Genomic DNA, 57,449 nt, shown 5'->3' on the forward strand with positions numbered 1-57,449 from the left:
AGGCGGCTGGGCCTCGCTTGCCATTGCCGCAGTGATCGTGATGACCATGTGGACTTGGATAAGAGGCAGCAGGTATCTATTTGACAAGACGCGCAGGAACGAGATTCCGCTCGATTTCCTTGCAGGCAATCTGTTGAAGAGGAAACCGCAGCTGATGTCCGGTACGGCCGTGTTCCTGACCAGCGATCCCGCCAGCGCGCCGACGGCGCTGATGCACAGCCTGAAGCACTACAAGGTGCTGCACGAACAGAATGTCATCCTCTCGGTGGTGACGGCGCAACAACCCGTCGTGCCCGACAGTGAGCGCGTCAAGATGGAGACCGTAAACGAGCTGTTCATGCGGGTGACGCTGACCTTCGGCTATATGGAGCAGCCCAATATCCCGCGCGCGCTGGCGATCTGCCGCAAGCAGGGCTGGAAGTTCGACATCATGACGACCTCTTTCTTCCTGTCGCGGCGTTCGCTCAAGGCCTCGCCCAATTCCGGCATGCCGGTCTGGCAGGACAAGCTGTTCATCGGGCTGGCGCGCACGGCGGCCGACGCAACGGAATATTTCCAGATCCCGACCGGACGCGTCGTCGAGATCGGGACACAGGTGGCGATTTAGTGCATGCCGCAGTTCAGCAGCAGAGAAGCCACTTGAGCGTGTCCATAGAAAGCGCCTCACTGAATACCAAACATCCCCATCCTCTGTTTGGTACGTTTCCAACTCTTGACTTCGGTGAGCAGAACTCTAGCAGCCCTTTCCCAGACTCTCCGCATGAATCGGAGTAGCCTGCTTCCATCGGCGATTTACATCATGGGCATCGCCGTTGAGCGACGGCCACGCTTCCGCCCTAATGGGAGGAACAGCTATGGTCAGTAACACCAGCTCAATGAGTGGCATTGCCTATCCCAGCGACCTGGCTTTGTTGAAGCAGGTCTTTGATCGTGTCTGCGCCGAGCAGGTATCTCCGTTAGTAGCATGCAGGCGGAGCGCCTGAGCGTGAGCGTAATGGCACTGTTCTCGGACGGCGAGTTCGATGAGGCCGTTCTTTTAAGCTTGATGCCCGCTCCCTGCCCAGAACGGGCAGCGTATGACCTCCGATCATCAGGAAGTCCTCACGAGCCTTGTAGCTCGTTATGAAACCGTAGTGTCGATACAGGACCGGATCGTTGAGCACGACCGGCGTTTCGGCCTAGCATCCGAATTGGATGAAGGCCTACTGGAGCGGCTGCTCGTCTCGTTACGGAACGCCCGCGTCGCCCTGGAGCGCGAGATTGGGCCTACTTTTTAGTCCCGCTGTAACTATCGTTGGAGGTCCGCCACCGAGAGGAATTGGCGACGGACCTCGACAGCGGCTGCACCAAGACGGATCGACCGCTGCAAGTCTTTAACCGACGTGGACCTGCATTTGTTCCCCTAATGCAACCATTCCCTGATCTGCGGGCTACGCAAAAGGCGGGGAACCTCGGCCGACATGATAAAGCGCGACATAGCTGGGTATAAGTCCCTTGCAGACGCCGTTCGGGAGTTGATCGGAAGACAATCGTCGTCTTGTAAAGAAGCTGTTTGGGCCAGTCGACACAGAGCTAAGCCCAACCCTAGCTTCATTACTTGAGGCGATTGGTAAGGCCAGAGACGACGAAGCTCTATAGCCGCCCTACATTCCCCTAATGGTTACCTATTGGTTCTCCCCTCCGGTGTACGTCAAGACCGGCCGGCCGGGGACGACCTACGGAGTAAACCACCTAGAGGGTGCAGCCGAGGAACTCATGAAGTGGTCCAAGCGTGGACCTGTGGAGGAAGGCGGTCCAGGCCTGCGTTGACGCGTTTGGGAACCGGGCGACCCCGATGGATGTCCGTCAGGCCTTCGAGGCTGCTGCCAAGGAGGAGGGGGTGCTACGGTCCCGTGAGTAGCGCTCCGGGTTTGTTTCCGACTGCCGGCCCAATCACTGGATGGGCGTCAGGAGCATGTCAGACCGGCATCTAAGGACATCAAAAAACGCGTAGCTGCGTATTTCGCAAAAGCCGGACAGGGGTTCCGCTAATTCCCGGACAGCGATTTCGCTAATGTCGGGACAGTTTGGCGGCGAAGGTCCTCGGGTGCCTTGTTGCGTTCATGGATGATTGATTTCGCCGTTTTCGGTGCCGGTCAAGAGGGGCGCTGCCTTTTGCTTTCGCATGCTGTCGCCCTGGAGCACGATGCGGTGGGCGTTGTGCACGATCCGATCGAGAATGGCGTCGGCGACGGTGGGGTCTGCGACCAGGTCATGCCATCTGGCCCCACCGGGACCTGGGCGGTGATCAGGGTGGATTTGCGGCGATAGTGTTCCTCGACGATTTCGAACAGATTGAAGCGCTGTTGGTCGGTGAGGGAGTGGGTTCCGAAGTCATCCAGGATGAGCAGTTGCGCGCGGGTGAGCTTGTCAATGAGGCGTGGGAAGCGGCCGTCGAGACGGGCGAGCGCCAAATCCTCGAACAGGCGCGGCACGCGCACATAGAGCACGGAATGATCGAGCCGTGCCGCTTGCCGGCCGAAGGCGCAGGCCAGCCACGACTTGCCGGTTCCGGTCTGGCCGGTGACGATCAGGTTCTCATGCGCCTTCAGCCATTCGCCCTGGGCGAGCGCCATGGTGCTGCGCCGGTCGAGCCCGCGCGGCGCGGCAAAGTCGATGTCCTCGATGCAGGCTTCGGGCAAGCGCCCCTTCGAGCTTTTCAAGCTTGGCGCGCAGCTGCTTGTGCTCGTCGTCGAGCCCCTGCGGCAGTGGGATCTCGTCGGCTTCGGCAAGCGATTTCAGTTTCTGGTTTGCCGCTGAGTGATCGTCGACCATGCGGCTGGCAAAATTCCTTGATGGCGGAATGGCCGGATTTTTTCGCAAGATTACCGAAATCGGCTGCGTTCGACCTCGCCTATATCAGCGGCCAGATCACCGATCACCAGAGGACCGCGCAGCTGCTCGAATGGGAGATTGGTTCGGGCCAGGATACCGACCTCCAGCACCCCACCAGACCAATTACCAGGACCGGCTGTTCGCGCAACTCGCCACGGCCGGCGGCACGGCAGAAGTCGGCATGGGCTGACCCGGCGAGGCCATCAACATATCCGGAGCATTGCCGGCCGGGTTTCCGATCTGCGCAAAGAGAGGCGATGCGCAGAGTGCCGTAAGGCCCAAGGTCATTGCAAGAACACGCATGAAAACCTCAACCGAAGATGTGCCGACCGGTCGGCCTGCCGCGTGTCAAAGTGCGAGCATATAGGCGACGAGATCATCCTTCTCGTCCTGGGTGAGCTTGACGCCGAGCACCAGGTTGAAGAACTCCACCGTATCGGCCAGCGTCATCAGACGGCCGTCATGCAGATAGGGTGGCGTGTCCTTGATGCCGCGCAGCGTAAACGTCTTGATCGGCCCGTCGGGCAGTTCCACCATGTCGTTGACGGTCCGCCGGGGTTTGTAGAAGCGCTCCAGTTTCAAATCGTGCATGTTGTTGTCCATGAACGATGTTTGCGGGTCATGGCATGCCGAGCAGCGGCCCTTTCCCATGAACACCCGCTCGCCCGCCAGCTCCTTTCGCTGGCCATGGCGGGATCGAGCTTTCCGAACGCATCGAGCTTCGGCGCCGGCGGAAAGTCGATGATGTTCTGCATCTGCGCCATCATCGCCACCTGATTGGTGCGGTCTGGTAGGTTGACGCCTTTCCTGGTAGCGCTGACATGGTCGCCGTTGAAATAGGCGGTGCGTTGCTCCAATTCGGTGAAATCCTCGACTGAACGCAGCGACCGTTTCGACCCGTGGATCTGTTGGTTGAACAGGCCGCGCAGGCTGGTCGAATCGAGGCGGAAGCGCGCTGCCTGCGGCCTGATATCGGGCGTTAGATGAAAGGCGGCACGCCGGGATTGTAATGCAGTTGATCTTCGCATTGCATTGCACTGTAACCACTCTTTCCAGCAATGTCGTTCCAAAGCCTCGTTGACTCGGCGGCTGCACAATGGGGCCGTCCCGCTCCTGCCAATGAAGATGCAGGACCTGCTCACCGGCGGAATCCGGTATCCCCCATTGCACTTCAAGGCGGCCTTGCGGGCGCGACAGGGCGCCGAATTTTGCTGAGTTGGAGGCAAGTTCATGAAACGCCATGCTGACAGGTATCGCAATATCGGCGACGAGGGCCACATTCGGACCATGCAGTGAAATTCGCGGCTCGCCAGGGATCTCGTAGTGGCTCAGTTCCGCCTCAAGCAACTTCTGTAAAGAGGCCGTCTGCCAATAGTCGTCTGTAAGCATTGAGTGCGTGTCGGCAAGCGACACGATTCTTGCGTATATATTGTGCTCGCCACGGAGGTGCTTGACGCGCAGCTTGACCTCCCCCGGCTGCACCCACTGGGTCGCGGGTCGCTTCACGCCGCAGCGTTCGTCGTGTTGACGGCCATCGGCTCGGTTGGCCAGAGCGCAGGGCAAGACTGATAATTTTTCTCGCCCTTACCGGCGCCGGGATCGAGATCCTGCAGGGCACGCAAATAATAAGTCGCGACATGGACATATTCGACTGGTTTGCCGATTGTGTCGGCATCGCGTGCGGGCTCGCGATTGCAAGCTGGACAAAGAAGTTAGTTAGCGGATTCTCCTAGGTCACGACCTGTCAAGCTGGGGCTAATTGGCCGCGTGAAGCACTTGCCTGCTAGCAAAATCGCCGCGCCGGTCGGCCGCGTGTTCGAAGTCCTTGAAGCCTTGGAGACCCGCAAAGTGGCATACTCGCCTAAATGTCGTGGTCGCGGGTCAGTCGCTCGACCGTTTCGATGATCGCCTTGGCCAGCGCCTCGCCCTCGTTCACGGGTAACGGGCCATAGAGCACGTTCACCGCCTCTTCGCTCGGCAGCACCCCGGCCGGACAGGTGAGCTCGATCGCGATGCGCACGAGTTGCAGGCCGGTTCTTTCCCCATAGATGTAATTTCTCATCCATGGCCAGCATACTGGCGCTGGGCTGGCGATCGTCAAGGCATGCGGAGTTTGCGCGGATATAGAACGGCGGACGAACGACGCTATTTGGAATCACGGAGCCAACCGACGATCTTGCGTGCTTCTCCCTCAGCCATGTCGAGCCGCGCAAAATATCCAGATGGGATATGGTTGGTGGGTCCCCATTCGGGGTCCGGGTGACCGAGGATTCCTTTGAAAATAATCAATCAGAAATCAATCACGGCGCGTGGTGGCAATAGTGCCCATTCAACGCCGCGAGTCTGGCGTGGCTCCCTCCGCCATACAATCGATTTTATCCGACGTGTCACATCCGCGTGATCTAGCGGTGCCCAATGAAACCGACTAAGGGGGATCGCGGGTTTGGGGGAAAATTCTCGTGAATAGCCAAAAAGACGCAGAGCGTATCCGTGCCGAAATGTCGATCGCACAGGCGATTTATGACGCCATTTGCGAGATGAACGGATCTTCGTACAGGCAAGACAAAGAACCTTTGCGGTGGGACACTTCGTCGGGCACACCGTTGAGCCTGATGAGTATTGACGGCTTTTTCGAATTGCGGGAACTCGCCCGGCGCATAGCGTCGAAAATCGACACGCCTGCGCTGATCAGTCTGAAAAGCCACACCGCGCAACCGCCAAAAAAGATTGACTTCCACTAGGATAGATTTGCCATCGTGGGCCAGATGAACGTAGCCTCGTCGGCCAGGATCATTATCCCGCGTCTTCGTGCGCTCTTTCGAGCCCCGCCTGAACGATTCACAGCGTCCTCGAAACATCGACGCTGGTATAGAGTTCGGATTCGCCAGCTAACGGCGACGCCAAAGCCGGCCGTGTTGCTTGTTGTCGTGCAGAAATGCTCAATGGGGTACGCCTTCCCGGCGACAGCGGTTCCCCATCCAACCGAGTCAGTTTGGGCGTGAGGGCTGGTGTCCGCCACGGAACGCGAGCCCGGATGAGACGACCACTCGGGTTTTGACGTGTGCTTCCCGCCGGAACAGAAACTCGGGTGGTCGCTGATGTCTTGGCCCGATCTCGCGAAGGAAGCCAACGGCTGGTAGGCGTCGGAGAATCATGGCAAGGTGGAGCAATAGGCGTTAGGAGCCCCTAGATGTTCGGCCCTCTGGGTGCTCTGGTTCTGGCCGATAAACTAGGCCCAGAATGGTTTGGCGGACCGAGCCCGTCTTTCGATCTCACGGCTATGTAGCTGAAATTGTTAGGCTTTTCGAGCTCATTGTTACGCAGTTGGTTACACCGCTGAACAATGACCTCTAAGCTTCGCTTCTGAGTGCGCCCGCCCGATCCAACCGACTTCGTGAAACCAGCCCCGTAGGTACTCCGCACGTGTACGTTGAGGCTTGGGTCAGACGGTGACCCGATCCGCGAAACATCCGCCGAGGATGGCCGCTGTGCGCCCCAAACTCGGTCATTGCGGCAGCTTCCGGTTCGTCTGAAAAGCAGACGTTCCTGACAATCCTGTGGGGGCGTGGCAGCGCCGACACCCGACAGCGGCGCCAGGTGGTCTGCTGGCAGCCGACCCACCAATCAGGATCCGGCATGGGCCGCGACTCGAAACCGATCTGCCTGGGCCACCATCCGGCGCAGGTTGTCATTTAGCTGTTTTTGCGTGGCTTTTTCATCCAGACCCCACAGCCTTGCCAGTGCGGCCACCGACAAGGACAATGCCTTTGTCGGGTAGCTTTCTCCCGAAGTCGAAGCGAACGGAGCGTCGGTTTCGGTCAGGACACGATCGCGCGGCAGTATTCCGATCATTGCCGACGCGCGGCGGCTTCTCAGCATCGGAAGACCCACGGAGAACCATGCGCCCATGTCCGCAGCTTTCTGGGCATGGGCTACAGGACCAGAGAACCAGTGGAACACGGGCAATCCCGCATCGGGCTGGCGCTGAATTGCCTCGATGACTTCGCCACTTGCGTGCCTGCTGTGGATCGACATTACGCGACCACCGGCATCCGCGCACGCCCTGAGCAGCCTTCGGAAAACGTCCTTCTGGGTATCGAGATGGCGGACCGAATCTTCGCCGCCATCGATGCCGATCTCGCCGACATACCCTGTCTCGCCAAGAAGACGTACGAACATGCCGACTTCGCCATGCCGCTCGTGGACCAGTTGGGGATGAAGGCCGAGCGCCGTCCTGATACGCCTCCTGCCCTTGGCGAATTGCGCGGTGTTGGGAAACGCCTTCGGCGTGTTGGTAACGGAGAGAACGTAGGTTCCGGCATGGTCAATCTCGGCTGCCGCGGCAGCGGGCGAAGGGAAGAGATCGAGATGGCAGTGGAAGTCGATCAAGTACCGAGTCCTTGGCTCCTGAGATAGGCACCAACCTCCTCGAGACCGCGCTCGTGGACGCCGAACCATCCTTTTCGTTCTACAGCATCGAAGGGAAGGGCACCACCGGCGATCGCCCGCTGGCGGGCGCCGCGATGGTCTCGCCCGACCGCGACCAGCATCGCCATGATGTCATCGCGGATGTCAGGTCGGTCCCATACGTGCCCAAGATCAGTGTATTGATACGGCGTGGTGTCGGCTATCCCTGCCTTCGCGAAGGCAGCCCGTCTGATGAGGCATGGCACGCAATGGCCGCATTGCTGGCTCTTCCGCTTCCACTTGCCGCAAGAAACCGTCGCTACGGTCGTCCCTTTGAGTTCCTCGCCGGGAGCCAGGTCGACGAGCATCTCGCCCTTCGTCTTGTGCCTGTACGGGTTCTCGATATGGACCGGCAAGTTCATCGTGTCGAAGAGCGACTGCATCTGCCCGAGAAATCTGGGATGGGTGGTCCTAGTGCTGTGGGAGCCGATCCTTCGCCTCGTAAGCGGCGCGTTCAACGCGATGAAGCCGTTCTCAGGGACGAAGAGTGCGATAGGGCTCGCCGAGCGTTTTTTCGCCCTGAGCGCGCTCGCCGCGACGACCCCGTAAGCGAGAAAGCCCAAGCTTCGGGTGCGCATACTGGTATCGTTGATGTTCGGTCCGGAGAACACCGGATTGGCGTTGGCGGCAAACCGTGGGAGCTTCTTCCCCAGGCGTGGAACGAGGTGCCTCTGATAGCTTTGGTCCCCACGATAGGAGTGGCTGACAAGCAGCGGAGTCCTTCCCTGATCTACCAGTTGGTGCGCGCCGATGAGACTGTCGAGACCACCAGAGAACAGGCAGACGCAGTCCGCAGACCCAATTCCGATGTGTGACCTATGATGTCGCAGGATGGTCTCTTTCGACGGAGGTTCCTTACCCCCGGCGGTGAAGTGCAGTTTCCACTGGTCACCACTCAGGAAACTCAACGCCTGCTCCAGCTCTCCTGTTACCGCTTGCCACCGAGCCGGCCGGGCAAGTGGAATCTGTAGCTCCACCTCGCGGGACCAGCCGTTTCCGGAATGGCTGGATCGATCCACGAACGTGTCGGCGGCGATTACGCCCAACGCGATCGAGAGGAAGTCGAAGGCCTCCGGGTCAACCCCGACACCCAGCCGTCGGACGGCGAGGTCCAGGGTGCGCCCGATTGAGGCGGTTCCGGCCCGCTTCGGTCGGGATCCGTAGAGATAGACGTGAATGGAACCGTCCGCGTCGTCGTCGGGAATATCGTCTTCGTCGGTGTGGAACTCGAGCCTATTCATCGTTCGCCTCCCACTCCCGCCAGACCTCGGTGACCGCTTCCCGCATGAAGCGTTCGACTGCGGCCTTGTTGACCCCAGTGCTGCCGGACATCCGCGCTCCGAGCTTCTTATCCACGACGACCCGGATGAGCTCGAGAAGTTCAGCTTCCGCTTCCGGGGTTCTCTTCTCGTCCGGTGCATTCGCCCAGGAGCCTCCAACCTCCTCGACAATATCTTGGAAGATGGACTGCGAGAGATACTCGGAGATGATCCGATGGACGGTTTCCTCGTCCAGGCGATCCGGATCGAATTCGCCCTCGCCAAGGACCTCGACCATCGCCTCGTCGATGGCGGCCCGGATCCTGTCCTTGTCGGCGTTGTCGGGCGCCAGGGTTTCGGCCAGGCGTTGGCAGACCACGTCCAAAGGCTGGCCGTTCAACGAATCCTTCGACAGGCCCCTTTCGGCTGCTTCTCTGCCATCCCCGCCGAGCGAGTTGAGCACTTCGTAGAGGTCGCCGCCCGACGAGTAGACTGCCCCGTAGCGTCTCGGACCCACCGAGCTGCCACCCGTGGACGTCCGCGCGTAGTGCCCGAGCGATCTCTTGAGGTCGGTCCCGTCACCACCCTTGAGGAACTTTCCGAAAGCGGTCCGAAAAGCCTTGAATCGCTGCGGCTGTGAGGTCGGCACGGGCTTTCCGGGCTGGTCGTCGGTCCCCGGAGGGACCAGAGGCTGCTTGCCGCCCGAACCCTTCGATGACGATGACGTGCCCATCAGCTGTTACCTCCGACAGAACTCTCTTCATCGTCCTTCATCAAGGCCGTCATCCAGCGCGGCGGCGTCTCTATTGTCTTGGCAAAACGGACGAGCTTTCCGTGAGCGGTGGCGTCAGCCTTAGCCAGCATGGCAGCACCCCGGAAGTCAGGCCTGGCCTTCGACCAATCGAGATTGCGGCTCATGGCTGAGATCATCTCCTCCATCACGTCACCGACTTCCGCGGCAGGGATGGCCGCGATCGCGTCCTTGGAGGCCCTGGAAATGGTGCTGACGGTCTTCAGGAGGGTGCCCAAGCTCTGTCTCGCCACAGGACTCAAACGGGTAGATGCGACCCTCAGCGGCAAGGTTTCGCGAGCGAGATACACGGCTGGACGCAGGTCGACGCCGGCGAGCATCGGATCCAGCTTCAGCCAGTCAAGGACGAACGGCGCCTGCTTCTGCCAGTGGATCGGCAACGTCTCCGCAGGTATCTCGCCGACCCACGTCTCGAACTCGGAGAAAAGGGTCGGCTTCCCGTTCGGAGCAGCATTCACCAATGTGCCGAGCTGCTGGATCGCCTCCTCTCCTACTATGCGTTCGAACAGCGCGAGCTTCGCGATAAAGGATTCGCTCAGAGGCATGCCGCGCCTCTTCGCGGTCTTCGAACGCATCCGTATGACGTTCAGCAGCCGCTTCACGATCCGCGGGTTGCCGTTCACTCGAACCGAATGCGCCAGCAAAGGTGCAAGCCGATCCATCGATTCGAGAGTGGCGGCCAGTTCGCTGCCTTCTGAGATGCCGAGGGTGGAGACGACGTCCTTGACCTCGAACGGTGGCTCTTCGGACCAACTCTTGCGGAGCTTGGAGATCAGCGCCGCCCTTACCGCCTCGACCTTGCCCGCATCCACGGACTTCGCGCTTGCGATCGCCAGCATGGCCAGATACGCGCGTACCTCCTGCAGGCCTAGCTTCGGCACCCGGATCGGCACCTGGATCAGCTTGTCGAGATAGTCGGTGATGTGGCGATCGCCAGGATCCGAGAAATGCTTTGCCACCGCAAGCCGGATCATCTCCTCGTCTGCCGCCACGATGAAGGCGGTGTTCGGGAGGAAAAGGAACAGGCGCATGGCCTCGAGCGTGGAAATCGCGTTGGCTGGCAGACAGCGATCGAGATTGTCGACGAACACCACCAGCCGCCGCCCCGTCTCGTTGAGCAGGTCCTCGAATTCTTTCCGAAACGCCGCGATTTCTTCGGGCGCGTTCCGCTTCTCATTGGGCTTCAGAAGCCCTTTCGCTCGTTGGCCTGCATCGTTGGCGGCATCCTTCACCACCTTCACGTCGGCTTCGTCTCCGGTCCCTTCCCAGATGTCCTCTAAAGACTCGGCCGCCTTGCCGAACATTCCGAAGGTCGGAATCCCGGCAGCCAGCGCGCCGGCATCGGCCGCGATTCCGAGCAATTTCAGCTTGTTCACGCGCCGATAAAGGCCGGCCGCCCTTTCCTTCAGTCCTTTGGAACTCTGGTCGTAGAGCGTCTTGGCGATGACCGTCATGAGCGCGGACTTCGCCTCGTCGAAATCCTGGTAGAGCCACGCGTCGAAGGTAATGATGAGGTTCTGGCTGTCGGCCTCGAGTTCTTTCTGAACCAGCTTGAGGATGCTCGACTTGCCGACACCCCACGTGCCGTACACGCCGAGTGAGATTGGCAGCATGGCATCGTCCGCGATCATCTCGCAGATCATCTCCGAGACTTCGGAATAGTTTAGGTAATCGACGTTGCTTTCACTGTCCGCCCACATAATTCCTCCCAAGCCCCAAATAAGTTGACGGAGTTACGCGCGGCGGTCAATCGCGAGCGAGGCAATCATCTGGTGATCGCGTCGCTTATCAACAGCTGGCCCGAGAGCACCTGAAGGCGGTCTTCAAAGACATGGGCAGTCCAAAGAGCATGTCGAAGTCGATGAATTCCAACTTGGAGGGACTTATGCGCCCAAGTGCCCATTAGTAATGGGGCATTGATTGACCTGGAACAACTGGTACCACCGGGCTATGCGATGGGGAGTTGGCCGGATTTATCGTCCAAGCTGCAGGACCCAAGTCCCGCAATCGGTTCAGCGGCGATCGATCAAAGGTGTTCGCCATCTTGCGCGCGGCCTCGATGGGCGTCCATTGTCAAGATGGCGTGGTATTACCACGCCGTCTTTGCGAACAGCGCGAAGTGCTTCAGTGCTTCAGATCATGCTAAAATGAGCAGGCTAGACTTGGGAGGCGGCGGATGGGCCAGCTGGTCATTGAAACGCATTGGGAGAGATTGGTTCGTCGCTCCAATCACCAGTTTATCCAAGCAGAAGATTGGCTGGTCAACGCAACTTCCGCAGGCGATGCCTGTGTGGCTCAGGACGCAGCATATGAGGCCCTTCGAACAGGCATGTCTGCTGCGATCTTTCTTTATCATTTCGCGGAGGTTGCGTTTGAGCGGAACGCGGTGAACCCACACCCTGCGAGTATCGCTGCGATGCGAGCCCTCATTCAGGCCAATTCTCATTCAGTCACGGGAGATGCTCGTCCTGACGACCATCGCATCCTAGGTGGTCTCGCAAACGCAGTGAAGCATGCGGAGCTAAAGGACCCGAACATCATTGAGGTACCGCATACCGGAGTCGTAGTGCGGATTTCCCACGGCAAGCCGGTTGCTTTCGACGAAGGCCGTGCAAACGGCACGCCACAGGTTGTGGTAGTTGCGACCGGTCGCGATCGACCTCTAGGAGCTATCATCGAGAACGTCAGCCGTGGCTGGAATGCGATCCTCGGGCTGCCGGTTTAGCAGCGCTTGTTCTTGGGTCGAGCTGATCAAAAAGGGACCTCGGTCTGATTTTCCCCGATGGGCGGCATGAAGATCACCCCTTGGCGGCTGGTACATGCGCCCGGCCGGCGCCGATCCCGGCCCCGCCGGCGCCATCTTTGGCGCCTGGGGCAGTTTTCCGTGCAGCCGCCCGTCGCCAACTCCGACCGGCTCGAAAAGATCGTCGCCCAGCTGGGCCTGCACTGGGACGGTGCTGCGCTAGCCGCGCTTTGCGTGGAGATCGATACTTTGGCAGGGTCGCAGCGGCCGGCGCCGTTCGCCGCCGCGGCGATCGCCGCTCGTGTCGTCGCGACGCGACCGGATTGCGAACTTCTTGCCTGGTGGCTGGCCGACCTGGTGCTGGCGCAAAGCCTGCGCTGGCCGCGGCCGCTGCCGCTGCCGCTGGCTCAGGCCTTTGGTCCGGCTTTTCGCGATGAGGCCGGCGGCAAGCGCATCCGACCCGCGGACAAGAGTTTTGAGCGGGCGGTTTGCCTGGCGCTGGTTAAAGCCGCGGCGGAGGTCTGCCGGCTGGCCGCCGAGTTGTCGCGCGGAGCGGCTCATCGCCGTCGCACCAAAGCTGCGCGCCAAGGGCGCCGGCGACGTGATTTTTTTGCTGCTCAACGACGACGCCGTCTCCGGATCGCTGGCGACCAAAAACCTGTCCCGCTTTGCGGCGCGGCGCTTGTTCGACCGGCTGCAACAATTGGATGCCGTGCGCGAGCTCTCCGGCCGCACCACCTTTCGGCTGTTTGGGTTGTAGGGATGGGCGAAGCGTCTGCCCGCCGCAAGCCAAACATTCAGCCGGCTTTGCTGGATACCGAGCTGAACCACCTGCCGCCGGAGCTGCGCTGGCGTGAGGGGATAGGCCGCGTCGAAGCGGTGATCTTTGCCGCCAGCGAACCCGGTGACACGTAGTGTCCTCGCGCGGGTGGTGGGAAGAAATTGTAATATCGAGCTGGATAATCGAAGACTTCTGCGCCGAACTCGCCGGCCGACCCTATGAGCTGGTCGCGGTCGCCGGCGGCTGGCAGCACCGGACCAGGAAAATTTTTGGCGACGCCATCCGCGCCGCCTTCGGCACGGCAGCGGGCGAGGGGGCAAAAGAACTGTCGCAGGCGGGGCGCTGGTTTTGATGTGCATTGCCTATTTCCAGCCGATCACGCTGGGCGAGCTGTCGAGCTTTTTCGGCAAGGAGGTGTCACGCGACCTGATCGCCGTGCTGCGCGTGCAGGAGCTGATCGCCTCGGGGCCGCGCAGTCCGCAGCCGGGCGCGCCCTATACCCGGCCTGCCTATGCAGACGCCATCCGTGCTGCTGTAGGTGGAAGTGGGAAGACGGCCGACCTTACGCAGTCGGAGGTTTTGGTGCTGATGTGCATCGGCTACTTCCAGCCGATCACCCGCGCCGAACTGTCGTCTTTCTTCGGCAAGGAGATCAGTCGCGATTTTATTGGTCATCTGCGCGGTGCCGGCCTGATCGCTTCCGGTCCGCGCAGCCCAACGCCGGGCGCGCCCTACACCTATGTGACGACAAAAGAATTCCTGCTGGAGTTCGGGCTCGACACGCTGCGCGACCTGCCGGATTTCGAAGCCCTCGAGGACGCTGGACTGCTCTCGAAGGAGAAGCTACTCGCAGGTGATATCATGCCAGGACTATACAACGACGAGGAAGAGCATGCTTAGCGTCGGCACTGATGAATAATACGCTGCCTGGCCGGTGGCCGCAGTCGCGGCGTCCTCAACAGGATCTACGACCGGGGTTCGCGAGATGACGTGAGGAGACGCTGTCGGGCGTGGGGCGTTGCCTAGAAAATGGTGGGGGGAAATATGCCTGTAGCTCGTATTGAACGTGTCATTGGCGGTTTGGTAACCGCGTGGGCCGAGCCCGGTTCTGATGGCTACTTTGCCTGCCATCACTTTGGATCTAACGTGCATCCAGCCCACCTCTCCAGTTTGGATGAGGTGGCGGATTTCCTACGTTCGCATTTCGGCAGCGGTGTTCGCATGAACCCCGGCTGGGTCAAGATTGTACGGAACATCCACATCGATGGGGTTTTGCTCCGCTGATCGGCGCGAGCCGTTCTGGAGAGCCAAAAACGCCGGTGGCGGTGAATGATGGGTCACTCGCAGGCGCGCTGCGCTGGTGTGAAGTTGTATCCATCGAGAGTGCTATCTAAGCCGCCGGACGGACCCTGGATAAGCAAATCATCCCAAGAAAAATCCTAGACAAATCATGAGACGGCGCTTCTAATTGCTGAGCCGACCGAAATAGCGGGTTGCGCATGTCTCTCAGTGCTTTGGGGGGTTATTGCGAGAGACAGATTGCAATTCTGAACTCTGTTATAACGGCAAGGATACCCAGGGTTTGGGGGAGGGGATTTCGTGATTATCGCGGATAATGAAACCGCCATCGACTACCTGTATTACGAGACGGTCGCTAAAACGGTCGTCAAGCTGATCAGGCAGAAGTCGAAGGAACCGTTGACGATCGGGTTGCACGGCGACTGGGGAGCGGGCAAATCCAGCACGCTGCTGATGATTGAGTCGGCATTCAAGGGACAGACAGACACCCTGTGTGTCCGGTTCAACGGCTGGCTGTTTGAGGGATACGACGACGCGAAGTCGGTGCTGATCGAGACGATCGTCGCAGCCCTCCTCAAGGAGAGGTCCGGGATCGCCAAGGTGGCGGACAAGGCCTGGGACGTCTTGAAGGCCGTCAACTGGATGAAGGCCGCCCGCACCGCAGGCAGCCTGGCGTTCACCATGGCGACCGGGATCCCCGGTCCGGACCTGATCCAGGGGATTGGTTCGATCGCGAGCAAGGTGATTAGCGATCCCAAGGCCTACCTGACCGGCGACGTGTTCAACAAGGTCATGGACGGTGCGGCGGAGCATTTTAAGGAGGCCGCACCTTCCGAGACGACGCCGCAACGGATGCACGCCTTTCGCGAAGACTTCGAGGAGCTGCTGGAGCGCGCCAAGGTCGACCGGCTGATCGTCTTGATCGACGACCTCGATCGATGCCTCCCGCAGACGGCGATCGCCACGCTGGAGGCTATCCGCCTGTTCTTGTTCGTGCCGAACGCGGCGTTCGTCATCGCCGCTGACGAGGGCATGATTGAATATGCCGTGCGCAACCACTTTCCCGATCTCCCGGCGGCGACGGGGCCTACAAGCTACGCGCGCAACTACTTGGAAAAACTGATCCAGGTTCCGTTCCGCATGCCGTCACTTGGCGCGTCGGAGACCTTGGTCTATCTCACCTTGCTGCTCTATCTGGCCTCCGGCGTCAGCGACAGTTCGGTGGAGTTCAAGAGCCTGCTCGAGGTGGCGCGCAAGGCCTTGCAGCGGCCCTGGCTGGGCACCGGCTTCGACCGAGACAAAATCAAGGCGAGGCTGGGGTCCATACCCTCCGATCTGGATGCCGCCCTGCAGCTTGCGGCGGAGATTACGCCGATCCTGACCGAGGGCGCCCACGGCAATCCCCGGCAGATCAAACGCTTCGTCAACACCATGGCCCTGCGCGTCGAGATCGCCAGCGAGCGCGGCTTCCAGGACGATATCAAGCAATCCGTCTTGGCCAAGCTGATGTTGGCGGAGCGATTCGCCCCGGAACTGTTCAACGCGATCGCCCGCGACGCGTCCGCTGACGGCTCCAAGACCATCTCGATCCTCGAGCGGAAGGTGACCTCGAAGGGTGGCAAGGACGCCGATGATGATCCCATGGCCGACTGGCCCAACATCGAGTGGGTCAAGCGCTGGGCGGCGATCACCCCGCCGCTGAACGGCATCGACCTGCGGCCCTACGTGTTTGTCAGCCGCGACCGCAGGACGTCCGCCGGCATCGGTGTCGCCGGCGGCCCCGTGGAAGCCATGATCGAGCGGCTGGCGACGTCGACTCTCGGCATCACGCAGGTGACGAAGGCCGAGGCGGCTGCGCTCACGCCCGAAGATGCCAACCGGGTGTTCCAGGGTCTCGTGACGAAGATTGATCAGACCGAAGATCTCGGCAAACGGCCGCCGGCGGCCGAGGGTCTGGCGCGCCTCTGCGGAGACCGGCCGGAACTGCGCGAACCGCTGGTTGCATTCCTCGGACGACTGCCGGTGAGCAAGATCGGCGGGTGGGTGGTTAGCGGCTGGGGTGTGGCGGTTGAGGGTCCGCAGGCGCAAGAGTTCGCCGAGCTCGTGGGAGAGTGGGCAACGCAGACCTCGAACAAGCCACTGAGCGTCGTCGCGTCGCTGCAGCTGAACCCGAAGTCGAAGAGAAAGTAACATGGGAACCTCCGGCACCAAGCCCAGTTCCCCCCGGGCGCTGCTCCCAACCTGGGTGGACGACGTCGCCGCGTCGACCCCGTCGGCCCCGCCCCTTCCGACACCGCTTCCCGTGCCCGCCCCGCCGGGGCAGCCCGGAGCAACTCCGGTTCCTGCCCCGTCGGGCACACCACCGAACCCGGTTCCCGTGCCACAGCCGCTGCCCCCGCTGGCGTCACCGGCGGCGGGCAAGCCACTCGGCTCCGCTCGCTCGGATTTCTCCCGTGCGGCCCGCTCGCGCGGGGGTGGCGGCAGGGACCTGAGGCGCGCCGCCGGCAAGTACGTCAGAGCCATGGGCGGTGCACGCAACGCTGCCCGTGCCATGGCGCCGTCCCGCAGGGTGATGACTGGCCTGGGACAGCTGTTGGGTCAGGTGGCGCAGAACGGCCCGGCTGCGGCTCTGCGGGTCTTCAACCTGCAGAGCCTCGTCGGCGCCCCGATAGCCGACGTCTTCCTCGCCCTCACGGACCTCCTGTGCCCTGACGGCGGGACGATTGATGAGGCCATTGCGAGGAACGCGATGCTCGAGACCGTGGGCGAGCTCGGCGCGGCGGGAGATCTGCCTTTCGATGGCGCCACGCCCGACGTGCTGGACGCCGTGTTCACCGGTGCGCTCGCACGCTCGATCGAGACCAAGCTGTTCAACGAGATCGGGGGCAGGTCCATACGGCTCCCGACCGACGTTGCCGCGGTCGAGATCATTCAGAGGACGCTGCACGACTTCATCCAGGGCACCGTCCGCGATCGCTTCGCGGCTGCGGGCGGCACGCTGGCGTCAGTTCCCTACGCGGGCGTCGAGGCCTTCGTCCAGGCCATCTACGAGCAGTCCTTCGAACTGATCCGCATCCTGGGGGATAGCGCATGAGACGTTTCGTGTTTGTCGGCCGCCTGGGTGCGGCGGATAACGGGGCCGTGCCGGTCGTCCAGCCGGACGCGACGCCGGTGACGGTCCAGTTCGTGGCCGCGAACAAGCGGCTCGATTACGGCATCGGCAACGCGCTGCAGACGTTGGCCGACCTCGGCCTCCGGCCGACGGAAACCGCGATCGACCTCGTCATCCTCGCCGCCATGGTCAACGCGGCCGACACCCGCGTCTCGCGCTCCGCGAATGCACAGGACGGCTGGACCCGGGAGCTGGACCTAGTGGTGCCGGTGCGTGAGCCTGACTTGTGGGCGGCGCAGGGAGCGTTGCTCGCCCGCACTCTCAGGTTCTTGACGGGCGACCATTGGCGTATCGTGTTCAGGGCACGGCCCGCACCCTTTGCGACGATCGCAACGGCGCGGCCGTCGCTGGGCCTCGCCGAGCCGGACGAAGTGTGTCTGTTCTCCGGCGGTCTGGACAGTCTCGTCGGGGCGTTGGATTTCCTGGCCGGGGGCGGGAAGCCGCTTCTGGTGAGCCATTACTGGGATTCGGAGACGAGCAAGGCGCAGACGTTGCTGCTGGACTTGCTGCGCAAGAATTACAAAACAAACGAGCCGTTGTCCCTGCGGGCGCGCCTCGGCTTCGACCGCAACCATGTCGACACCGGCGAGGTGGAAAACAGCCAGAGGGGGAGATCCTTCCTGTTTTTCGCGTTGGCCATTTTGGCGGCTTCGGGGCTGACGTCTGACGCCCCGGTCCGCGTGCCCGAGAACGGCCTGATCGGCCTCAACGTACCCCTCGACCCGCTCCGCCTCGGTTCGCTCAGCACCCGCACCACTCACCCATTCTACATGGCGCGCTTCAACGAGTTGATGCGGGGGCTTGGCATCGCCCGGCGTCTGGAAAACCCCTATCGCCACGTGACCAAGGGTCAGATGGTCAGGGATTGCGAGGATCCGGCGCTGTTGCGACGGGCCATTCCCTCCTCGATGTCGTGTTCCTCGCCGGCGAAAGCCCGCTACAGAGGCCTGCCACCGCAGCACTGCGGAACCTGCGTCCCCTGTCTGATCCGCAGAGCATCCCTGGCAGCCGGCCTGGACGCAAACGAGTCGGATACGACACCCTATGTGGTGAAGGATTTGGCGGCGCGTCGTCTCGATACGCTCGAGGCCGAGGGCGAACATGTGAGGTCGTTTCAGCTGATGGCGGAGCGGTTACGGCGGAATCCGCGGGCCGCAAAGGCCCTCGCGCGCATCCCCGGTCCGCTGACCGACGAGCCGTCCGAGATTGACGACTATGTTGACGTCTTCGTGCGAGGAATGCAGGAAGTGGCCCATTTCCTCGAACCCGTCAGGGCGAAGCCTAGCTGAGCATGTCTGCACCACGCCTCGTCGATTTCCACTGTCACCTGGACCTGTATCCAGATCCGGCCGCGGCTATAAGAGCCTGCGAAGAGGCTAAGGTGGCGACGCTCGCGGTGACGACGACGCCGAAGGCGTTCAGGCAGAACATGAACCTTGCAAAGGGCGCCGAGTTTGTGCGCATTGGGCTCGGCATTCACCCGCATCTTGCCGAGCAGCGCTGGACCGAACTGCCCCTGTTCGAGGCGCTGTTGCCCGAGACGAGGTATGTCGGCGAAGTCGGTCTCGATGCGAGCCCCGCACACTACCGCTCGATCGATCGTCAAGTCGACGTCTTCAGGCGTATTCTAACCTCCTGCCAGAGGGCGGGGGACAAGATCCTCTCCGTGCATAGCGTCCGCACGGCGTCGAAGGTTCTCGACCACATCGAGGAGCTGCTTCCCAAGGGCAGTGGCAAGGTGGTGCTGCACTGGTTCAGCGGATCGGTCGCAGACGCGCGGCGGGCTGCGGCTCTCGGGTGCTATTTTTCCGTCAACCAGGCCATGTTCAGGTCCGAGCGGTCAGTGGCTCTCCTCGGGACCTTGCCGCTCGACCGGCTGCTCACGGAGACGGATGGTCCCTTCGTGGAGGTAGATGGTTCCCCCGTCACGCCGGGCGGCGTGGACGAGGCCGTTCGCATGCTTGGCGACGTTGTGGGCCTGGGCGCCGAGGAGATGCGGCGCGCCATTTTGAATAATCTAAAGGCAGTTTTGGAACGGTCCGCAAACTGACGATTCCACGCCGACCCGAGCTTATCGTGGCCAGCGACTCTGCACCATTCGCTACCGGAGCTTGAGGAGCTCGATGAGCTCGTCGGCGTTGAGCAACTGGCCGGCACGCCTGTATGCCGGCGAACCGCGGCGGGCCTCGATCTCGGCATATTTCTGCAGCATCTCGCGATAAGTCGACACCGTGTTGGCGTGAGCGTTCAGGGATCTGTCCCTGAACTCCTCAAAGCGCCCGAGCTTTTCGACCATGAATTTGGCCATCGACATGTAGCGTCCCTCTTCGTTCCCGTCGAAGCCGTCAAACTTGGGGTTTTTCCCCCAGTACTTCACCTGGTCCTCGACGCGCTGCCTGTCTTCGGGACTGAGCTTCTCATATCCCCATTCAATGGCTCGCCACATCGCCATCGTGTCGACCACGAAGTCGAGCGCCTCGGGGTCGTCGACCTCATCGTGAAAGATGCCCGACATTTCCCATTCCAGGCCCCAGAAATGGCCTCCGTAGATGGCGCTCTGAATCAACTCGACTGACTTCATGTCCTCGTAGCCTTTATGCTGGCGCAGGACTTCGGCTAGCATCCACATGATCAGTTTTTCAGAGCTGGTCGGCCGGAAGGCCTTGCGCCGACCAGCCTCAAGCCCAGTATACACCAAGGTGCGGATGGCCTCTGCCCGCGAAGGGAGGTCACGCTGCTCTCCCCGCCAAGCATCGATCCGGTCAATCGTGCTTTCATCGAGCCTGAGCTCGAATCGCTCGGTTTTCACCATTTCTACCTCCAATCAAGTCCGTACCGAATCCATATCGTACGGACATTGTACGTAAAACACGGTGAAAGGCAAGCATCGCCATCTCGCATGTCGTTACTTGGGTCAGGACGGGGGCGCGTCACACCCCTCCCACGGCTGGCATGCCGGCCGGTGCCTGCACCTCCGGCATGTGGCTAGGCGCTCGTCGGGACCCTCAGGGAACAGGCGAGTCGATCAGAGTGCAGGTGTCAGGATCCGGGCCGTAGTACTGCGCGAACTGTCGCTTCGCCAAGGCGATCAGTGCAGCATTTTCGGATTTCCCGGTAAGCCATTTGAAATCGTAGCGGAAAGGTCCCGGCTCGAGGACCCATTGCAGGGCGAGATCGAACACGAGCATTCCGCCAAAGAAGGTGTTGACCAGTTTCTTGATGTTTTCGGGGCTCCGGCCGCGCACGGCGCGAGGAAAGATCTTCTCGGTGTCACCTCTGTCCTGGAAGAGGGACAGATGGGTGACGAACAGCGATCCGGCCTCAGGGTTGAAGTTGTCTCCCGCCATCCAGATGCCCGGCCAACAGAAAAATTCGGGACTGCGCTGCTTGTCTCGGCAAAAAGCGATGAAGTGCGAGACCAGGACCCGGACAGGCATGTTCACACCGGCATAGTTGAACGTACGATGCTCCTCCATCAGGGCATCGACAGGGCCCTTGTCGCCGAGCAGCCCGACCACGGCAGCAAGTCCCGTCCGCGGATCATCGTATCCGCATCGCTCGCTCAGTCGCGCCGCGACGTGCTCATACTCCTGAGCGGAGAAATTTTGCACCGCCTGGGCGAGCTCGGGCGTTTCGGCTGCGGCCAGGCAAAGTCTTGTGAAGCGCGCGCCAGGATCAACGTCGCGGATAAAGTCCTCGAAGAACTCGATGTCGAGCGGAAACCCCCTCGTCGGGTTGATTGCAAGGTCGCAGATCAGCAGAAACAGGCCGACGATCGGGCTGTCATACCGTTCGGGCCATTCTGTCCCGGTAAGCACCAGGAACAGTTCAAACGAGTCGACATAGACGGGCGCAAAGTAGCCTTGCTCGCGATACGTCTGAAGCAGCTCGGGACCGCCTGACGATGCCAAATACTGAATTTGGCAAAAGCGGGCCTGGCCTTCGAATATCTGATGGATGCCGATGTCGGCGTAAGGTGGGCGCGCACCGCGAAGGAAGCCTTCAATCCGGCTGAGTTGAAGTTTGAGGAATTGTGCATCCCAGCGACCGGGGTCGGGAAATTGCCCTTCCGCGAAGTCACAGGACCCGTTGATCGCGTGGACGATCTCACCATAGGTTTTGAGGTAGCTGTGCCCGACGCTCTGAAAATAGGGCGTTTGCTCCAGCGAGAGGATCGACTTCGGCGACCAGGCAAGTTGCTTGTAGAACTTGATGTCGAGCGCGTTGTTGACGGCAATATTGGCGGCGGCGAGCACCGGATCAGAGTGCGTCCGACCGTCGAGCATCGCCCTGTGCGCCCAAGCCTTTACAGGTTTGGCGACGCCGGCGCCCCGCGCAAAGGTCTGAAGAGACGTCATGCTGCCATAGATTTGCGCCGGGTACGCCAGGCTGAGGATGAGTCCCGCAGTGGACCCCATGTGCTGCCACCAATGCACGGTTTCGTGCAGATAGGTCGAGTAGGCTTGGTACAGTTCGGCTACGTCATGACCCTCGGTGTCGCGCTGGGTGAGCGCGTCGACAAGCTCATGGGCGCGGGGACTGAGGCGCAAGACGAAATGTTCCGTCGTGTAGCTCCCGTGGCCTGCCAGCGTGGCGTCGAACACCAGTGGATCGTTGGCTGGGTTGAGCAGATACGGATCGAGATGGGAGAACAGGGACATGGGAGAACTGTAGCAGAGATTGCCTACGGAAGCGGACAAACGCCGGGCTACCAGGCGATCGGCCTGACGGCACGCCACGGCGGTGCAGTTCGGCCTGGAATTCGTCAGTCCGGAGGCGCCAATCGGCGTATTCCCTTGCGCCGTACTCCTTCGCATGGACCGACCGGGCGTCTTCGTGGGCGAGACACCGAAAAAAAGCGGGGCCTGACGAAGAATAGTTCGCTGGGGCGGCGCGCTTAAGGGTGTGGGTTGCCGAGCGGATCCATGCCGAGCGCCAGCCTGACACTCTCTCGGATGCTTTCAGTCCTCGCCAGCAGAACTTCCGGTCGGATGTCTCCGGGCTTTTCAACCACCATATAGCGCACACGCACATAATCGTTCTTGTCGGCCAGAGTTTTGGCTTGGCTGACAGTTCTGGCAGGCAGGACCAGGCCTGAACCTTGAGCGGCCACAGCCATCTCGTGCAGATTGTGCCCCAAGGCCCGCAAAGCCTCAATGTCTCGGCCCGCGCTGCGGAGGTAGCATTTCAGGAAGAGTTCGCACGCATGGTAGCAAAGCAACCTGGTCGGTCCCGACGTCAGACCGCGGCGACCGGCATCAACGGCCTTCGCGGCCTGCAAAAAGGAGTCGGCGAGCAGGAAAATACCGAACGGGGTGGCGCCTTCCGATTCTGGGATCATCATGCAGTCCAGTTGATGTTGGTGTTCTGGAGTCTCAAGTCGAAGTGCCCCGACCGATATGACGCCGTTCGATTGAGATTCTCCGTGCATGGGACGACTCCCGGTGGGCCTTGGACGTGACGGCAGGACTTGAACCTGCGACCTCCTCGCCCCTAGATAGCGGTGTCACGCACCACCCAGGTCGAAAGCGAGGCGCTCTATCCTCTGAGCTACGCCACGATCTGCCTATGCATCGTTGTCCACGACCAGCTGCGGCTTCTTACGCTTCAACCGGTTCGATCTCTCCTCGGCCGCCTTCTTGATCTCGGCGGCCTTTTCCAGCGCAAACGGCCTGGCGGCCTCGATCAGGCCATCGAAATGATAGCGGTTCGTCATGCTGCCATTGGGCGTGTTGCGCCGTTCCTCCCGGCCAAGAAGTTTAAGGGCCTCGAGGGCGGCAATGCGTTTCTGAATGGTGCGGGGCGTCACCCCGATCGCCTTGGCGATGGTTTCGACCGAGGGGTGGGGAAGGTTGTCGGGCAGCCACCAGTACTGGACCAGGTGGATGATGATGTTCATGTCGAGCGCATCGAGGCCGAGAGCCTGCTGCTTCTCGATGATGATGTTGGGGAAAGCGCTCCAGCCCGTGGCCATGAGTGCCTTGGTCCACTTCTTCTCGTTGGTGCGTAGCTTGTCGACGTCTGCCTTGGCGGTTTCTGGCTGGGCCATCTGAGGCTCCCTGTGATGAACTGCGCCTAGATATGGTGGTTTCCCGTGATGACGCAAGGGCATCGGGGACGGTTCTGCATTCAGGGGGAGGGTGTTTCAAGGTTCGCCCGGCCTATGTCCCTGGATTCAGGAGCCGGGGAACCGCGCTGCACCCAAAGAAGAGGACTTGATAATATGAAGTGTCGATCAGACGAACCGTGCTATATGCAAGCGATAAGATAGGGACCCCCCGACCAGAGGTTCACCCGGGGTGTTGACAAAGAGAGCGTCAATACCCATACTTTGGGCGTGAGCATCGCTCCGGGGTTGGCGCCAGGCGCCAGCCGAACTTTTCAAAACGAAGGCCCGGCTAGTCCGGGTCTTTGTTTTTTATCCTTCAAAGCAGCTGTATTTGATGCCGCAGGATGCCAGGTCCTCGGGCTGCAGGTGCGCGTCGATGAGACGCTTGTGGTCCATCAGGGCCCTGTAGGGCCGGTAGGACGGGTCATAGCCGCCCTTGGCCATCGGATAGAGGTAGAGATCGGCGATCTGCAACATCGGCGTGGCTTTGGTTCTGCCGCGGGGCTCCCCGCGCACGATGTCCCTGAACTCCTCGGCAGTTAACGACCCGTAGCTGGCGGAGTTGGCGCCGTCGAACGGCATCCCCTGCGTCTTCAGGATCCGCGTGTAGGCCACCAGGTCGCGGTCCTCGGCTTTGCCGGCGCGCTCGAAGAACACGCGCAGCTTGCGGTCCTGGCTGCGGGCATATTTGGCGGCGCGCTCGATCAGGATGCAGTAGGCGGTCTTGCACATGAACCAGAGCTGGTCCCGGTACCGGTCGCGGTAGCGGGCAACATAGCCCGGTCGGTCGATGACCGCGGCGATGCCGATCACGGGCAGCCCAAGCAGCATTCCCTGCAAGTCTCCCAGGAATTCAAAAGCGGACTCCGGCTTCTTCAGCCAGCCGAAGTCGCCACGGCCGCCCCGGATCGCCCAGGAGTGGAGCGGGTAGGTGATGCCGTGCTTCTGGCAGAAGGCCTTGTGGCGGGCATAGAGCTCATCGACGTCTTCCTCGTTGATGAGGATGCCGCCGAGGGCGAAATAATCCATTTCGTCCCGGCGCTTCTCTCTGGGCTCTCGGTCTGGCTCACGGCTGCCGCTGTCATCGAGGTAAAGGTGGATTTCGCGGTCGATCACGGGCAGGCTTTCAATTTCCGCACCAGCTTGGCTCAAAAAACCTGAACCTGTACACCTTGGCGACACTCGTGCGCGCCACAGGGAACGTTGCAGCTCAGGCCGATTTCATCTGCACCATCAGCGTCTCGCAGCTGAGGGTGAGTTGGCGGGCATATGCCTTCGAGGCGTCAAGCGTGGCTCGCTTGGTGACGCCGAAGATCAGGTAGCCCGCATGCACGGCGGCGAGGATGCCGAGGGCCGCAAGCTTTCCATGGGTTAGCTCGGCGAAATCGGGCTTGTAGTAGATGATTGCGGCCGCGGCGGCGATGGTCAGCAGATTGAGCACGATGCCATAGGGCTTCAGCGCCAGGAGATTGCGGTAATAGCCGTAGGCGATGTTCTCGTTGAAAAGAATCCGAAATTTCTCGGTGTCGCGGGTGTTCTCGCGCAGCCAGTTGTAGCACTGCACATAGAACGCAGCCGCTTCGTCGGGGTCCTCGACTTCCATGTCGCGCGTCGGCGCCGGCTGCTCGAGCTGCTTGGCGAGGAATTTGCGGTAGCGGTCCTTGGTCCGCTCGTCGAGTGTCTTATCCAGGTGGTTCAGTTCGCGATTTTCCGGTCTCCCGCCGGTCGTCGCGAACAGCTGTCTCTCCTTCCTCTTGCCCAGGCGGCGGGCCACATTCGAGGCAGCGAAGAACAGGACCATGACGGCGAGACCGATGATGGCCTCGGGGAGGCTCGGCTGAACCCAGTTGAAGGCCAGCACAATCAGGACAATGACCGGGGCAATTGCCAGAGCTGCCGGCGCGAGGCGCGCCTTGATGGAGTAGGCGTCGAGGTAATCGTTCATGGCGCGTCCTGATGCATGATGGCATGGTACGTGGCTGGAGTGGCAATGAGAAGGATGGCCGGCGGCGCTCGCTCCACGGCGACCTGCTTGGCCGTCTTGCGGTCGGTGGGCGAGGGACCTTGTTCGGCGAGGTGGCTGTGCCAGGTACCCACATCAAGCAGCGAGCGGCCGCTTTCCTCGAAACGGGCATCGATCCGATTCTTCATGCCCTTCGTTCCAAGCACGAACAGCGTCGGCGTCCTCACGCTGTCTTCTGGCGCCTCGATCAGGTCGACCACCGTGACAGTCTTCATGAGAGAACTGCAGGAGCCGATCAGAAGGCCTCCCGTCTCGACATTGGGAAACCGCGCGGTCTCTTCGCGGATCATGCCGGCGACGTGCGACGACAGACGCAAAGTCCATTCGCCGCCCTCGACCGGGATTTCCAGGAATTTTGACACGGAGAGGCGGCGCCAACTTGTCGATGGGCTATCGGGCTCTGCCACCCCCACGACCAGTTCTCCGCCATCGGCATTGGCGCCGGCGAGGCGCATGAGTTCCTCGGTGGCCATGGCGGTCATCGCCGAAAGGCGCGCGTCGGTCATCGGCATAGTCATGGAGCCGCAGCCTTCCCCGATCTGAATTTGCGTCAGCCCGAACTCGGGATCGAACAACAATGTCCGTTCATAAGGCGTCACGGTCGCGGACAGCACCGCCTGCAGGTCGGCGAGGCTCGGATTGCGGTTGCTTCCCTCATGAAATACGAAACCGCCACGGCCGCGCCCGAAAAGGGCGATCTCCGCCATGCGTGCCGGCAGCTCGGCAGGGCTCACCATTGACAGGGCATCGCGCACCAGGCTCGATGCGGTCGTGTTGAGCAGCGTGCCGGTCCCGGGCGGCGAAATCAGCAGGCGATTGTCCGCACGCTTCAGGCCCCTAACCACGTCAATCAGATGGGCTTCCGGTTTCTGCCCGAGCAGGGCCAGCTCGTCAGACAGTTCAAACGCCTTCGGCCACGGCAGGGGTGGCCGCACGAGGGCGTGCCGGGCCATGTTGTGGGGCCGCAGCTCGTTGCTGTCGGAGACGGCCAAGATCTGGGCGCCGGCACGGGCCAGATGCAGAGCGGTTTTCGATCCGACGCTGCCGCAGCCAACCAGGCTGAATGGCGGATAAGAGGGAGCTGCCGACACGGCGCGGAGAAGCGCGGGCGTCGTGCGATCCAGTTGCTCCATGGCAACGGCGGCTCTCGCGTTGGGCCCTTCGAACAGCGAGGCCCGCTTCTGCGGAGCCGTGATTTCAATCAAGTAAGGAAGCAACTCGATCGTCGACGCCCGCCCGATCAGCCGAAAAGGTCGCCGCACGCCAAACAAAACGGCGATCGGGAAGGTCGCGTCATCGGTTTTGCCCGCCCAGCGCCGCTGGAGCCTGTCGAGGAATTTCGCAAACTCAACGCCGCAGCCGAAGGCCTCAGCGCGTTGTGCCAAGTCGTCAAGGTTCGCTACCGTCTCAGGCAGCACCGCACTTGTGATGGCGCCATTTGGCGGCCAGATCAGCACCGTCGCGGTGATGCCGCTGTAGCGTCCTTCGCTTTCGGCCTCAAAGGGGAAAGCAGACATGTTGCCGACGGCAGCGGCAAATTCATTGTGCGCCGAGAGGGTGTAGGACCTTTTGCCAGCGAGATCCTTGCCCTTCATGAATTTGGTAGCAAGCCATACCGAGCCGGACTTGTCGGTGATCTGGCTTCGGGCGAAGTCCGCATCGATAATAAGCCGGTTCGGCAGGCCTTGGCGCATCACGGGTTCCCAGCCATGATCCGGATCCATCAAGGTGCCAATTGCTGCGCGACCGAGCCAAACGCCCATCTGGTTGACGATGGCCCCGATGCCGAGTTCGATCAGGCCGTGCTGATTGAAATATTCGTCCTGGTTGCCGTCCACAAGACAGGGGGTTGGACACACGTTTTCCGAGCCGGGCGTCAAGTGGTGCAGGTTGCGCGGAAAGCCCTTGCGCAGGGTGAAGGTGGGGCACCGCCACGGGTAGTCAGCGCCAAGCAGGACCTCAACGCGTTCGACCGGCAGGACGCCGTTAGGGGCGGTGCCCTTGGCGTGCCAGTGCGTTGGCATCTCCACGGCCAGATCAAGGAACAGGGTCGCCACGTCGTCACCGACGGCGATCAGGCCACAGCGCTGGCATTGCGGAATCTCTGTTGCGACACGCAGAAAGTGTTCCGCGTGCCGCTTCATGTCTGCCGAGGCCATGGCTCAGCCGTGGGATCTGGGCGTCGTCGTCACTCCGGTCACGCCGGCGATCGAGGCGGCCTTTTTCGGGGTCAGCGCCAGCTGCTTGGATGTGCCGACGCCGGTGATGTTGAACTCGACCGGCCCGTCGTGCTCATCGGCATACTCGGTCGTGCAGATGAAGCGTTCGGCCGAGGTGATCGAGACATATTCCCGCTTGGCCCGCTCATGAGGCGGGTTGTCGTCGTCCTTTTTGATGGGCTTGCAGGAGGCGACGATGATGGCGCCGTCACGGGTCTGGGAGAGTGCGTTCCTGGCGTCCTCGGACACCTTGACCTTCTCGCCCATCTCGGACCAGCGGTCGTGGCTCAGGGTGCGCCAGGAGCAGTGGTGCGGCGTCTCCATGACATCGTAGCTGAGCCAGTCCTTGTTACTGTCCTTGTGGCGCTGCCACAGCTGGTCCCAGATGGAGACGTCCGCGTCGCCACCGGTCAGGAAGCGGCAGCGGTCGGCCACGCCGTCGCCGGCGATGGAGAACCGCACGATCGCCGAGGAGTTGTTCTTCTCGAGGACTTCGATCAGCTCCTTGTCGTCTTCGTCGACGTACATCGGCGCCAGCAGGCGGCCTTCGAACTGGCCCGTGTTCACGCGGTCAGCTGCGGTCAGCAGGCCGTCCTGCTTGACCAGGATGTCCGTGAGATCATCGGTCTTGCCGTCTTTATCCTCACCGAGGATCAGGATGCGGTCGCCTGAACCGGTGCCGGTCAGGCCCTTCTCTTTGAACAGCGCGACCCGGCGCCGCGCTTCGGTGGCCCACGCCTTGGCCTCGTCGCAGAGCTTGTGCTGCTTGCTGGCGCGCCGGAACACGATCGGCGACGACCACATTTCGCGGATCAGGATGAGGTTCTCGTCACCCTCCGGGAAATCCTCGGGCGGGCCGAGGTGGAAATGCGTCGTGAGCCCGGTCACGTGGTCGGAATCCGGGTGCGAGAGCAGGAAGGCGTCGACGTAGAGCCGGCCCTTGTCGTCGCGGGAGAGGCGCCTCTTGAGATCCTGGGCAACGTCGTAGGTGTCGTCCTCAGGATCGTCGGCGGCGGCGCGGATGTTGATGTCGACGAGGATCGTTTGCTTGTTGTCGAGCTTGATCAGCGCCATGTCCCCGTTGCCCACGGGGAAAAAGGTCAGTTTTGCAGGCATCTGTGTCGGTTCCTATGGTTGGCCGGAACGGGCACGCAACGGATCATTTCCGTGTGCGCGCGCCGCCGGCAACTAGCCTGTGGCTTGTCAATGGAGCCTTGGGGCACTAGAACCGACTTGCAACGGTACGGACCTGTGGTCTGGGCAGTGTTACGGCGCCACGTCCGCAGGTACGCACAAACAGAAGGCAGGCGGTGGAATCACCGTCTGCCTTTTTTATGGCACAGCGTTAAAATGAAGTAAATACGTTCGTGCAGCGCGTTGCACTGAGGGTACGATTATTTGGCAAGTTGTCAACAGGCCAATCGGACCAAAACGCCGCAGGCGGCGATGCATGGCAGGTATGTCTTTTTACATATGGTAGCGGGGACCCGAGAACGCGAGTCGCGCTTCACGTTGCTCGGTCGAGGGCCAGGTCGGTGAAGCTCCAGCTGCGCACAGGCCACGTTTGAGGCGCAAGCTTCACCGTCGCACGTGTGCCCTAGCATGGAAACGTCGGACGGCAGCGCCACCAGGGGGTATGTGGCTTCCCAGGCTTTCGTGGACAAATATCAGGCTCGCGGGCCGCTCAAAACATTGCTGCCCGCCCGCGTCGCTCAGGGCACCACGTTCAAGCCGACGCATCCGGACGCGGACGATGCCTACGAATGGATGGGACTGGAGGCCCGAAAAGAGATCTTTGCGCTTTTGGATGCAGCAGTAGCCGATCCTGCCGCAACGGTCAGCATGGTCGCCTACGACATGAGCGAAAGCGAAATCATGGACCGCCTGTTCGCGCTCGGTCCGCGCCTCAGGATAATCATCGACGACAGCGATAAGCATGGGCTCAAGACAAGTGGTGAGACCCAGTCCGAGACACTGCTCAAGGCTTCCGCTGGCGAGGACAACGGGATGGGAGGTCTCCAACATAATAAGATGATTATCGTGGATGCGGCCGTCCCGCGCGCCGTCTGCGGTTCGACAAACTTCAGCTGGCGCGGGCTCTATGTTCAATCGAACAACGCCTTGCTGTTAACGGGCGCTCAAGCCGTAGCCCCCCTCAAGGCTGCGTTCGAGGCCTATTGGAAAAAGGAATGGCTTCGCCAACGGTCCCTCACCCGACTGGCATCCGCTCGGCTTGGCGGGCATTGATGCCAGCATCACCTTTTCTCCCCATGACACAGCCCGTGCCCGCCTTGCGGAAATCGGCCAGGATGTCGAAAAGGCCCAGGCCTGCCTACTCTATTCCCTGGCTTTCCTGAGCATCACAGGCGGTGCTGTAACAGACGCCGTGGAAGCGGCTACCAACAGCCCGGTTTTCACCTACGGCATTTCCGACAACAACACCGGTGTCACCGTTCATAAGCCCAATGGCAACACTGCACCCGTCTATTTCGCTCGCCTCAACAAACACGTGCCGACGCCGTTTAAGGTCGAACCTTACACCGGCAGCGGGCCAAATCTGCACCACAAGTTTCTGGTAATCGATTTCAACACACCTGACGCCCGCGTGTGGACCGGTTCTTACAACTTCAGCAAGCCCGCTGACCTTCAGAACGGAGAGAACCTGCTCCTCATCCGCGAAAAAAATTGCGACATCGTATATGGTCGAAGGGATACGCATCTTCGACGACTACCATTTCCGCGTCACCCAGGAAGACGCTGCAGAGGCCAAAAAGACATCGTCCTTGCAAAAGGCGCCTACGGCCAAGACCCATGGTGGGCTGAGGACTATACAGACCCGTTCAAGATCCGAGACCGTGAGCTGTTCGCATAGAGCTACTCTTGCGCCAGAGCCCGGTTCTCAGGGGTTGGCAGGCACATTGCGATCTTTCAGGGTCTCAATGAGCTCCCGCAGAATGGCATTCGTTTCGTCCTGCCTGCGGCGAACTTCCTCGACAATTCTTCCGGTCGCCTGATCGTCGCGCTTCTTGAGCGCCTCAATTAGTTTCTGGTTGTCAGCGCTAGCCGCCCGATCGGCAGAAACCACCTCCCGCGTGAGAGCCTCGATCGCCGGAACGGTGCGATTTGGCGAAAAGTAATCAACGACCATCGGGGCGAAGGGACTCAGCGTGGCGATCACGAGCGCAAATACGCCGACAAGAATTGCTTTTTTGGCTGAACTGTCGGTCTGGCTGGAGGCCTCTTCGAACTTTCCTATAAAGGTCGTTGCCTGGGCTTGAATATCGTTGCCGATCCGCGCGGCGTTTGTCATGACATCCAGCATGCTTTCAAACTTCCGTTCGATTTCTGCCAGCTGCGCATTCGTGTCCAGAATGGGGTTTCTGGGCATCTGGAAATCCGGCATTCTAGGGGCCGAAATAGCTCGCTCGGTCAATAGCCCCCCGGCATCCGGCTTCGAGATTGAATCGAGCAGTCGCCTTTGGCCTTCCACCTGATCCAGTATGGACCTCATTGCAGGCGACGGCTGTGTGAGCGATTCAAAGCGCTTCCGAAGCGGCTCCGCCTCCTTCGAGGGCCGGAGCAAATCACTGAACTTGTCTTGCTGTTCCTGCAGGCGGATGGCCAAGTTTTTAGCAGGATTTACGTGTGACCCAATACCTGCAAGTGTTTTTGCAATCTCGCTCAATGGCTTGGCACCACTGCCGGTGCTTACCTTAAGGTCCTCAAGCTTGATGGGCTTGGGAGAGTCGGGAGAATCGTCACTCATCAGTCATGGTCCCCATGGGATAGCGCCGGTTAGATATAGGAATCCGGAGAACACAGTGCCAGTTCGAATGGCCCATCTCGCAGGCATGCACTCCGACAACCCACCGCCATTCCAGTGGTCTAAATCGGCAGCTTCGGCGCAATGTCGGCGACGAACAAGCGAAGCGCCATGGCGATCTCGCTGAATTCCTCCGCGGTGAAAGAGACCGTTTCCCCCAAGGCGAAGACACGAATACGCAAGTCTCTTTTGATTTTGATCGTCCCGCCCTTTTCAAAGTACTGGTTCTTGTGAACCTCGATCTCTTCCCCGTCGCTGACGGTAAAACATTTCAAACGGGGCAACTTCAGGCTAAGGGCCCCCTCGCCTTCGTCGCAGTCAATATGACCTACAACGCCATTGCGATGTTCCAGACAGTTCCGAGCCCTCTGAAGCGAGCGGTACTCCTCAAAGAAATCGAGCTTCGTCGCCAATTGCGCCTGCACGGCCAGCAGCAAATCTGGAAAATTGAGACTCGACGCCTTCTTTTCCGCCGCGAGATAAATGTCCTCGAACTCGCCCCAGGTCTCGACCTTGCGTCCTTCCCTCAACCAAGCGTGTAGATGTAGGCTTGCTCGAGCGTAGCCCTCAGCCCCCTGGCCAGTTCCTGAAACGCCTTCCCCAATATCCACGCGCGATAAGCTAGCTTGGCCTTGGCTTGATCGGCGTGAGGCACGAAGCTCAGCCCGAAAAACCCGTCCCGAGGTAGATCGTTGAGATCTGTAGCCTCGATCGCTGACGTGCATACGGCCACCATTTCAGTCGCCAAGCGGATGGCCTGAAGCGCCGGCGCGATCACGCCGTGCCGTTGAGGGTGACCGTTACACTGGGTTTGTCTTCTTCCGTCACGGCGTCAATGAATCCGTGTCGGCGATGCCGTCGCCCGTGTCGTGATGCCAAGGTAGGCTAATCTGCATGGGGCCATTTGTGCTCCATGGATTTAGCTTCACCACCTTAATTTTAGCTTTTGCACCCTTTTTCGGGCCGCAACTGCAGCCGCTTTTGTACTCCAGGTGAGTTGCTCGGCGGGGCCAAATGATTCACCGATTGGGGTCTGGGGTAAACGATCCCCTCCAGGCATTTTGCTGGTAGCGACCCTTATTCTTTCACCCTGTTCGAGCGCCGCGATGTTGTCCAAAGCCGCACCCAGGCGAAATTCCATGACGTTCAGCATGTGCTTAACCCGCTCTTTGTCCGTGGTAGAGGGGAATGTCCGGCGGCCTTCGGAAAACGCTTGAGTTATGTCGTCAAATTTCGCGTCTGTAGCCATCGCAAATAAGTCCTGTGGGAAAATGCGGTTGCGCCGTCCGGCCTGTAACAATCCGGGGGCACGGCGAGCATAGATCTTCTCGACCAAATCTGAGCAAAATGACGTTCGACTTGCCGCGTATTGCGAAAAACCCAGCAGGTAGTCATATCGCTGATAGCAAAAATAGAAGAAGTCATAAAACCAAGCACTTTGCTTGCTGATTTCGTGCTGGAGGGCGTCCAACGCGTTCTTGAATGACGGCTTTGGCCTCGCTCTCGGAAGTATGGAGGGTCGACGTAGGATGCGGAACTCTCCGGGAGCTAAGCTGTCGAAAATAGCTGACTCGGCGGCAATCATCTCGCCGCTTTCTGGCGTTGCATCGGCCCAAATCCCGGAACCGACACAGACCATAGCATGGGAGAATCGGGCCCCGTGCCTTCCAAGCGCTTTCTGCCTACGCCTGGCGCGCCGCTGATTGTCTGAGATCCTGGCGCGCTCATCTTCTGACAGTTGAGATGTCGACGGACTCGATAACTCAGCCATGATGTACTTCCCTCTAGAAGAGTGACCACAATTAAGCTGTATTCGACATCAAGATGCCAGTCGTTCATTTTGGGAAGTGCAAATCGGGCTGCCTTCGGCTGGTGAACGATATTTCCTACGGGTAACGGCGCAAGATCGTGCTGCTCCTGACGTTGTATGGTCCCCCCCTACGTCGTCTCCCGGTGGCCAGGCTTGCCTTGATCCAGCAATCAACGGCCTTGCTGCGTCACCCGCCGACGGAGCAGCTAGGGAAGACGATGCCTGCGGTTTCGGGGATTGATAAAGCGGCTTGAACGTCCTGAACGAGCGTTCAGATGGGATGCTACAGGTCAGCCCAGGAGTGCGAACGGTTTAGAAGAAGTGTGCGGACGGGCGGCGACGCGCTAGCCCGGTGATGACGACCCGAAAGCGACCGTTCTTCAGAAAGTAAACCGGCAGGGTCTGGTGATCGAGTGCTCCGGTTATTCCGATACGGCAAGAACATTTTCCGTTTTTATGCCTGTAAGCGCGCCGGCCGTTGACCCGATGTTTCGAGCATGTTTCTAATAGAGTGAGGGTGTAATCTCGGTAAGTATTTCAATCGGTAGTGTTTGAAATACTAGGGATGGGGGAAATGCCATGTCGGGGCAATATACGGCTCCGCCTGTTCGCCGGTTGCGGGTCTATGCCTTCGACCCGCAGGCTTCTACGTTGGCTGCGACTGCAGGCGTTAATGTTGCAACAATTAAAATACCTTGGGAGCAGAGCTGGGAGGAAGAAATTCAGCCCGGCCCCATCAATGACTACCTTGAAGTTATTGATATCGATCCGGTCAGCGGCCAATTTTATGAGCCGGTGGACCTCAATCACCCCTACCTCCTGGCTCAGGACGGCTTGGCCCCCTCGGAAGGCGATCCCCGCTTTCACCAGCAGATGGTGTTCGCCGTTGCAATGAAGACTATTCGAACTTTCGAACGGGCGCTTGGCAGGAGAGTCTTCTGGGCTCCGCGTCGCGTTCCCAACGGGCGTAAATACGAGCCGGTCTATAAATTGCGTATCTATCCCCATGCCCTTCGCGAGCCCAATGCTTATTACAGCCGGGAAAAGAAGGCCCTCCTGTTCGGCTATTTTCAGACGTCCGCGCACAGCGCCGGCGCCAAATGGGTGTTTACCGCGCTTTCGCATGACATCATCGTTCACGAGGTCACGCATGCGATCCTGGATGGACTTCACCGGCGGTTTGCTGAACCGACCAGCGTAGACAGCTTGGCGTTCCACGAAGCCTTTGCCGATATCGTCGCTCTGTTCTCACATTTTTCGCTTGAGGAAGCAGTCAGCGCCCAGATTGCGAAAGACGGCGGTAGCCTGGACAACCGCTCCCTCCTCAGCGGCCTCGCCCGGCAGTTCGGCGAGGCTACCGGCCGGGACGGAGCCCTTCGCGAGGCGATTGACGATCACAGTGGAGCTGCGCCCGTGATCTTGCGCGACGACATGACGGAGCCTCACGAACGCGGCGCGGTCCTGGTGGCGGCCGTTTTCGATGCTTTTCTGTCGATCTATGAGAACCGCACCGCTGATCTGCTCAGAATCGCCGGCATCAGACCCGGCACCGGTCCCGACCAGAACCTCCATCCAGACCTGGTCAAACGATTAACACGGGAGGCGAGCAAGGCGGCGGAACACGTGATGCGAATGTGCATCCGCGCCCTCGACTACCTGCCGCCAGTAGACGTCCGCTTTGGCGATTTTCTCCGGGCAATCATAACGGCGGACTATGACCTGGTGCCCGATGACGTGCTTAATTATCGGCTCGCCATCATAGAAGGGTTTCGGCGGCGCGGTATCATCCCGGAGGGCTGTCTCTCTCTGGCTGTCGACAGTTTGTTGTGGGAGGCGCCGGTCCATCATCTGGCGGCCGATTATGACGATTTGGACCTGGATTTGGAGCCAAAATTCGATCGGACGACGGCAATCAAGGCCGCTGAGGAGAACGCGGAGAGCGTGCATTGGTGGATCCTGGGATCGGAGAGCTTTCGGACCACCGAGGATAAGCCATGGCAAGAGGTGTGCGGAGTAGTCTTCCGACGAGGTTTGATCTCGTATGACGACCGCGAGACGATACTGAGCCGGCCAGGGGACCCGAAGGGATTTGCTCCGCCCGTGGAAATTCATTCTGTAAGAACCTCCCGGCGAACAGGACCCGACGGCCAGGATCTCCGCCAACTTATCATTGAAATTGTACAGCAGCGGCGCGGCTTCTACGATCAGAACGAACAGGAGCTTCAAGACAAGCACGGCGATAACCCGTCGGGCGCGGACTTTGTGTTCCGCGGTGGTGCCACACTCATCTTCGACCTTCGGGAGGGTCACCTGCGTTACGCAGTCCGAAAGCGAATTAGTGACGATGCCCGGCTGGAGCAACAACGCGATTTCCTTGCGGGTTACCGCTTCGGCTCGACCGCGTTCGGTTATGGACTGCAAGGGGGATCGACCGGCACTGCGTTGGACGAACCGTTCGCTCTGGTGCACCGGGGAGGTTAGGTGTGGGGATATTGAAGCTCTTGAGGATCAGGATGTATCGCGGCATCTTGGGCGATTGCTTCCTCATTCGCACCACGTTGGACGACGGCGGCGCGGAGTTGGAGCGATCCATACTTATAGATTGTGGGGTCCTCCAGAACGTTGCCGCTGGAGCCGATCTGATCGCCAAACTTGACCCGAAGGTCGTGAACCGGATCGGTAAAAAGCGCCTGTCCGAAGTTGAGGCCGGCCCGGCCCGCATTTCAGCGATCGCGAAAGACGTCCTGAAGACCGTCGGCAACCGGATCGACCTGCTGGTCATAACCCACGAGCACTACGACCATCTGTCCGGGTTTGCGTTCGAAAAAGGCGCATTCCTTGACGGTGCGGTTTCCATCGGCCGGCTTTGGATGGCTTGGACCGAAAACCTGAAAGATCCGCAGGCTCAGGTCCTAAGGGCACGATTTTCGAAGGGAAAGCAGGCTTTGGCGGCGGCGGCCACGCTGGCGCAAGGCGATGCGCATCCCGGCTTGCGAACGGCAGCGGCGCTTGCCGCTTTCGCCGGGCCGGTCGCCATAAACGGGCTAGGTGCATCGGGCGTCTTCGGGACTGCCGAAATCATGCAAATGCTGAAGGATAAAGCTGGTGCCGATTCAACATCTTATCTTGAGCCTGGACAGGTCATTGACCTCGACGAGTTCAATATCAAGGCCTTTGTTCTTGGCCCGCCTCGAGATGAAGTTTTGCTGCGAAAAGACACCCCATCCAAGGGACAGGCGAAGGAGGTATATCTGACGCGTCTGGACGCCGCCGCGGCGGCGGAAAGCACAGTAAATGCCCAGCTCTCGCTTCTTGCCAATCGAACCGACACAGTCCTGCCTTTCTCGGCCGTTTACCAAAGACCCCTGAAAGGGAAAACCCGTCGCAAGAAGGCGACCAAGTCGGGGGTCCGCAAACTGTATGACGCTCCGGCCGAAAAGTGGCGTAGGATTGACAGCGACTGGACAGGCTCCATCGAAGCTTTGGCCCTGAAGATGGATTCGGATACAAACAACACCAGCCTGGCACTGGCGTTTGAACTCCCCGATGGCCAGGTATTGCTGTTTCCCGGAGACGCCCAGGTGGGGAATTGGCTGTCTTGGAATGACCAGACCTATCCTCCCGCCGCGAAGACTATGTCCTCGGGCAAACCTGTCACCGCAGAGGACCTGTTGCGCCGGACAACATTTTACAAGGTCGGACACCATGGGAGTCATAATGCCACGGTCGAAGCGCTCGGTCTGGAGCGCATGGTCGACCCACGACTAGTAGCCGCGATACCGGTCGTAGAGGCGGTCGCGGCCATTCAAGGTAAGGGTCGAGCGGAACCTGGAAGCGGGTGGAGGATGCCGTTCGAGGAGCTTTACAAGGCGTTGCAGGAAAAGACCAAGGGACGCATCGTTCAGGGCGACGGTAATCCAACCGTCGAAAAACGAGCTTTCCGAAACAACCCGACGTCAGCAAAGCGGCCGGTCAAGATCGAACACAGCGATCTTTTTGTTGAGATGACGTTCGACCTTTCATGATGCCAGCTGCTCGGGTCGGCGGGGAATTCTCAATGGGGGGTATACGATGGTCGTTCTAATCAACGGCGAAACCAAGAAACTTGGAATTGCGCTCTCGGGGGGCGGGTTTCGTGCTGCCGCGTTCCATGTAGGGACGTTTACGGCTCTCCAGGAACTCGACTTACTCGACAAGCTTGATCTCATCAGCTGCGTGAGCGGCGGGAGCGTGGCAGGCGCCTACTTGGCGCTGAATTGGGGCAAACAGGATGTGCTGAAGGGCCTTTCGGACTATCTGCTGACAAAGTCGATCGCCGTCTCTTCGATCATCGGAGGTATCCTGGACCCCTTCGAAACACGCCTGGAGAAGCTTGGCGCAAGCTATGATCGGGATCTGTTCGCGGGTGCACGGCTATCCGCTCTCAGAGATGGTCCACGAATCTATCTCAACGCCACCAACCTGGCCACCGGCAACATGTTTTTCTTTGTTGCAGGCAAGGCATTGGCGCCCGGAGAAGACGCTGGAGAAACGATGGGGGAGCACGAGAGCGGCACCGCGAATGCGAGTAACTATCCAATCAGCTTGGCCGTGGCAGCATCCTCGGCTTTCCCGCCCGTGTTTCCTCCGCTACGGCTCAATGCCGACATCTATCCCAATTCCCTGAGCGAATACGCGACGCTGAGCGATGGAGGCATTTACGATAATCTGGGCGTGAACCCGTTGATGCGAGCGCGGCGCAATCCCGTCGATGTGTGTTTTGTAAGTGATGGCGGCAAGCCGTTCGCCGTGTCCCCTCATCCGACGGAGTCCGGGACAATCGTGCTTAAGGAGGCGATCAACATCATGATGGAGCAGGTAAGAGGTCTTCAATTTGCTCGTCTGCAATTGTCGTACGACGCGAAAAAGGGCCCGAAACCCATCTGGTTTTCAATCGACAGCCGGGTAGGCGAGGAACGGCCTGGCGACGCCGCTTTCGCGTCGCTGGTGGCAACAGATTTAAAGAGATTGGAGGCCGAAGAGCATGAGGTTTTGGTGCGACATGGTCGCGCCCTCACGATGGCACGCGTCAAATCCTATGCACCGGAACTCCTTAAGTAGCAAAGTGTCAAACGCGCCGCCTTGCCGCTTACCCGACACGGACTGCAAGGACGTTATCGTTGGATATATCGCCTCATATTCTATCCAGGACAAGCAGTCCTCAACGCCAAGTGCCTGCCGCGGCGAGATTTGTACCCTCAGTCTCTACATCAGGGACAGCAAGCTCGACTGGGACATCCAGAAGCAAATTTCAGGCACTGGCAAGGCCATCTTCGTGAAGACCTTTGGTGAGCCCGACCCCGAGACCAAGTGATGCGCCATAGTGCCTCCAAATGGCCGCTGCTCTGGGCTGTCGGCGCCGCCATTCTCATATCTGCTCCGGCAAGGGCCCAGGAAGAACCAACGCAACCGAACCCGACACTGAGGTTCAAGCTCGACCGGCGCGACGGGTGCTTCCGCTACATAGGCGATGCCTGTCGAATTCATCGGCCGCTTCAAGACCGGGAGCTACGTCGGCGTGTCCATGATCACCATCGGCCGGCCGACGACCAGCAGCCGCGACTACTCGATCTTGTTCGCGCCTCGTGCCGCTGGGGCAGTTCAGCCTTTGTCACCATCTGTGGCCGCGTTACCCCACCTTCTTAGCAACCGGACAGAATCTCCGGAGGGCGCTGACTTAGGACCGCTGGACAGCCGCCATATGTCGTGGTCTGTCTTCCTTTTCAAGGAAGCGAAATGGAATCATTATCGGCAGCGGGACCGGGTAAGAAGCGGCTGGCGGTTTTCCTTGATGGAACCTGGAATTCCGTGTCGGACAACACCAATGTCTGGCGCTTGCGCGCCCTGTGTTCAACGAAAGACACCGGAAACCCAGCCCAGCTCGCCTACTATGATATCGGGGTGAACGGAGTCATTGGCGGAGCCTTTGGGAAGGGGCTGCTCAGGAATATCCTTGATGCCTATGAGTGGCTGGTCGAAAACTACAACGATGGTGACGACATCTTCGTGTTCGGCTTCAGCCGCGGCGCCTTCACTGCGCGTTCTCTGACAGGCTTTATCACCAAGTGTGGCCTGTTGAGGCCGGGTGCCCCGTTAAGCGTCAACCAGTTGTTCGCCCGGTACCGCCGACGCGACGCGCTGACCGTGTGGAAGCTTCATGACGACTTGGTCGCAGGCCCGCTGAAGGCCTCTGCCCTGGAAGAACGCTGGATGCTGAAATACTCCCGCCGCGTGCCGATCAAGCTGGTGGCCGTCTGGGACACTGTCGGCGCGCTCGGCATTCCCGCGTTCAGCTGGGAAGGCATCAGTCGGACCAGTTTCCGATTTCTGGACACGGGCTTGAGGGTGCCAATCGAGAATGCGTTTCACGCCCTTGCCCTCGATGAGCATCGCAACAGCTTCATGCCGACGTTATGGACGAAGAGAATCCCTACCGATCCCCAGGCGGTGATCGCACCGCCGCGTCCCTACAGCAGTGTCGAGCAGCGTTGGTTTGCTGGCGCCCACGGTAATGTGGGCGGCGGATACCCGAATGATCTGCTTGCACAGGCTCCTCTCAGCTGGATCATCGAAAAGGCCCGGTCCCACGGTCTCGCGTTCAGGAGCGACATCGAGGTGGACGACGGGGCCCTCGACGCTCCGATTTCAGACTCTTACCGGGAGTTCATGCGCGGCTCCTACGCCATCCTCAGCAAGAGGCATCTTCGGCCCATTGCATCCCCTCCCGGCCGGGACCCGGATGCGACGTACATCAATGTCAATGAGACGATTGATGGCTCGGTCTTCGAGCGGTATCGCCACTCGTCAAGCTACCGGCCCGCCAATTTGGTTGAGTGGTCGACCCGCAAGGGCGTCGATCTTGACGCGGTGATGGGTTGGGTCGATGCCGAACAGCCTGGAAAGGCGGTTGGCGAGATCCACTGACCGCTGAGTGGCGTGCAGTGCCGCCGTCTGCTTCCAGGATCTGGCCGTTCCGGCTGACATGCAGAGCGCGAAAGATGCGCCGTGGGCGGAAATGGAGTAAACGTCGTCCACCTAGATAGTAGATGCTTTGCGCTCTGCCTCAGACGGGAGGGGGAGCGCGAGGGGCGGGCCAGGGGCACGCTCGCCTGGCCTTGGCGGGTTCGATACCGGCTCGAAAGACATTCCGGACGCATTCAAGGTCGGGGCATCGCTGCCCTGACCTTGAATGCGAACCGTGCTTACTCGGCGGCGATTGCCATACTTTCGCTTTCTACTTTGACCGGCGCCCGCAACGCTGCGGAAAGCCAGCCCTTGCCGTCCAGTTCCTTCTCGGCCTGCAAGAAGCTTCGGGTTTCGGGGCGCGTTCCACCGTCGGCCCAGGACTTGCAAAAATGTTTGAGGATGCCTTCTCGCAAAAGGGAACGTCGGCTGGCAGGCCCGTGGCCCGGGACTGGGTGGCTGCCTTGGCCGAACTTGAAGCGAACCTCAAGCAGTGCTCCGCCAATTCCAGCCACTGGTCACTTGGCTCATCGCCGTGCCCTTGGTGCAAAATGGAAGGCGCCACTGGCGTCCCGCTGTTCTCAACCGTTGTTCCCGCCAGCGGGGCGACGCTTTTCGATATCGCCGGATTCCAGCGCAGGTGGACGCCATCCCGCATCCCGGGCCGGTGCCGACCGTCCCCGAGAAGAATGTGACACCAGATCCCAACGCCTTGAAGCTCAAGGGGCACGCGCGCCGCACCAACTTCCGGGCAGGAGTAGCGGCCGCAGTAGTCGGCGTCGCTGGCTTGATGATGGCGCAGATCTGGGTGCTGGGCATTGCCTTGGGGGTTTTTCTGGGGTTGAGAGGTTTCTTGAACAGGGACAGTGAGGCTGCGGAATACCGGCGCATCGCCGGCGAGGCCGCCACCCAGTGGAAAAACGCGCAAACCACGTGGATGCAGAGAGCCGGGCCGGATGCCTTCGACAGGCAAAAAACGGTGCTCGCCGGGCTCAGGCGCGAATGGGACATCTTACCTTCCAAACGGGTAGCCAGGATCTCGGAGCTCGAGCGCAACCGCCGTCAGGCGCAACTGCACCGGTTCCTGGACAACTTTGAAATCTCATCGGCAAAGATCGAGAGCATCGGACCGGGAAAGAAACAGGTCCTGGAGTCGTATGGCGTCGAAACAGCGCTCGATGTCGAGAGGAACAAGCTCTACAGCGTGTCCGGATTCGAACCCAAAACCGCGCAGAAGTTGTTAAATTGGCGAAGGTCCGTCGAAGCCCGCTTTGTCTTCGATCCCTCACGCGCGATCGATCCACGCGATATCGCGCAGATTGACCAGGATATTCTCGGCGACCGCAAGCGGCTGCAGGGCGCCTTGGTTCTCGGTCTTGAGCAACTCAAGCAGACAAGAGCCCAGATTCTTGCCGCCCGTGAACACAGTCGCCCGGAAATGGAGCGATTGCGGTTGGCATTGGATCAGTCGTCGGCAAACGTTGCCGCGAGTTCAGGTCGAGACGGCTAACGCTGGATCGCCAATCAGGCTCGGTGGGTTTTGGCATACCTTCATCACCCGGGTTGCGCGTCAGTGTGAAATACCCATTTCACCTTGTTGGAGGCCTCGACGATTTTGGCCGGTCGGAGCGCTGACTCGAAGGAGAGGTGAACGGCGGCTTTGCGCCTCATTCCAGCCGCTCGAATTGCCCAAGCCATTTCCTGAAAGCTGCCGATCCAGGGGATCCGTCTGGATGTCGATGGCAAGGGTGGTGGACGTACGGCTTCGCCACCAAGCAGGCCGCAACGGATTTCAGGATGTTACGGGTTAGGCGGTGACCCTTGGGCCACTCATGCAGCCATGTCTCATGCTGTCTCGAATCACGTTGTTGACGGTGCAAGCATCGCCGTCAAATCGCTCAGTCCGAGCGTGGCGGGCGCGCAACACTCAATCAGGTATAGCAGTCGCTAGGGCTATATGCATTTAGTGACACGGCCACCCGATCTTTGCGGTCGCAAGTCTTTACCAAGTGTCGTTTCTCGGCAAGGCTGATCATTGAGGCACTCACGCCGCGAGGATTGAAGAATGCTTAACCAGGCAGAAACACTCTACCCATCTCTGACCCCTCTTGCGGTCCAGGTCCGCTGGAAGGTTCCAACCGAATTTCCGGCGTGCCCGGACGAATTCACCGACGACGCCCTTCTTCTTTATGAATCGCGCCTCTCTTTCGGAAGTATCTTCGCGCGCAACCAGCTCTCCACGAGCCTCGTCGTCGACCGGAATCTCAAGGACGATGACCTGATCGTACTCACTCATTTTGCCGGCGACGCCATAAAGAATTGGGCAGTGGCCCACATTTCAATCCATGATGGCCTTTTCCATCACCGAAGCGAATTCACCTTCTTCAGTCTCAAGGGCGCTCTGAAGCACTTCTGCGAACTAGCTGGAGAGGACCTTGGCGACTCGATCGATGACTATTGCTGATGACGTATCAGCTGATGTCGATGCAGAAATGTTGCTGCATATTGACGATTCCGGTTGAGCGTGGGTGTCGAGTGTGAGCGATGACCTTGTGACGTCGGTCAGGTTCGAAGTCATGGTGCCAAACGGTATCAATAAGGATGATGCCGGAGGGGCCAAGATGGAACATGAGAACCTGCTAGTCGTCGGTGCCGACTTCTCGAAAATGCGCACGCGCTGACTACGACGTGGTGATCTGCAGACCTGAGGTGCGTTTGAGTTCCATATAGACCTAAACTCGCTATAAGATACGCATCATGCGTTGGAGTTGCACCTATATGCAGTTCAAGTCTCGGAATGTTCGTTCGCTGGCCGAGTGCGTCGTTGGCGATGCTGCCCACTTCCCGTACCGTTCAAGCAAATACATCACCGAATTCTTCGAAGACTGCGATCTGCCGTTCGTTCACGATGGCTCCACCCGCTGGGCGTGGGCCACGGACCGCCTGACAGAACTCCTGTCTGAACCATCGCCCCAGCCCCACGCGCTTCCTCCCCGTTTCGTCCATGTGTTCCGCATACTCATGGATAGGTCGGAAGCTGTCGACGATGACCTCGACCGATCAAAGGCATTAGAAATCCTCAACATCCCTCTGAAGAAAGAAGGCTACGAGGCGTACTTCGACGATGGGGGCACGCTCCAGTTCCGGCACATTGCAACGAAAAAGGTGTCAGAGGCTTCGAACCCTCACAGGCCCCTGGCGCCTGAGGAGGTCAGGCGGCGGGAGCAGCTCGCGACCTATCTCGACGCGTGCACCGAAGACGAACTAATCGAGGACGTTCTCTTGCCCATGTTCCGTCAACTTGGCTTCCACCGCATCACCGCGGCGGGCCACTCGGACAAGCAGCTCGAATACGGCAAGGACATCTGGATGCGGCACACGCTCCCCACCATGCATGTCATCTACTTTGGCATCCAGGCAAAGAAGGGGAAGATCGATTCATCGGGCATGACTAAGACCGGCAACGCGAACGTCGCCGAAATTCACAATCAGGTCGTCATGATGCTCGGCCACGAGATCTTTGATCCAGAGTTAAATCGTCGCGTGCTCGTAGATCACGCGTTCATCGTTGCCGGCGGCGAGATCACGAAGCAGGCTCGTAACTGGCTCGGCGGCAAGTTAGATCAAAGTAAGCGTGCCCAGGTCCTGTTCATGGACCGCGAGGATATCCTGAATCTCTTTGTCGTGACCAATATCCCACTCCCTGCGGCAGCCGTTCGAGGGCAGGCAACTCGGGAATCCAACGACATTCCCTTTTAGGGCGCCGAGCCGATCATATCAGGAGGGTAGTGATCCGGGCTGTGCGCAACGTCGTGGCGGATGACTCCTTTCTACCCAGTGGTCCGCAAAGCCGCCTGTCAGCTTGCGGGCCCAACGCGGTCATTTCGGAACATGCAAGCAGACTAAATAGCGATTGGAACTCAATAACCACGCGGCACAGCGTTCATGGTTTGTGCCTCGATGTTGCAACCAAGTTCGAATGTCGCGCCGCCAGCAAAGTAGAAATGTCGCAAAGGGGCAATTCGCAGGGCAGGTCGCAGCAATTTGAAGCGCGACAGTGACGCGCTTCTTGGCGCCGACGTGAGTATCCGATCGGGCGTAAGCTGGTCGGGGTTGCGCAGCCCGATCGGGTGCGGCTCAGCCAAGCTCCTCGGCTTTAGCTTTGAGAGCTGCCGCTACGGACGAGCTTCGTTGGCCGAGGTCGACCGCGGCGGGACCCTGTATTCGCTCAGCATCGTGACGACGTCGGCGATACGATTCCTGTCACTCTCCGTCAGCCGCAGATCGAGGTCGACGGATGCGCGCCCGACTTCCGGGACGGGGGCGTCAGCGGGCGCTTGCTCTCGCCGGGCGGAACCAGGCGGCCTGCCGGGCTTGCGACCACTTCTCACATAGCCGTTGCTCTCAGCGCCGTCAGGGATGCCGAACATATGGTCGGTCTGACCGGTGCGGCGTGGCCCGCGCTTGCTGCGTTGCAAGTCGCGGCCAACCTGCATCTCGGCAACCATCTCCAGAACGGCGTCCAGCCGCTTGTTCTCGACGATTGCCGAACGATGGACAGAGCGCAGCTCATCGAAGGCTTTGTAGGACAGGGCAACGCCCTCATGAATGATCTCGAGACGGCCATCGGGATAGTCGCAGACGACCACCTTCTTGCGGGCGAGCTTCTTCGCGGTGTCGGTCGGGTGGAGAATGAACATCACCTTGTCATAGCGCAGCGTCAGGGCGTCGGTCAGCGTACGGACCTCCTTGCGGCACAGGGCGCCGTCCAGGTTGTCATGAGCGGCGAGGGGACGGTGCATGTCCTTCGGGTTGCGGGGTTCCTTGGCAAAGCGCACGTTGAAGTCCGCCATGAACGCAGTCGCAAAGACATTGGCCGCCTCGATCGTGCTGATGCCGCGCAGGCGCAGCTCCTTCACAAGCCGGTCCTGCAGCGTCTGGTTGGCGCGCTCGACGCGGCCCTTCGCATGTGGGGAGTTGGCGCAAATGATGTCGATGTTGAGCTCGTAGAGCGCCCGGCCGAATTGCGTCAGGCCGCTGCCGCGATCCAACTTGGAACCATGCGTCGTCCGGAAGATGCCGTGCTTGTCACTGTAGAATGCCAGCGGCTTGCCCCATGCCTGGAGATAGGCCTTCGCTGCATGAAAGTAGTCGAACGTGTTCTCCGAGCCGGCAAAGCGCAAATGTAACAGCCGGCCGGTCGCGTCGTCGATGAAGACGAGCAGGGCGCATTTGGGCCCGCGCTCCTCGAACCACCAGTGATGCGAGCCGTCGATCTGCACCATCTCGCCAAGACAGTCGCGCCGGCCGCGCGGCTGATGCAGCCTCCGCTTGCGCTCCCGCCGCAACGTCCAGATGCCCGCCTCCGTCATCCATTTGCGCAAGGTCTCCTTGCTTACCGCAAGCTGGTGCCGCTCAAGCAGCTTCTCGCGCGCCAGCGTTGGACCGAAGTCGATGTAATGTTCACGGATAAGCTCCAGCGCAAAGTCGCGAACGCCATCAAGAATGCGGTTGTTGGAGGGACGGCCACGCGCCTTGTGGCGAAGGGCCGGCGCGCCTTCAGACAGAAACGTCTTCATCAGCCGCTGGACTTGCCTGGCCGAGACGCCAAGCAAACCCGCAGCTGTGGCACTGGTCATCCTTCGCTCGTTAACCCTCGAGAGAACCTCGATCCGCTGCAGCTCGCGTTCGCTCATCAGAACCAGTCCCAACCTGCAATCTCCTGTGCGCTCGAAGGCGAGGAGATTGGCAAGGCAAATGCAGGGGCGACATTCCTACTTTGCCAGATCCGGACATTTTAACTTAGCTGCTACATCAGAAAGTCGCATAAATGGCAGTGTGGAACTCAACGCGTTGTAAGGATGGCATAGAGAAGCAGTAGCCCCTTCTCTAGTCTCGCTACGGGAAAAATTCTGGAAAATGGGTCTGCTTGGCTGGACGCAGAACGTTGTGGTTATTCAGCCGGCATTTCTGAAGCTTCTCGAACACAAACAGCTTGCCGTCGCGCACACTGTCTTCGAGCGGCTTCGCCTTCGCCAGATGCGCCGCAATCGCGCTGGCCAGCATGCAACCTGTTCCGCGCATTGATGCGGCAATGCGCGGTGTGTCGAAGCGGGTTGGTGGTTGATCGAAACGCAACAGAATATCGGTCGATTGAGGTCCCGACGCATGCCCACCTTTGATCAGCAGGGCTTGAGCGCCGGCGGCCAGCAGTCTTTTTCCTTGTTGGAGCGCTCCGTCCTCATCCGATGCCAGTTCGGAACCAATAAGGAGCGCCAGTTCAGGGAGGTTGGGCGTGACAATGCAGCAAAGCGGCATCAGATCGCGCTTCATGGCAGCGATAGCGCCTGCTTCCAGAAGTGCGCGGCCTGAGGTGGAGGCCAGCAAAGGGTCGAGTACTGCGGGGACATGCGGAAATTTGCGCAGCACTGCGGCAACGGCAACAATGATCTTGGCAGTCGCCAGCATGCCGATCTTGATTGTGGCCACGTCGTTGGCCTGCAGCGCGGCGCACATCTGATTGGCCACCAGGCTAGGCGGCGAATGATGGATTTCGATCACGGCGTCGTGCGTTTGCACCGTTAGCGCTGTGACGGCGAGACAGGTGCGCACGCCAATGGCAGAGATCGTCTCGATGTCGCGTGCTATTCCAGCACCCCCGCTGGAATCTGATCCGCCAACGACAAGCACATGCGGTTCTCGTCTCATCGCCATCGGTCCGTCTTTTTGATCCATTCTCGCGTGCGCGCTTCGGGGTCGGAGCTCAACGTGATATCGGTGACCACTGCCGCGCTGTTGGCTCCGGCCTCAAAGACGCCGTCGAGGCGGTCGGGGTTGAGGCCGCCGATGGCGACCAATGGGATCGGCGTCACTCGCCGGTTCCACTCGCTGATCCGCTCTAGCCCTTGTGGCGCCCACTTCATCTTCTTCAAGACGGTGGGATAGATCGGACCGAGCGCGACATAGTCGGGCTCAGCAAACATGGCCGTTTCCAGCTCGACATGATCATGCGTGCTCAACCCGAGCCTGACACCGGCTGACCGTATCCTCGAGAGGTCGGCGGTTTGCAGATCCTCCTGGCCGAGATGCACGAAATCGCAGCCCTCCTCGATTGCCAGACGCCAATGATCGTTGACGATGAGCTGGCTTTTGTATTGGACACACAAGGCCTTCGACTTGCGGATCTCCGCGCGCAGCCCGGTTTCGTCCATGGTCTTGATGCGAAGCTGCACCAGCTTGACGCCGAGCGGCACCAGCCGCTCGATCCAGGCTGCACTATCGACGATCAGATAGAAGGGATCGAGCTTCATGAAAAAACCGCCCTGCCGATCGTCGGCGTTGACGGCATCGCGACCTCGCGCGGTTCGAGCATTCCCGAGCAAAAGGCTTCGCGGCCGGCTTCGACCGCCTTGCCGAAAGCACGCGCCATGCCGACCGGATCGGCCGCCTTGGCGACCGCCGTGTTCAGGAGCACGGCGTCAAAGCCGAGTTCCATGACGGTCGCCGCGTGCGACGGCCGTCCGAGCCCTGCATCCACAATCAGCGGGACGCCTGGGAATTGTGCGCGCATCGAGCGCAGCGCCGGAATGTTGACCGGTCCCAGGGCGGAACCGATCGGTGCGCACCACGGCATCAGGACCTTGCAGCCCGCTTCCAGCAGCCGCTCGGCGACGACAAGATCGTCGGTGGTATAGGGAAATACCGAAAAGCCGTCCTCGGACAGGATGCGGGCGGCTTCGACCAGGCCGAACACGTCAGGCTGCAGTGTGTCGTGGTTGCCGATCACTTCGAGCTTGATCCAGCTCGTCCCGAACACTTCGCGCGCCATTTTCGCTGTGGTGACCGCTTCCTTGACGGAGTGGCAGCCTGCCGTGTTGGGAAGGACCCTCGTGCCAAGCGAGCGGATCAGCGACCAGAATTCTTCGCCGGCCCTGCCGCCCGCCATCTCGCGGCGCAACGAGACAGTCACCACCGACGTGCCCGATGCGCTAACCGCATCGGCAAGGATGGCCGGCGAAGGATATTGAGCCGTGCCGAGAAGCAGCCGCGAGGAAAGCGCCGTTCCAAGAAGATCGAACATGCTAGCCTCCCTGCATGGGTGAGAGGATTTCGATCCGGTCGCCGTCGCTCAACTGGAACTCCGCCCGGTTGGCTTTGTGCACCAGGTCGCTGTTGACGGCCGTCGCCAGCCAATCGCCCTCATAGTCGAGCGCGGCAAGCAGTTCGGCCAGCGTGGTGGCGGCCACCTCATGCGCTTCGCCGTTGACCATCAATTTCATGAGCAAGCTCCTTGGTTCCGTCTTGATTGAAAACCAGGTCGGCAGCCTGGCGCGCCATGGCTGGGGCGAGGAGAAAGCCGTGACGATAGAGCCCGTTGATGGCTATGATCTCGCCGTTCGTTTCTACGCGCGGCAGGTTGTCGGGAAAGGCTGGACGGACGCCGACACCGGTTTCAACGATCTCGGCCTCGCCAAAGGCCGGATGGAGGGCGTAGGCGGCACCCAGCAGCTCCATCATCGATCGCGCCGTGACCGGTCCGACGGACTGGCTTTCAATCATCGTCGCGCCGATCATGAAACGGTGGTCGGTGCGTGGCACCACGTAGAGCGGAAAGCGCGGATGAAGCAGCCTGACTGGGCGCGACAGCGAGACATCAGGCGTATTCAGGATCAGCATCTCGCCGCGAACGCCGCGCAGTCGGCCATCGCCCGCGGCCATTCCCGTGCATTCGATCTGGCGATCGAAACCGGCACCAGCCGAAGCGTCGGCGCCGAAGTGGAACTCGACGCCCATCGCCGCCAGCCCATCATGAAGTGCTGCCATCGCCTGACGCGGGTCGAGATGGGCTTCGTCGGGGAAGAGCAGTCCGCGGCGGAAGCGGCCGGCGAGGTCGGGCTCGAGCAACACGATTTCATCCTCATCGACACGCCGATGACCCGAGGTGCGGCTGGCGAACCGGTCGAGTTCGCCCGCATCGCGCGGTGCGGCCACGAGCAGCGTGCCGGCCCGTGTGACCTGGCCTGGCGTCGCCGCATCCCACCAGTCGGCGGCATCGCGTCCGAGATCGAGCACCGGCTGCTCGGCGCTTTCGCACTCGCACCACGGCGCCAGCATGCCGCCGGCGAACCACGATGCATTGCCGCCGATGCCGTGCCGGATCTCGGCGACTGTGACCGTCGCGCCTCGGATGGCGAGTTCGAAGGCCGCGGCAAGGCCGGCAACGCCGGCCCCTTTGACCAGCACCCTCATGACGGTTCCGGCGCCTCTGGCATGAGCGGTACGCCGGCCTCGTCCGCTGGCATGTAGAGATCGCCACCTTCGCGATATTTTGCCGCCATGGCCGCCATGCCCTCTTTCTGGGCCTCGGCACGGATGTCGTGGGAGATGCGCATGGAGCAGAATTTCGGCCCGCACATCGAGCAGAAATGCGCCACTTTGTGCGCTTCCTTGGGCAAGGTCTGGTCGTGGAAGGAGCGTGCTGTTTCGGGGTCGAGCGACAGGTTGAACTGGTCCTCCCAGCGGAACTCGAAGCGCGCGCGGGAAAGGGCATTGTCCCTGACTTTCGCCGCCGGATGCCCCTTCGCCAGATCGGCCGCATGGGCGGCTATCTTGTAGGTGATGACGCCTACCTTGACGTCGTTGCGGTCGGGAAGGCCGAGATGCTCCTTCGGCGTGACGTAGCAAAGCATTGCGGTGCCGAACCAGCCTATCATGGCGGCGCCGATCCCTGAGGTGATGTGGTCATAGCCAGGCGCGATATCGGTCGTCAGCGGTCCAAGCGTATAGAACGGCGCCTCTCCGCAGACGGCGAGCTGCTTGTCCATGTTCTCCTTGATCTTGTGCATCGGCACGTGGCCCGGGCCTTCGATCATCACCTGGCAGTCCTTCGCCCAGGCGACCTGCGTCAGCTCGCCGAGCGTTTCCAATTCGGCGAATTGCGCTGCGTCATTGGCGTCGGCGATCGAGCCTGGACGAAGCCCGTCGCCGAGTGAAAAGGACACATCATAGGCGCGGCAGATGTCGCAGATTTCCGCGAAATGCTCGTAGAGGAAGCTCTCCCGGTGATGGTGCAGGCACCATTTGGCCATGATCGATCCGCCGCGCGAGACGATGCCCGTGACCCGGTCTACGGTCAGCGGGATGTAGTGCAGCCGCACGCCGGCGTGGATGGTGAAATAGTCGACACCCTGTTCGGCCTGCTCGATCAGCGTGTCGCGGTAGACCTCCCAAGTCAGGTCCTCGGCAATGCCGTTGACCTTTTCGAGAGCCTGGTAGAGCGGCACCGTGCCGATCGGCACCGGCGAATTGCGCACGATCCATTCGCGGATGTTGCGGATATTGCGGCCGGTCGACAGGTCCATCACCGTGTCGGCGCCCCAGCGGATCGCCCAGACCATTTTTTCGACCTCTTCGGCCATTGACGATGTGACAGCGGAGTTACCGATGTTGGCGTTGATCTTGACCAGGAAATTTCGCCCGATGATCATCGGTTCGCTCTCTGGATGATTGATGTTGGCGGGAATGATCGCCCGCCCGCGCGCCACCTCGTCGCGCACGAATTCCGGCGTGACGAAGTCCGGGATCGCCGCGCCGAAGCTCTCACCGTCGCGCTCAAGCTTGCCGCGCACGATCTCGCGTCCAAGGTTCTCGCGGATAGCCACGGACTCCATTTCAGGCGTAATGATGCCGGCGCGCGCATAGGCAAGCTGAGTCACCGCCTTGCCGGCCTTGGCCCTGAGAGGCCGGTTGCGAATGGGGAATTCCGGCGTCAGGCGCTCGCCCGTGACGAATCCATTGTCTTCCGGCCGGACATGGCGGCCGTCATAGGCCTCGACATCGCCGCGAGCCGTGATCCATTCGTGGCGAAGCCGGGCAAGGCCCCTTTCCATGCTGGTTTCGACAGTCGGGTCCGTATAGGGGCCGGACGGATCGTAGACGGTGACGGGTGGCTCGCCGGCAGTCGGATGAACAGAGATTTCGCGCATCGGCACCCTGATCTGGGGGTGGAGGAGGCCGGGCTTGTGGATTTTCCGCGAGGCGGGCAGTGGTCCCGTCGACACGGCGGGGGTGAGGGCATTCATCGTGAGGCTCCTTTGCTCATGCATTGGAGACCCAGTTCTGTGCCGGAAGGATGAAAAGACGCTTCTGTCGACCTGCCGAAACAGGACCTCGGGCATAAACTCCCGCAAAGCGCTTGCACCGTCCCTACGCCAGTATGAACTGGATCAGGTTCAACGGGTCACTGCGCCGCGAAAGCAAGCAGTATCTCAGCCCCTTGCCGGGACTCCCCTGGTGAATGCGTCAGGTTGGACGGGCCGACGCTATCTTGTCAAGCGCATTCGGGCGCCTTCGGCCGGTGGCGATGACCGGCGGCCTGTCAAAACCGGGCGGAGAGCTCGCGCATGCATCGGGGACAAGTCACGCCCCGGAGACCAGGGCTGGAATGGCCAAAGCCTCTTTCGCTTCGTGAAGGATGGAGAAACTGTATCGGCCATGTGCGTCGAGATCCACCGAGTAGCTCAGGCGGTCACGGATGTGGTTATCCTGGTCCAAGGTGACGATTCGCGGCTTCAGCGAGGTGATTTGCACCTCGTCCAGGTAAATGGAGTTGCAGATAATGATCTGGTCGTCGGGCTGGCAGGTGCGGGCGGCCGCTCGATTCAGGATGCAGCATCGGCGGCGTTCCCGATACCAATGATATCTTGCGGGCAACTTATGCAATCACCGGCTTCGTAAAACCCGACGGCGGCGGCCGTGTCCTGGCGCTGAGGATGTGCCGCTGTTCCAGCAGAGAAATCGCATGGGCCGCGGAGTTTTCGCTCTGCGTGGACGAGTTGACGCAATCGTTTAGCTTGCTTGCAGTTCGTACGACCGCCTTTGAAAGCAACTAAGCTATTGCATTGATATGTTGGTGCGGCGATCGATCGCTACATATCCGGCCGCCATTATCCGAGTATTGATCCGCCTGCTGTTGGCGTTGCCGTACATGGCAATCCCTGCGGGGTCGTCGGCGGCCGGATCGGCCGTGCCCTCCAGTCTGAATTCCCCTGCCGAAAACTTCCCTGGCTTGGCTATGCATGCGGTAGATGAGATCGCCGCCTACCGCGACCTGGTCGAGGAAGGCATCGACGCGAAGAATATCGCCGCCCAGTTCGGACAGTCTGGTTATCGCCATGCGTCAGCGGCTCAGACTTGCGGTCTCGAGAGCGGCCTTGCGGGTCACCTCCCTTATGATTCAGATGTTGGAAGACGGCTTCTCGTTACCCAATAGAAATGGCGACTACGGAACGCGATCGCGGCCATCAGGAAACACCTGTCTTCGGCTCAACCTCGACATGGCGTCCGATCGACCGCAGATATACAGCTATCTCGTCCATGAGATGATCGCGTTCGCCGTAGATTTCAGCAATCCTACGCAGCTGTGGCTCGACGGCCCTCCGTTGCGCCGGCGTCAAATCAGCATCGCCAAAGACGTATCCCAAGTTGCCAATCGCGCAAATGTTGCAGCCGGCGTCCGCAACTGCTTGCACGAATGCGGGAATGTCTTTTTCTTGCATGGTCTTCATGTCGAATCTCTCGTGAATGGCGAGCTCGCGCCCCCATGCTGCCTTTTCAGCGTGTCCTCTGGGCGGCGCAAGCCTTGAGCGTGATTGTGCCCGGGCAACCTCGACTATCCCGTCTGCCAACGCTCTTTAGAGTCGGTGGGGTCTGGTGATCGCAGGCTGGGCCACTCAAAAGCTTGCAAGAAGAAAGTCATGGCGACCATTGCTCAAGATCGCAAGGGTGCGTGCAAGACCTTCCGTTGGCAGTCATGCACGCCCACTCAGAGAGAGTCCGGCCGCGGAAATTCTCCCTTATTCGTAAGAGACACGGCGGATTGCCTTCCGACGGCACCCTTGCTGCAACGTGCGACCTAACGAGACATATCTCGTTCGCGTTCCCTCGACCTGTCTTCGTATTGCTGCTTGCCCTGCGATTTCAGGCCCTCTGCTAGCTCCTCGGCCGCTCTTTGGCCTGCAATGTCACTATTCAAGATCATGTCCGGCATCCCTGGATGGTCATAACCGTAACGCGCATGCAGCTTCCCTCAAGCGCAGCGCGTATCCGTCGATTAGTTTCGTCGTCCGGAACCCGAAGCCCTTATCCGGCCTGGTGTATCCATCATTCAACCGGTATACCGTTCCAAACTTTGGCGGACCATTTACCTCAGGCATGATCATCTCGCGTGACATTGTTTTTTGGCGGCGCCATCATCGCACGTGGCATTTTCTAAAAATCAAGACGTGTTAATTTGTAAAATCAGGGATGTGGCCGCGCCCGCTGCGAGGATTTGCAGGTAGCTCTTCAGCTCCAACACGATGTGTGAGGCGGCGGTGGAAAAAGGCAACCGACTTTTAATTGGCGGTACTTACTTCGGAAGCGCTGCAATCGATCCTGAGGATACTATTGATCGCGAGCGCCCAATGCGTCCGCCGTTGGATCCAGGTGACCTCGCCGCTCGCTCCGCGTTCGGCGCCCGTCGCAGAAAGGTAATCGCGCAATTGCTGCACATGCGCCTCGCGGACGTAGGCGTGGGATTCACGTCCGATTTCCAATTGATCGCGGCGTCGACCCGTCCTTTGATGATCGCGAAGGCATCGGCCCGTCCGGCGATATGCTTCGTCGCGAGCTCAGATTGCGATCTCGGGCACAAGGCGAGATCACAGTTCTGCGATCTGTGGTAACGCGAGCCCGCGAAGCGCCGCCGCGGCCTCTCTTTGGAATCTGGCCGAGAATCGTCGTCGTCTGAGATCAGTTGATCGAGCAGTTCGCGCGCGCGGGACGCGCTTGCGTCCAGTCTCTCCCGCGAGCTCGCCCGTGAGAAGCTCCTCCATCAGCTTCTGAAGGATGACGCCCCGACGCGCTCCGGCACCGACCACCTCCGGATGCTCAACGTGGCTCTCTGAGGTCACGACCCCATCGAGAGGGTCGCCCAGCCGATCAGCGTCGTGCCAACTGGGCCGGCGCCAGACGACCGGTGGGGCACTTTCCTCAATGCACCGCTGTTCGGCGGCAAACATGTCGGAAGACTGCTCGTTCGGCCGGGAGGCCAGCGGCTGCGTTTCCCGACGCGCAAAGGACGAAGCTCCAGCTCGGGAATTTCATACTGACGCAGATCGATAGAGCTGAACCAGGAGTCTTTTGACGCCTGAGGGTGTGGGGGACAATCAGAATATCTCGCACCCGTATGCAGGCCACATACCAGGTACGCTCACGCTGATTGGCATCTCGCCGGTTCACCGCCATTGCCTCAAGATGGCGGCCCCGCGACACGCTGTGTGGGGTTTGTCAGGTCCGCGCCACAGGCTTGGTAAGCCGATGTGTTGTTTGCCGTCGGCTAAAGAGCTGAACAGCAAGCATAAACTTCTGTCGCCGGCTCGATCCGTCAGATTGGAACGAGATTTGCACCCTTGAGGGTGAGACGACGGCAGCAGCCGACCGGCTCTCCTGTCGCGGACCCCGCGATCGACATAACCAAGGAAGGAGCCCAGCATAGCACAGGCACCGCCAGCCGAGAACTCCCCGATGGCCGGCGCGAGCCATGGGTCGGTGGTAGATCGGCTGGTCGGCATCGACCTCGCTCGGGGCCTGGCTGTCTTCGGGATGTGTGCCGCCCATCTCGGTCCCGACCCCGGCGAAGGAGGACTAGTCGGGTTTCTGATGGAACTAACCCATGGGCGGTCGTCCGCCCTGTTTGCCGTATTGGCTGTTTTTTCGATTCTCCTGATTACCGGTCGCAAGGCGCCGAAGTCGGGGGTTGCAGGTAGACAGGCCATTGCCAGAGTCGCAATTCGTGCCCTTGTTTTGGTCGCGCCCGGATGCGGCCCGACGCTTGGGCGGTGCCATGAAAGATGAAATGGCCGCCTCCGGTCTCGTTGACGAATTGGAGGCTATGGTGGCAAATAGACGCGTTGTCTGATCGCCGCTTTGATACTGGCGGTCCGATCCTGCTCAGACATTTAGATCCTTCAAGTTCACCTTCGGCCGCGTCGGCATCTTGCCGACTGGCTTTACGCATCCACGTCATTCCGCCGATGCTTCTGCACCGGGCCAAGTCGACATTTATCCCCACTTGGTGCCTCTTACAGACCATCGTGTTTCAGCATCAGTCGGTTCCTATTTTGCCGAGACTCAGGACCGATTGATACTGTGCCGTTAGTGAACGCTACCCGGGATCTCGACTGGCTAAAGGCTCGTTGTTCGCAGCTCATCCTGGCCAAGACGTTGTTAGCTGGCCATTTCAACACCATCGAAGTGGCTGACCAGGTGAATGCAATGCTCGACCGCTTCCTAGCAGTCGGCCTCCGACGCCGCGCCACTACGCGTAAGTAAAATATGTGCGCAGGACGCTGCATACACGTTAGTGGTGGGTTTGGTCGGGTTACGACCGTCGATCAGCTGACCAGCTGTTTGATCGGGAGCTGGATCATCTGCCGCCGGAGGCGCGGTGGCGCGAATGGATGCAGCGCGTCGAGGCGACGATCTTTGCAGCCAGCGAGCCCGTTGGCCGTGCGACGCTGGCGCGGATCGTCGGCAAGAACTGCAGCATCGATCTGCTAATCGACGATATCCGCGAAGAGTTGCGCGGCCGGCCCCTATGATTTGGTCTCCGTCGCCGGCGGCTGGAAACACCTGACCCGCCCGGCCTATGCCGACGCCATCCGCAGTGCATTTGGCAAGGCCGTCGGAGACAGCGTGCGTGGTGTAGACCTGACCCAGTCGGACGTGCTGGTGTTGATGTGCATCGCCTATTTCCAACCGATCACCCGTGGAGAGCTATCGCCATTCTTCGGCAAGGAGATCAGCCGCGACCTGGTCGGCCATCTGCGTGGTGCGAAGCTCATCGCCTCCGGTCCACGCAGCCCGACCCCAGGCGCGCCCTACACCGACGTGACGACAAAAGAGTTCCTGGTGGAGTTCGGGCTCGACACGCTGCGCGACCTGCCGGATTTCGAGGCGCTCGAGGATGCTGGACTTCTGTCGAAGGGGAAGCTGCTGGAGGGCGCCATAGTGCCCGGCTTTTCCTCCCATCACTACAACGCCGACGTCGAGATCGAGGATTAGCTGCTCGCTGCCGCGCAGCAGCCGACCGCCGGCGCGTGATGCTGTTCAAATCTCCGCCGAACGTCGGGATCTTCGGTACGCATAAAGAGAAGCGGGTCTAATCAAACAATGAAGCGACACCCTTCGGTAGCAAGCGCCTCAAGTTGCGAGCTTGGCGTCCTTGGAAAACGGTAGGCGAAGGAGACGTGTACGTCAGTCAGTTATTACTGTGCTCAGGTGCTCTCTGGCTTGGCGCGAAGTCACTTCTTTGGTCTCATCTGCGGTCGAGCTGCCTCTGCGGCGTCACTTTGGATCTGCGATTAAAGTCTCAAGCTCCACGATATCTGCAGTGAATTTATGAGAGACGGACCGCGATGGGTACCGGCAGCTTGATTGTCGTAACTGTGGGTTTTAGCCGATCGTTAAAGATTCCACCCCTTTGCCATGTGGGTAACAGCGCCGTTTTTCCCATTGACGTCAAAACATCAGAACAAAGTACCTTAGCTCTACAGATTTAATAGAATATCGTTTGATCTGGTTTGGTGCGGCCTAACGCGCATGCAAAGTGTGGGAGATTGATGACTTGGCACGATTATCGGTTCTCGGAATATCGGGCGGCGTAAGCAACCCGTCCCGCACCACGGCGGTGGTCAATGCGCTGGTCAAGGCGGTCGCGTTGCGCGTGCCTGCAGACACCGGTCTGATCGAGATCACGGAGGCGGCACCCTCACTTTTCGCCGGACTATCCCGCGGCGCACTTGGCGCATCTGGAGAAGCGATTATCCAGCGTGTCGAGAAGGCCGATTTGCTCGTGGTCGGAACGCCTGTCTATAGGGCTTCCTACACTGGCGCCCTCAAGCACCTGTTCGACCTGGTCGATTATCGCGCGTTGACGGGCAAGACCGTGCTTCTCGCCGCGACCGGCGGGAGCCCATACCATGGCCTGGTCCTCGAACATCAGCTCCGGCCATTGT

Annotated in this window: 49 protein-coding genes, 1 tRNA gene, 7 pseudogenes and 1 riboswitch (1 of these 58 running past the window's edge); of the genes and pseudogenes, 24 read left to right on the plus strand and 33 right to left on the minus strand. The window is 60.3% G+C overall.

Translation table 11 applies throughout. The features are described from left to right. Positions 1-607 (plus strand): KUP/HAK/KT family potassium transporter (locus tag CIT25_RS23320; RefSeq protein WP_206072985.1); only part of this gene is annotated, 607 nt, incomplete at its 5' end. A 1,493-nt stretch (positions 608-2,100) separates the two neighbouring features. Here the strand turns inward: CIT25_RS23320 and CIT25_RS38530 are convergent. The 6 genes and pseudogenes from CIT25_RS38530 to CIT25_RS23365 form a co-directional block, all read right to left on the minus strand. Next, positions 2,101-2,298 carry an ATP-binding protein gene (locus tag CIT25_RS38530; RefSeq protein WP_349632765.1) on the minus strand — a complete coding sequence of 66 codons (198 nt, stop codon included), beginning with the start codon at positions 2,296-2,298 and terminating at the stop codon, positions 2,101-2,103. 26 nt (positions 2,299-2,324) lie between these two features. Continuing rightward, positions 2,325-2,681: pseudogene (locus CIT25_RS38535) on the minus strand (ATP-binding protein); the annotation flags it as partial. Then, on the minus strand, positions 2,578-2,814 hold the full coding sequence (locus CIT25_RS38540) for a DUF4142 domain-containing protein (protein WP_128286138.1): 237 nt from the start codon (positions 2,812-2,814) through the stop codon (positions 2,578-2,580). The pseudogene CIT25_RS38535 and the gene CIT25_RS38540, both read right to left, overlap by 104 nt. A gap of 408 nt (positions 2,815-3,222) precedes the next feature. Continuing rightward, positions 3,223-3,869 (minus strand): annotated as a pseudogene (locus tag CIT25_RS23350) (cytochrome B6); the annotation flags it as partial. A 343-nt stretch (positions 3,870-4,212) separates the two neighbouring features. Next, a pseudogene (locus CIT25_RS38545) lies at positions 4,213-4,263 on the minus strand (hypothetical protein); the annotation flags it as partial. 472 nt (positions 4,264-4,735) lie between these two features. After that, positions 4,736-4,936 (minus strand): hypothetical protein, encoded by a 201-nt coding sequence (locus tag CIT25_RS23365; protein WP_095486945.1) that lies wholly within the window; start codon positions 4,934-4,936, stop codon positions 4,736-4,738. Positions 4,937-5,333: 397 nt separating this feature from the next. Between CIT25_RS23365 and CIT25_RS23370 the strand changes: the two genes are divergently transcribed. Then, positions 5,334-5,615: a hypothetical protein gene (locus CIT25_RS23370; protein ID WP_095486947.1), complete on the plus strand. Its 282-nt coding sequence runs from the start codon at positions 5,334-5,336 to the stop codon at positions 5,613-5,615. Positions 5,616-6,498: 883 nt separating this feature from the next. On the opposite strand, the gene qatD (CIT25_RS23375) is transcribed toward CIT25_RS23370, so the two are convergent. From qatD (CIT25_RS23375) to CIT25_RS23385, 4 genes are read right to left on the minus strand one after another with little or no spacing between them, the layout of a single operon-like run. Next, positions 6,499-7,263, minus strand: coding sequence for a Qat anti-phage system TatD family nuclease QatD (gene qatD / locus CIT25_RS23375; protein WP_095486949.1), 765 nt, complete (start codon positions 7,261-7,263; stop codon positions 6,499-6,501). Continuing rightward, positions 7,260-8,582 carry a Qat anti-phage system QueC-like protein QatC gene (gene qatC / locus CIT25_RS23380; protein WP_158302635.1) on the minus strand — a complete coding sequence of 441 codons (1,323 nt, stop codon included), beginning with the start codon at positions 8,580-8,582 and terminating at the stop codon, positions 7,260-7,262. The genes qatD (CIT25_RS23375) and qatC (CIT25_RS23380) overlap by 4 nt, the downstream gene beginning before the upstream one ends. After that, entirely contained in the window at positions 8,575-9,333 is a 759-nt protein-coding gene (locus CIT25_RS36445) for a hypothetical protein (RefSeq protein ID WP_158302636.1), read from the minus strand. The genes qatC (CIT25_RS23380) and CIT25_RS36445 overlap by 8 nt, the downstream gene beginning before the upstream one ends. Beyond that, positions 9,333-11,111, minus strand: coding sequence for a KAP family P-loop NTPase fold protein (locus tag CIT25_RS23385; RefSeq protein ID WP_095486952.1), 1,779 nt, complete (start codon positions 11,109-11,111; stop codon positions 9,333-9,335). The genes CIT25_RS36445 and CIT25_RS23385 overlap by 1 nt, the downstream gene beginning before the upstream one ends. A 476-nt stretch (positions 11,112-11,587) precedes the next feature. Here CIT25_RS23385 and CIT25_RS23390 point away from each other — a divergent pair, with 476 nt between their 5' ends. The 9 genes and pseudogenes from CIT25_RS23390 (at position 11,588) to qatD (CIT25_RS23420) (ending at position 19,456) form a co-directional block, all read left to right on the plus strand. Continuing rightward, positions 11,588-12,136, plus strand: a complete 549-nt coding sequence (locus CIT25_RS23390) for a hypothetical protein (RefSeq protein ID WP_095486954.1) — start codon at positions 11,588-11,590, stop codon at positions 12,134-12,136. A gap of 66 nt (positions 12,137-12,202) precedes the next feature. Further along, positions 12,203-12,914 (plus strand): annotated as a pseudogene (locus CIT25_RS23395) (DUF1403 family protein). 2 nt (positions 12,915-12,916) lie between these two features. After that, on the plus strand, positions 12,917-13,069 hold the full coding sequence (locus CIT25_RS38305) for a hypothetical protein (protein ID WP_342587114.1): 153 nt from the start codon (positions 12,917-12,919) through the stop codon (positions 13,067-13,069). Then, complete coding sequence (locus CIT25_RS38310) at positions 13,069-13,287, plus strand: hypothetical protein (RefSeq protein WP_342587115.1); 219 nt, start codon at positions 13,069-13,071, stop codon at positions 13,285-13,287. Before CIT25_RS38305 ends, CIT25_RS38310 begins: the two co-directional genes overlap by 1 nt. Further along, positions 13,287-13,835, plus strand: coding sequence for an SMC-Scp complex subunit ScpB (gene scpB, locus CIT25_RS37190; RefSeq protein ID WP_245329967.1), 549 nt, complete (start codon positions 13,287-13,289; stop codon positions 13,833-13,835). Before CIT25_RS38310 ends, scpB (CIT25_RS37190) begins: the two co-directional genes overlap by 1 nt. Positions 13,836-14,534: 699 nt before the next feature. Next, entirely contained in the window at positions 14,535-16,424 is a 1,890-nt protein-coding gene (gene qatA, locus CIT25_RS23405) for a Qat anti-phage system ATPase QatA (protein ID WP_095486956.1), read from the plus strand. Between the two features lie 331 nt (positions 16,425-16,755). After that, positions 16,756-17,328, plus strand: a complete 573-nt coding sequence (qatB, locus tag CIT25_RS23410; protein ID WP_342587116.1) for a Qat anti-phage system associated protein QatB — start codon at positions 16,756-16,758, stop codon at positions 17,326-17,328. Continuing rightward, a complete protein-coding gene (qatC, locus tag CIT25_RS23415; protein WP_095486960.1) occupies positions 17,325-18,695 on the plus strand; it encodes a Qat anti-phage system QueC-like protein QatC in 1,371 nt (456 codons plus the stop codon). Before qatB ends, qatC (CIT25_RS23415) begins: the two co-directional genes overlap by 4 nt. A gap of 2 nt (positions 18,696-18,697) precedes the next feature. Continuing rightward, entirely contained in the window at positions 18,698-19,456 is a 759-nt protein-coding gene (gene qatD, locus CIT25_RS23420; protein WP_091600256.1) for a Qat anti-phage system TatD family nuclease QatD, read from the plus strand. A gap of 51 nt (positions 19,457-19,507) precedes the next feature. Here qatD (CIT25_RS23420) and CIT25_RS23425 read toward each other — a convergent pair whose 3' ends face one another. The 9 genes from CIT25_RS23425 to CIT25_RS23465 all read right to left on the minus strand — a co-directional run bounded on the left by CIT25_RS23425 (position 19,508) and on the right by CIT25_RS23465 (position 28,873). Continuing rightward, complete coding sequence (locus CIT25_RS23425; RefSeq protein WP_091600257.1) at positions 19,508-20,218, minus strand: YfbU family protein; 711 nt, start codon at positions 20,216-20,218, stop codon at positions 19,508-19,510. 193 nt (positions 20,219-20,411) lie between these two features. Beyond that, positions 20,412-22,067 carry a hypothetical protein gene (locus tag CIT25_RS23430; protein ID WP_095486962.1) on the minus strand — a complete coding sequence of 552 codons (1,656 nt, stop codon included), beginning with the start codon at positions 22,065-22,067 and terminating at the stop codon, positions 20,412-20,414. Between the two features lie 236 nt (positions 22,068-22,303). After that, complete coding sequence (locus CIT25_RS23435) at positions 22,304-22,837, minus strand: HEPN domain-containing protein (protein WP_128286055.1); 534 nt, start codon at positions 22,835-22,837, stop codon at positions 22,304-22,306. A gap of 21 nt (positions 22,838-22,858) precedes the next feature. After that, a tRNA-OTHER gene (locus CIT25_RS23440) sits at positions 22,859-22,966 on the minus strand. 6 nt (positions 22,967-22,972) lie between these two features. Continuing rightward, complete coding sequence (locus CIT25_RS23445) at positions 22,973-23,455, minus strand: helix-turn-helix domain-containing protein (protein ID WP_023679072.1); 483 nt, start codon at positions 23,453-23,455, stop codon at positions 22,973-22,975. A gap of 369 nt (positions 23,456-23,824) precedes the next feature. Next, the gene (locus CIT25_RS23450; protein ID WP_245329968.1) at positions 23,825-24,631 is read right to left on the minus strand and encodes a DUF3800 domain-containing protein; all 807 of its coding nucleotides are present in this window, start codon (positions 24,629-24,631) and stop codon (positions 23,825-23,827) included. Positions 24,632-24,725: 94 nt separating this feature from the next. Further along, positions 24,726-25,460, minus strand: a complete 735-nt coding sequence (locus CIT25_RS23455; RefSeq protein ID WP_095486966.1) for a hypothetical protein — start codon at positions 25,458-25,460, stop codon at positions 24,726-24,728. Further along, positions 25,457-27,697, minus strand: coding sequence for an anti-phage 6A-MBL system cap2_3 protein (locus CIT25_RS23460; protein WP_095486968.1), 2,241 nt, complete (start codon positions 27,695-27,697; stop codon positions 25,457-25,459). The genes CIT25_RS23455 and CIT25_RS23460 overlap by 4 nt, the downstream gene beginning before the upstream one ends. Before the next feature lie 3 nt (positions 27,698-27,700). After that, positions 27,701-28,873: an anti-phage 6A-MBL system MBL-fold protein gene (locus CIT25_RS23465; protein ID WP_095486970.1), complete on the minus strand. Its 1,173-nt coding sequence runs from the start codon at positions 28,871-28,873 to the stop codon at positions 27,701-27,703. 486 nt (positions 28,874-29,359) lie between these two features. Here CIT25_RS23465 and CIT25_RS23470 point away from each other — a divergent pair, with 486 nt between their 5' ends. Together CIT25_RS23470 and CIT25_RS23475 are read left to right on the plus strand one after the other, a co-directional pair. Continuing rightward, on the plus strand, positions 29,360-30,004 hold the full coding sequence (locus CIT25_RS23470) for a phospholipase D-like domain-containing protein (RefSeq protein WP_095486972.1): 645 nt from the start codon (positions 29,360-29,362) through the stop codon (positions 30,002-30,004). Beyond that, positions 29,991-30,629, plus strand: a complete 639-nt coding sequence (locus CIT25_RS23475) for a phospholipase D-like domain-containing protein (protein ID WP_095486974.1) — start codon at positions 29,991-29,993, stop codon at positions 30,627-30,629. Before CIT25_RS23470 ends, CIT25_RS23475 begins: the two co-directional genes overlap by 14 nt. Positions 30,630-30,656: 27 nt before the next feature. Here the strand turns inward: CIT25_RS23475 and CIT25_RS23480 are convergent, their stop codons facing one another. The 4 genes from CIT25_RS23480 to CIT25_RS23495 form a co-directional block, all read right to left on the minus strand. After that, entirely contained in the window at positions 30,657-31,523 is an 867-nt protein-coding gene (locus CIT25_RS23480; RefSeq protein WP_095486976.1) for a hypothetical protein, read from the minus strand. A gap of 119 nt (positions 31,524-31,642) precedes the next feature. Further along, positions 31,643-32,110 carry a hypothetical protein gene (locus CIT25_RS23485; RefSeq protein ID WP_095486978.1) on the minus strand — a complete coding sequence of 156 codons (468 nt, stop codon included), beginning with the start codon at positions 32,108-32,110 and terminating at the stop codon, positions 31,643-31,645. Continuing rightward, positions 32,107-32,316 (minus strand): hypothetical protein, encoded by a 210-nt coding sequence (locus tag CIT25_RS23490; RefSeq protein ID WP_095486980.1) that lies wholly within the window; start codon positions 32,314-32,316, stop codon positions 32,107-32,109. The genes CIT25_RS23485 and CIT25_RS23490 overlap by 4 nt, the downstream gene beginning before the upstream one ends. Positions 32,317-32,505: 189 nt before the next feature. Then, positions 32,506-33,351, minus strand: coding sequence for a hypothetical protein (locus CIT25_RS23495; protein ID WP_128286059.1), 846 nt, complete (start codon positions 33,349-33,351; stop codon positions 32,506-32,508). Positions 33,352-33,969: 618 nt separating this feature from the next. On the opposite strand from CIT25_RS23495, the gene CIT25_RS23500 reads away from it, so the two are divergent. The 4 genes from CIT25_RS23500 to CIT25_RS23520 all read left to right on the plus strand — a co-directional run bounded on the left by CIT25_RS23500 (position 33,970) and on the right by CIT25_RS23520 (position 40,353). After that, on the plus strand, positions 33,970-35,871 hold the full coding sequence (locus CIT25_RS23500) for a gluzincin family metallopeptidase (protein ID WP_095486983.1): 1,902 nt from the start codon (positions 33,970-33,972) through the stop codon (positions 35,869-35,871). A gap of 32 nt (positions 35,872-35,903) precedes the next feature. Beyond that, entirely contained in the window at positions 35,904-37,415 is a 1,512-nt protein-coding gene (locus CIT25_RS23505) for a ComEC/Rec2 family competence protein (protein WP_128286060.1), read from the plus strand. A 46-nt stretch (positions 37,416-37,461) separates the two neighbouring features. Continuing rightward, positions 37,462-38,490: a patatin-like phospholipase family protein gene (locus CIT25_RS23510; protein WP_091600488.1), complete on the plus strand. Its 1,029-nt coding sequence runs from the start codon at positions 37,462-37,464 to the stop codon at positions 38,488-38,490. A gap of 675 nt (positions 38,491-39,165) precedes the next feature. After that, positions 39,166-40,353, plus strand: coding sequence for a DUF2235 domain-containing protein (locus CIT25_RS23520; protein ID WP_091600486.1), 1,188 nt, complete (start codon positions 39,166-39,168; stop codon positions 40,351-40,353). 278 nt (positions 40,354-40,631) lie between these two features. On the opposite strand, the gene CIT25_RS36450 is transcribed toward CIT25_RS23520, so the two are convergent. Beyond that, positions 40,632-40,907: a hypothetical protein gene (locus tag CIT25_RS36450; RefSeq protein ID WP_128284584.1), complete on the minus strand. Its 276-nt coding sequence runs from the start codon at positions 40,905-40,907 to the stop codon at positions 40,632-40,634. Positions 40,908-41,032: 125 nt separating this feature from the next. Between CIT25_RS36450 and CIT25_RS23525 the strand changes: the two genes are divergently transcribed. The 3 genes from CIT25_RS23525 to CIT25_RS23535 all read left to right on the plus strand — a co-directional run bounded on the left by CIT25_RS23525 (position 41,033) and on the right by CIT25_RS23535 (position 44,151). Next, positions 41,033-41,902 carry a hypothetical protein gene (locus CIT25_RS23525; RefSeq protein ID WP_095486986.1) on the plus strand — a complete coding sequence of 290 codons (870 nt, stop codon included), beginning with the start codon at positions 41,033-41,035 and terminating at the stop codon, positions 41,900-41,902. A gap of 555 nt (positions 41,903-42,457) precedes the next feature. After that, on the plus strand, positions 42,458-42,856 hold the full coding sequence (locus CIT25_RS23530; RefSeq protein WP_091600482.1) for a hypothetical protein: 399 nt from the start codon (positions 42,458-42,460) through the stop codon (positions 42,854-42,856). 314 nt (positions 42,857-43,170) lie between these two features. Beyond that, positions 43,171-44,151: a hypothetical protein gene (locus tag CIT25_RS23535; RefSeq protein WP_095487029.1), complete on the plus strand. Its 981-nt coding sequence runs from the start codon at positions 43,171-43,173 to the stop codon at positions 44,149-44,151. Positions 44,152-44,702: 551 nt separating this feature from the next. Here the strand turns inward: CIT25_RS23535 and CIT25_RS23540 are convergent. From CIT25_RS23540 to CIT25_RS23575, 8 genes and pseudogenes are all read right to left on the minus strand, one after another. Next, a pseudogene (locus CIT25_RS23540) lies at positions 44,703-46,088 on the minus strand (ISNCY family transposase); the annotation flags it as partial. A 202-nt stretch (positions 46,089-46,290) separates the two neighbouring features. Next, positions 46,291-47,106 (minus strand): hydroxymethylpyrimidine/phosphomethylpyrimidine kinase, encoded by an 816-nt coding sequence (locus CIT25_RS23545; protein ID WP_095486987.1) that lies wholly within the window; start codon positions 47,104-47,106, stop codon positions 46,291-46,293. Further along, positions 47,097-47,702 (minus strand): thiamine phosphate synthase, encoded by a 606-nt coding sequence (locus CIT25_RS23550; protein WP_095486989.1) that lies wholly within the window; start codon positions 47,700-47,702, stop codon positions 47,097-47,099. Before CIT25_RS23550 ends, CIT25_RS23545 begins: the two co-directional genes overlap by 10 nt. Beyond that, positions 47,699-48,472: a thiazole synthase gene (locus CIT25_RS23555; protein WP_095486991.1), complete on the minus strand. Its 774-nt coding sequence runs from the start codon at positions 48,470-48,472 to the stop codon at positions 47,699-47,701. The genes CIT25_RS23550 and CIT25_RS23555 overlap by 4 nt, the downstream gene beginning before the upstream one ends. Position 48,473: 1 nt before the next feature. Beyond that, entirely contained in the window at positions 48,474-48,671 is a 198-nt protein-coding gene (gene thiS, locus CIT25_RS23560) for a sulfur carrier protein ThiS (RefSeq protein WP_095486993.1), read from the minus strand. Continuing rightward, the gene (thiO, locus tag CIT25_RS23565; protein ID WP_095486995.1) at positions 48,640-49,641 is read right to left on the minus strand and encodes a glycine oxidase ThiO; all 1,002 of its coding nucleotides are present in this window, start codon (positions 49,639-49,641) and stop codon (positions 48,640-48,642) included. The genes thiS and thiO overlap by 32 nt, the downstream gene beginning before the upstream one ends. Beyond that, on the minus strand, positions 49,638-51,473 hold the full coding sequence (gene thiC, locus CIT25_RS23570) for a phosphomethylpyrimidine synthase ThiC (protein WP_095486997.1): 1,836 nt from the start codon (positions 51,471-51,473) through the stop codon (positions 49,638-49,640). Before thiC ends, thiO begins: the two co-directional genes overlap by 4 nt. A 103-nt stretch (positions 51,474-51,576) precedes the next feature. Beyond that, a riboswitch (TPP riboswitch) is annotated at positions 51,577-51,693 on the minus strand. Positions 51,694-51,810: 117 nt separating this feature from the next. Continuing rightward, positions 51,811-52,068 (minus strand): annotated as a pseudogene (locus tag CIT25_RS23575) (aspartate 1-decarboxylase); the annotation flags it as partial. Positions 52,069-52,303: 235 nt separating this feature from the next. Between CIT25_RS23575 and CIT25_RS23580 the strand changes: the two are divergent. Beyond that, positions 52,304-52,663 carry a hypothetical protein gene (locus CIT25_RS23580; protein ID WP_128284583.1) on the plus strand — a complete coding sequence of 120 codons (360 nt, stop codon included), beginning with the start codon at positions 52,304-52,306 and terminating at the stop codon, positions 52,661-52,663. A 31-nt stretch (positions 52,664-52,694) separates the two neighbouring features. Here the strand turns inward: CIT25_RS23580 and CIT25_RS23585 are convergent, their stop codons facing one another. Then, positions 52,695-52,958: a hypothetical protein gene (locus tag CIT25_RS23585; RefSeq protein WP_095487001.1), complete on the minus strand. Its 264-nt coding sequence runs from the start codon at positions 52,956-52,958 to the stop codon at positions 52,695-52,697. An 807-nt stretch (positions 52,959-53,765) separates the two neighbouring features. Between CIT25_RS23585 and CIT25_RS23590 the strand changes: the two genes are divergently transcribed. The 3 genes and pseudogenes from CIT25_RS23590 to msuE all read left to right on the plus strand — a co-directional run. Then, positions 53,766-54,116: a hypothetical protein gene (locus CIT25_RS23590; RefSeq protein WP_128284582.1), complete on the plus strand. Its 351-nt coding sequence runs from the start codon at positions 53,766-53,768 to the stop codon at positions 54,114-54,116. A gap of 1,776 nt (positions 54,117-55,892) precedes the next feature. Beyond that, positions 55,893-56,496, plus strand: a pseudogene (gene scpB, locus CIT25_RS23605) (SMC-Scp complex subunit ScpB). Between the two features lie 562 nt (positions 56,497-57,058). Further along, positions 57,059-57,449: the 5' portion of an FMN reductase gene (msuE, locus tag CIT25_RS23610; RefSeq protein WP_095487005.1), read on the plus strand. The gene runs 179 nt beyond the window's last position; 391 of the gene's 570 nt are visible here — the first part of the coding sequence; the start codon lies at positions 57,059-57,061; its stop codon lies off the right edge, out of view.

Origin of the sequence: Mesorhizobium mediterraneum, from assembly GCF_002284565.1 — a bacterium.
GTDB lineage: Bacteria > Pseudomonadota > Alphaproteobacteria > Rhizobiales > Rhizobiaceae > Mesorhizobium > Mesorhizobium mediterraneum.

Coding starts and splice junctions, on each gene's coding strand:
- CIT25_RS38540 (WP_128286138.1), bottom strand. CDS start 2,814: ATGGTCGACGATCACTCAGCGGCAAACCAGAAACTGAAATCGCTTGCC.
- CIT25_RS23365 (WP_095486945.1), bottom strand. CDS start 4,936: ATGAGAAATTACATCTATGGGGAAAGAACCGGCCTGCAACTCGTGCGC.
- qatC (WP_158302635.1), bottom strand. CDS start 8,582: ATGAATAGGCTCGAGTTCCACACCGACGAAGACGATATTCCCGACGAC.
- CIT25_RS36445 (WP_158302636.1), bottom strand. CDS start 9,333: ATGGGCACGTCATCGTCATCGAAGGGTTCGGGCGGCAAGCAGCCTCTG.
- CIT25_RS23385 (WP_095486952.1), bottom strand. CDS start 11,111: ATGTGGGCGGACAGTGAAAGCAACGTCGATTACCTAAACTATTCCGAA.
- CIT25_RS23390 (WP_095486954.1), top strand. CDS start 11,588: ATGGGCCAGCTGGTCATTGAAACGCATTGGGAGAGATTGGTTCGTCGC.
- CIT25_RS38305 (WP_342587114.1), top strand. CDS start 12,917: ATGGGCGAAGCGTCTGCCCGCCGCAAGCCAAACATTCAGCCGGCTTTG.
- scpB (WP_245329967.1), top strand. CDS start 13,287: ATGTGCATTGCCTATTTCCAGCCGATCACGCTGGGCGAGCTGTCGAGC.
- qatB (WP_342587116.1), top strand. CDS start 16,756: ATGGGCGGTGCACGCAACGCTGCCCGTGCCATGGCGCCGTCCCGCAGG.
- qatC (WP_095486960.1), top strand. CDS start 17,325: ATGAGACGTTTCGTGTTTGTCGGCCGCCTGGGTGCGGCGGATAACGGG.
- qatD (WP_091600256.1), top strand. CDS start 18,698: ATGTCTGCACCACGCCTCGTCGATTTCCACTGTCACCTGGACCTGTAT.
- CIT25_RS23425 (WP_091600257.1), bottom strand. CDS start 20,218: ATGGTGAAAACCGAGCGATTCGAGCTCAGGCTCGATGAAAGCACGATT.
- CIT25_RS23430 (WP_095486962.1), bottom strand. CDS start 22,067: ATGTCCCTGTTCTCCCATCTCGATCCGTATCTGCTCAACCCAGCCAAC.
- CIT25_RS23435 (WP_128286055.1), bottom strand. CDS start 22,837: ATGCACGGAGAATCTCAATCGAACGGCGTCATATCGGTCGGGGCACTT.
- CIT25_RS23445 (WP_023679072.1), bottom strand. CDS start 23,455: ATGGCCCAGCCAGAAACCGCCAAGGCAGACGTCGACAAGCTACGCACC.
- CIT25_RS23455 (WP_095486966.1), bottom strand. CDS start 25,460: ATGAACGATTACCTCGACGCCTACTCCATCAAGGCGCGCCTCGCGCCG.
- CIT25_RS23460 (WP_095486968.1), bottom strand. CDS start 27,697: ATGGCCTCGGCAGACATGAAGCGGCACGCGGAACACTTTCTGCGTGTC.
- CIT25_RS23465 (WP_095486970.1), bottom strand. CDS start 28,873: ATGCCTGCAAAACTGACCTTTTTCCCCGTGGGCAACGGGGACATGGCG.
- CIT25_RS23470 (WP_095486972.1), top strand. CDS start 29,360: ATGGAAACGTCGGACGGCAGCGCCACCAGGGGGTATGTGGCTTCCCAG.
- CIT25_RS23480 (WP_095486976.1), bottom strand. CDS start 31,523: ATGAGTGACGATTCTCCCGACTCTCCCAAGCCCATCAAGCTTGAGGAC.
- CIT25_RS23490 (WP_095486980.1), bottom strand. CDS start 32,316: ATGGTGGCCGTATGCACGTCAGCGATCGAGGCTACAGATCTCAACGAT.
- CIT25_RS23495 (WP_128286059.1), bottom strand. CDS start 33,351: ATGGCTGAGTTATCGAGTCCGTCGACATCTCAACTGTCAGAAGATGAG.
- CIT25_RS23500 (WP_095486983.1), top strand. CDS start 33,970: ATGTCGGGGCAATATACGGCTCCGCCTGTTCGCCGGTTGCGGGTCTAT.
- CIT25_RS23505 (WP_128286060.1), top strand. CDS start 35,904: ATGTATCGCGGCATCTTGGGCGATTGCTTCCTCATTCGCACCACGTTG.
- CIT25_RS23510 (WP_091600488.1), top strand. CDS start 37,462: ATGGTCGTTCTAATCAACGGCGAAACCAAGAAACTTGGAATTGCGCTC.
- CIT25_RS23520 (WP_091600486.1), top strand. CDS start 39,166: ATGGAATCATTATCGGCAGCGGGACCGGGTAAGAAGCGGCTGGCGGTT.
- CIT25_RS23530 (WP_091600482.1), top strand. CDS start 42,458: ATGCTTAACCAGGCAGAAACACTCTACCCATCTCTGACCCCTCTTGCG.
- CIT25_RS23535 (WP_095487029.1), top strand. CDS start 43,171: ATGCAGTTCAAGTCTCGGAATGTTCGTTCGCTGGCCGAGTGCGTCGTT.
- CIT25_RS23545 (WP_095486987.1), bottom strand. CDS start 47,106: ATGGCGATGAGACGAGAACCGCATGTGCTTGTCGTTGGCGGATCAGAT.
- CIT25_RS23550 (WP_095486989.1), bottom strand. CDS start 47,702: ATGAAGCTCGATCCCTTCTATCTGATCGTCGATAGTGCAGCCTGGATC.
- CIT25_RS23555 (WP_095486991.1), bottom strand. CDS start 48,472: ATGTTCGATCTTCTTGGAACGGCGCTTTCCTCGCGGCTGCTTCTCGGC.
- thiS (WP_095486993.1), bottom strand. CDS start 48,671: ATGAAATTGATGGTCAACGGCGAAGCGCATGAGGTGGCCGCCACCACG.
- thiO (WP_095486995.1), bottom strand. CDS start 49,641: ATGAGGGTGCTGGTCAAAGGGGCCGGCGTTGCCGGCCTTGCCGCGGCC.
- thiC (WP_095486997.1), bottom strand. CDS start 51,473: ATGAATGCCCTCACCCCCGCCGTGTCGACGGGACCACTGCCCGCCTCG.
- CIT25_RS23585 (WP_095487001.1), bottom strand. CDS start 52,958: ATGAAGACCATGCAAGAAAAAGACATTCCCGCATTCGTGCAAGCAGTT.